53 protein-coding genes (1 of these 53 cut by a window edge) are annotated in these 55,822 nt (G+C 71.5%); 31 read left to right on the plus strand and 22 right to left on the minus strand.

All coding sequences use genetic code 11. The features are described 5' to 3' along the window. Window positions 1–208: 208 nt before the first annotated feature. The 8 genes from ACFZDA_RS41020 (at window position 209) to ACFZDA_RS41055 (ending at window position 7,115) form a co-directional block, all read left to right on the plus strand. Window positions 209–868 (plus strand): HAD-IA family hydrolase, encoded by a 660-nt coding sequence (locus ACFZDA_RS41020; protein ID WP_391091574.1) that lies wholly within the window; start codon window positions 209–211, stop codon window positions 866–868. 60 nt (window positions 869–928) lie between these two features. Further along, on the plus strand, window positions 929–2,149 hold the full coding sequence (locus ACFZDA_RS41025; RefSeq protein ID WP_391091576.1) for an MFS transporter: 1,221 nt from the start codon (window positions 929–931) through the stop codon (window positions 2,147–2,149). Then, window positions 2,100–3,272 carry an acetoin utilization protein AcuC gene (locus ACFZDA_RS41030; protein WP_391091577.1) on the plus strand — a complete coding sequence of 391 codons (1,173 nt, stop codon included), beginning with the start codon at window positions 2,100–2,102 and terminating at the stop codon, window positions 3,270–3,272. The genes ACFZDA_RS41025 and ACFZDA_RS41030 overlap by 50 nt, the downstream gene beginning before the upstream one ends. Window positions 3,273–3,368: 96 nt before the next feature. Beyond that, entirely contained in the window at window positions 3,369–4,184 is an 816-nt protein-coding gene (locus tag ACFZDA_RS41035; protein WP_391091579.1) for a phosphatase, read from the plus strand. 129 nt (window positions 4,185–4,313) lie between these two features. Continuing rightward, window positions 4,314–4,526: a helix-turn-helix domain-containing protein gene (locus tag ACFZDA_RS41040; protein WP_004984898.1), complete on the plus strand. Its 213-nt coding sequence runs from the start codon at window positions 4,314–4,316 to the stop codon at window positions 4,524–4,526. Between the two features lie 156 nt (window positions 4,527–4,682). Then, complete coding sequence (locus ACFZDA_RS41045) at window positions 4,683–4,781, plus strand: 30S ribosomal protein bS22 (protein WP_003948845.1); 99 nt, start codon at window positions 4,683–4,685, stop codon at window positions 4,779–4,781. Window positions 4,782–4,983: 202 nt separating this feature from the next. Then, window positions 4,984–6,045 carry an NAD-dependent epimerase/dehydratase family protein gene (locus ACFZDA_RS41050; protein ID WP_391091580.1) on the plus strand — a complete coding sequence of 354 codons (1,062 nt, stop codon included), beginning with the start codon at window positions 4,984–4,986 and terminating at the stop codon, window positions 6,043–6,045. A 14-nt stretch (window positions 6,046–6,059) separates the two neighbouring features. Beyond that, the gene (locus tag ACFZDA_RS41055) at window positions 6,060–7,115 is read left to right on the plus strand and encodes a 1-acyl-sn-glycerol-3-phosphate acyltransferase (RefSeq protein ID WP_391091582.1); all 1,056 of its coding nucleotides are present in this window, start codon (window positions 6,060–6,062) and stop codon (window positions 7,113–7,115) included. A 63-nt stretch (window positions 7,116–7,178) separates the two neighbouring features. On the opposite strand, the gene ACFZDA_RS41060 is transcribed toward ACFZDA_RS41055, so the two are convergent. From ACFZDA_RS41060 to ACFZDA_RS41070, 3 genes are all read right to left on the minus strand, one after another. After that, window positions 7,179–8,423: a DUF5667 domain-containing protein gene (locus tag ACFZDA_RS41060; RefSeq protein WP_391091584.1), complete on the minus strand. Its 1,245-nt coding sequence runs from the start codon at window positions 8,421–8,423 to the stop codon at window positions 7,179–7,181. 236 nt (window positions 8,424–8,659) lie between these two features. Further along, complete coding sequence (locus tag ACFZDA_RS41065) at window positions 8,660–9,430, minus strand: ECF subfamily RNA polymerase sigma factor, BldN family (protein WP_391091586.1); 771 nt, start codon at window positions 9,428–9,430, stop codon at window positions 8,660–8,662. A gap of 364 nt (window positions 9,431–9,794) precedes the next feature. Then, window positions 9,795–10,712 carry an HAD family phosphatase gene (locus ACFZDA_RS41070; protein ID WP_082320012.1) on the minus strand — a complete coding sequence of 306 codons (918 nt, stop codon included), beginning with the start codon at window positions 10,710–10,712 and terminating at the stop codon, window positions 9,795–9,797. 127 nt (window positions 10,713–10,839) lie between these two features. Here ACFZDA_RS41070 and ACFZDA_RS41075 point away from each other — a divergent pair, with 127 nt between their 5' ends. The 5 genes from ACFZDA_RS41075 (at window position 10,840) to ACFZDA_RS41095 (ending at window position 16,604) form a co-directional block, all read left to right on the plus strand. After that, on the plus strand, window positions 10,840–11,118 hold the full coding sequence (locus tag ACFZDA_RS41075) for a glutaredoxin family protein (protein WP_391091589.1): 279 nt from the start codon (window positions 10,840–10,842) through the stop codon (window positions 11,116–11,118). Between the two features lie 323 nt (window positions 11,119–11,441). After that, window positions 11,442–12,206 (plus strand): redox-sensing transcriptional repressor Rex, encoded by a 765-nt coding sequence (locus ACFZDA_RS41080; protein WP_391091590.1) that lies wholly within the window; start codon window positions 11,442–11,444, stop codon window positions 12,204–12,206. Then, window positions 12,203–13,945: a glutamyl-tRNA reductase gene (locus ACFZDA_RS41085; protein WP_391091592.1), complete on the plus strand. Its 1,743-nt coding sequence runs from the start codon at window positions 12,203–12,205 to the stop codon at window positions 13,943–13,945. The genes ACFZDA_RS41080 and ACFZDA_RS41085 overlap by 4 nt, the downstream gene beginning before the upstream one ends. Next, window positions 13,942–14,901 (plus strand): hydroxymethylbilane synthase, encoded by a 960-nt coding sequence (hemC, locus tag ACFZDA_RS41090; RefSeq protein WP_391091595.1) that lies wholly within the window; start codon window positions 13,942–13,944, stop codon window positions 14,899–14,901. Before ACFZDA_RS41085 ends, hemC begins: the two co-directional genes overlap by 4 nt. Continuing rightward, window positions 14,898–16,604: a uroporphyrinogen-III synthase gene (locus ACFZDA_RS41095; RefSeq protein ID WP_391091597.1), complete on the plus strand. Its 1,707-nt coding sequence runs from the start codon at window positions 14,898–14,900 to the stop codon at window positions 16,602–16,604. The genes hemC and ACFZDA_RS41095 overlap by 4 nt, the downstream gene beginning before the upstream one ends. A gap of 24 nt (window positions 16,605–16,628) precedes the next feature. Here ACFZDA_RS41095 and ACFZDA_RS41100 read toward each other — a convergent pair whose 3' ends face one another. Further along, entirely contained in the window at window positions 16,629–18,017 is a 1,389-nt protein-coding gene (locus ACFZDA_RS41100; protein WP_391091599.1) for an FAD-binding protein, read from the minus strand. A 185-nt stretch (window positions 18,018–18,202) separates the two neighbouring features. On the opposite strand from ACFZDA_RS41100, the gene hemB reads away from it, so the two are divergent. Beyond that, window positions 18,203–19,201, plus strand: coding sequence for a porphobilinogen synthase (gene hemB / locus ACFZDA_RS41105; protein ID WP_391091600.1), 999 nt, complete (start codon window positions 18,203–18,205; stop codon window positions 19,199–19,201). A gap of 7 nt (window positions 19,202–19,208) precedes the next feature. Here the strand turns inward: hemB and ACFZDA_RS41110 are convergent, their stop codons facing one another. After that, window positions 19,209–19,898 (minus strand): DUF4232 domain-containing protein, encoded by a 690-nt coding sequence (locus tag ACFZDA_RS41110; RefSeq protein WP_391091602.1) that lies wholly within the window; start codon window positions 19,896–19,898, stop codon window positions 19,209–19,211. Window positions 19,899–20,125: 227 nt separating this feature from the next. Between ACFZDA_RS41110 and ACFZDA_RS41115 the strand changes: the two genes are divergently transcribed. The 4 genes from ACFZDA_RS41115 (at window position 20,126) to ACFZDA_RS41130 (ending at window position 24,805) form a co-directional block, all read left to right on the plus strand. Beyond that, window positions 20,126–21,493: a helix-turn-helix domain-containing protein gene (locus ACFZDA_RS41115; RefSeq protein WP_391091671.1), complete on the plus strand. Its 1,368-nt coding sequence runs from the start codon at window positions 20,126–20,128 to the stop codon at window positions 21,491–21,493. Window positions 21,494–21,610: 117 nt separating this feature from the next. Then, window positions 21,611–22,513: an SAM-dependent methyltransferase gene (locus ACFZDA_RS41120; RefSeq protein WP_391091604.1), complete on the plus strand. Its 903-nt coding sequence runs from the start codon at window positions 21,611–21,613 to the stop codon at window positions 22,511–22,513. A gap of 96 nt (window positions 22,514–22,609) precedes the next feature. Then, window positions 22,610–23,833: an aminotransferase class I/II-fold pyridoxal phosphate-dependent enzyme gene (locus ACFZDA_RS41125; RefSeq protein WP_391091606.1), complete on the plus strand. Its 1,224-nt coding sequence runs from the start codon at window positions 22,610–22,612 to the stop codon at window positions 23,831–23,833. A 72-nt stretch (window positions 23,834–23,905) separates the two neighbouring features. Continuing rightward, window positions 23,906–24,805, plus strand: coding sequence for an arylamine N-acetyltransferase (locus tag ACFZDA_RS41130; RefSeq protein WP_391091607.1), 900 nt, complete (start codon window positions 23,906–23,908; stop codon window positions 24,803–24,805). A 12-nt stretch (window positions 24,806–24,817) separates the two neighbouring features. Here ACFZDA_RS41130 and ACFZDA_RS41135 read toward each other — a convergent pair whose 3' ends face one another. The 4 genes from ACFZDA_RS41135 to argS form a co-directional block, all read right to left on the minus strand. Then, complete coding sequence (locus ACFZDA_RS41135; protein WP_391091609.1) at window positions 24,818–25,849, minus strand: hypothetical protein; 1,032 nt, start codon at window positions 25,847–25,849, stop codon at window positions 24,818–24,820. Next, complete coding sequence (locus ACFZDA_RS41140; RefSeq protein ID WP_391091610.1) at window positions 25,846–27,135, minus strand: hypothetical protein; 1,290 nt, start codon at window positions 27,133–27,135, stop codon at window positions 25,846–25,848. The genes ACFZDA_RS41135 and ACFZDA_RS41140 overlap by 4 nt, the downstream gene beginning before the upstream one ends. A 5-nt stretch (window positions 27,136–27,140) precedes the next feature. Beyond that, window positions 27,141–32,618 carry an FxSxx-COOH system tetratricopeptide repeat protein gene (gene fxsT, locus ACFZDA_RS41145; protein ID WP_391091612.1) on the minus strand — a complete coding sequence of 1,826 codons (5,478 nt, stop codon included), beginning with the start codon at window positions 32,616–32,618 and terminating at the stop codon, window positions 27,141–27,143. A gap of 178 nt (window positions 32,619–32,796) precedes the next feature. Continuing rightward, window positions 32,797–34,557, minus strand: a complete 1,761-nt coding sequence (argS, locus tag ACFZDA_RS41150) for an arginine--tRNA ligase (protein ID WP_391091614.1) — start codon at window positions 34,555–34,557, stop codon at window positions 32,797–32,799. 127 nt (window positions 34,558–34,684) lie between these two features. On the opposite strand from argS, the gene lysS reads away from it, so the two are divergent. Then, window positions 34,685–36,430 (plus strand): lysine--tRNA ligase, encoded by a 1,746-nt coding sequence (gene lysS / locus ACFZDA_RS41155; RefSeq protein ID WP_391091616.1) that lies wholly within the window; start codon window positions 34,685–34,687, stop codon window positions 36,428–36,430. 61 nt (window positions 36,431–36,491) lie between these two features. Here the strand turns inward: lysS and ACFZDA_RS41160 are convergent, their stop codons facing one another. Beyond that, complete coding sequence (locus ACFZDA_RS41160) at window positions 36,492–36,881, minus strand: VOC family protein (protein WP_391091617.1); 390 nt, start codon at window positions 36,879–36,881, stop codon at window positions 36,492–36,494. A gap of 114 nt (window positions 36,882–36,995) precedes the next feature. On the opposite strand from ACFZDA_RS41160, the gene ACFZDA_RS41165 reads away from it, so the two are divergent. Beyond that, complete coding sequence (locus ACFZDA_RS41165; RefSeq protein ID WP_391091619.1) at window positions 36,996–37,676, plus strand: TetR family transcriptional regulator; 681 nt, start codon at window positions 36,996–36,998, stop codon at window positions 37,674–37,676. Here the strand turns inward: ACFZDA_RS41165 and ACFZDA_RS41170 are convergent. From ACFZDA_RS41170 to ACFZDA_RS41180, 3 genes are all read right to left on the minus strand, one after another. Then, a complete protein-coding gene (locus tag ACFZDA_RS41170) occupies window positions 37,630–38,880 on the minus strand; it encodes a DUF2637 domain-containing protein (RefSeq protein WP_391091621.1) in 1,251 nt (416 codons plus the stop codon). The genes ACFZDA_RS41165 and ACFZDA_RS41170 overlap by 47 nt on opposite strands. A gap of 115 nt (window positions 38,881–38,995) precedes the next feature. Further along, window positions 38,996–39,886, minus strand: coding sequence for a DUF3558 family protein (locus ACFZDA_RS41175; protein WP_391091622.1), 891 nt, complete (start codon window positions 39,884–39,886; stop codon window positions 38,996–38,998). 133 nt (window positions 39,887–40,019) lie between these two features. Continuing rightward, window positions 40,020–40,826, minus strand: coding sequence for a DUF3558 domain-containing protein (locus ACFZDA_RS41180; RefSeq protein ID WP_391091624.1), 807 nt, complete (start codon window positions 40,824–40,826; stop codon window positions 40,020–40,022). 171 nt (window positions 40,827–40,997) lie between these two features. Here ACFZDA_RS41180 and ACFZDA_RS41185 point away from each other — a divergent pair, with 171 nt between their 5' ends. Further along, window positions 40,998–42,191 carry an RtcB family protein gene (locus tag ACFZDA_RS41185; protein WP_391091626.1) on the plus strand — a complete coding sequence of 398 codons (1,194 nt, stop codon included), beginning with the start codon at window positions 40,998–41,000 and terminating at the stop codon, window positions 42,189–42,191. 6 nt (window positions 42,192–42,197) lie between these two features. On the opposite strand, the gene ACFZDA_RS41190 is transcribed toward ACFZDA_RS41185, so the two are convergent. Next, on the minus strand, window positions 42,198–42,350 hold the full coding sequence (locus ACFZDA_RS41190; RefSeq protein ID WP_391091628.1) for a hypothetical protein: 153 nt from the start codon (window positions 42,348–42,350) through the stop codon (window positions 42,198–42,200). Further along, on the minus strand, window positions 42,350–43,126 hold the full coding sequence (locus ACFZDA_RS41195) for an SDR family NAD(P)-dependent oxidoreductase (protein WP_391091630.1): 777 nt from the start codon (window positions 43,124–43,126) through the stop codon (window positions 42,350–42,352). Before ACFZDA_RS41195 ends, ACFZDA_RS41190 begins: the two co-directional genes overlap by 1 nt. 128 nt (window positions 43,127–43,254) lie before the next feature. Here ACFZDA_RS41195 and ACFZDA_RS41200 point away from each other — a divergent pair, with 128 nt between their 5' ends. Continuing rightward, the gene (locus ACFZDA_RS41200; protein ID WP_391091632.1) at window positions 43,255–43,689 is read left to right on the plus strand and encodes a nuclear transport factor 2 family protein; all 435 of its coding nucleotides are present in this window, start codon (window positions 43,255–43,257) and stop codon (window positions 43,687–43,689) included. 21 nt (window positions 43,690–43,710) lie between these two features. Here ACFZDA_RS41200 and ACFZDA_RS41205 read toward each other — a convergent pair whose 3' ends face one another. Beyond that, window positions 43,711–44,046 (minus strand): YnfA family protein, encoded by a 336-nt coding sequence (locus ACFZDA_RS41205; RefSeq protein ID WP_391091634.1) that lies wholly within the window; start codon window positions 44,044–44,046, stop codon window positions 43,711–43,713. A 69-nt stretch (window positions 44,047–44,115) separates the two neighbouring features. Between ACFZDA_RS41205 and ACFZDA_RS41210 the strand changes: the two genes are divergently transcribed. From ACFZDA_RS41210 to ACFZDA_RS41220, 3 genes are all read left to right on the plus strand, one after another. Beyond that, window positions 44,116–45,189 (plus strand): CE1758 family FMN-dependent luciferase-like monooxygenase, encoded by a 1,074-nt coding sequence (locus ACFZDA_RS41210; protein ID WP_391091637.1) that lies wholly within the window; start codon window positions 44,116–44,118, stop codon window positions 45,187–45,189. Between the two features lie 106 nt (window positions 45,190–45,295). Beyond that, a complete protein-coding gene (locus ACFZDA_RS41215; RefSeq protein WP_391091639.1) occupies window positions 45,296–46,015 on the plus strand; it encodes a response regulator in 720 nt (239 codons plus the stop codon). Continuing rightward, window positions 46,016–47,434, plus strand: a complete 1,419-nt coding sequence (locus ACFZDA_RS41220; protein ID WP_391091641.1) for an ATP-binding protein — start codon at window positions 46,016–46,018, stop codon at window positions 47,432–47,434. Window positions 47,435–47,510: 76 nt separating this feature from the next. On the opposite strand, the gene ACFZDA_RS41225 is transcribed toward ACFZDA_RS41220, so the two are convergent. Both ACFZDA_RS41225 and ACFZDA_RS41230 read right to left on the minus strand, forming a co-directional pair. Continuing rightward, window positions 47,511–48,314, minus strand: a complete 804-nt coding sequence (locus ACFZDA_RS41225; RefSeq protein WP_391091643.1) for a GNAT family N-acetyltransferase — start codon at window positions 48,312–48,314, stop codon at window positions 47,511–47,513. 76 nt (window positions 48,315–48,390) lie between these two features. Then, window positions 48,391–48,864 carry a MarR family transcriptional regulator gene (locus tag ACFZDA_RS41230; protein WP_391091645.1) on the minus strand — a complete coding sequence of 158 codons (474 nt, stop codon included), beginning with the start codon at window positions 48,862–48,864 and terminating at the stop codon, window positions 48,391–48,393. Between the two features lie 73 nt (window positions 48,865–48,937). On the opposite strand from ACFZDA_RS41230, the gene ACFZDA_RS41235 reads away from it, so the two are divergent. Continuing rightward, the gene (locus tag ACFZDA_RS41235) at window positions 48,938–49,777 is read left to right on the plus strand and encodes an alpha/beta fold hydrolase (protein ID WP_391091647.1); all 840 of its coding nucleotides are present in this window, start codon (window positions 48,938–48,940) and stop codon (window positions 49,775–49,777) included. A gap of 35 nt (window positions 49,778–49,812) precedes the next feature. Here ACFZDA_RS41235 and ACFZDA_RS41240 read toward each other — a convergent pair whose 3' ends face one another. Further along, window positions 49,813–50,823, minus strand: coding sequence for an alcohol dehydrogenase catalytic domain-containing protein (locus tag ACFZDA_RS41240; protein ID WP_391091649.1), 1,011 nt, complete (start codon window positions 50,821–50,823; stop codon window positions 49,813–49,815). Then, window positions 50,816–51,247, minus strand: a complete 432-nt coding sequence (locus ACFZDA_RS41245) for a tautomerase family protein (protein WP_391091651.1) — start codon at window positions 51,245–51,247, stop codon at window positions 50,816–50,818. Before ACFZDA_RS41245 ends, ACFZDA_RS41240 begins: the two co-directional genes overlap by 8 nt. A gap of 90 nt (window positions 51,248–51,337) precedes the next feature. Between ACFZDA_RS41245 and ACFZDA_RS41250 the strand changes: the two genes are divergently transcribed. Further along, entirely contained in the window at window positions 51,338–51,922 is a 585-nt protein-coding gene (locus tag ACFZDA_RS41250; protein WP_391091653.1) for a TetR family transcriptional regulator C-terminal domain-containing protein, read from the plus strand. A 25-nt stretch (window positions 51,923–51,947) separates the two neighbouring features. Here the strand turns inward: ACFZDA_RS41250 and ACFZDA_RS41255 are convergent, their stop codons facing one another. Further along, a complete protein-coding gene (locus tag ACFZDA_RS41255) occupies window positions 51,948–52,424 on the minus strand; it encodes a tautomerase family protein (RefSeq protein WP_391091655.1) in 477 nt (158 codons plus the stop codon). 227 nt (window positions 52,425–52,651) lie between these two features. On the opposite strand from ACFZDA_RS41255, the gene ACFZDA_RS41260 reads away from it, so the two are divergent. Next, the gene (locus ACFZDA_RS41260) at window positions 52,652–52,894 is read left to right on the plus strand and encodes an SPW repeat protein (RefSeq protein ID WP_391091657.1); all 243 of its coding nucleotides are present in this window, start codon (window positions 52,652–52,654) and stop codon (window positions 52,892–52,894) included. A gap of 105 nt (window positions 52,895–52,999) precedes the next feature. On the opposite strand, the gene ACFZDA_RS41265 is transcribed toward ACFZDA_RS41260, so the two are convergent. Further along, the gene (locus ACFZDA_RS41265) at window positions 53,000–53,680 is read right to left on the minus strand and encodes a haloacid dehalogenase type II (RefSeq protein WP_391091659.1); all 681 of its coding nucleotides are present in this window, start codon (window positions 53,678–53,680) and stop codon (window positions 53,000–53,002) included. A gap of 158 nt (window positions 53,681–53,838) precedes the next feature. Here ACFZDA_RS41265 and ACFZDA_RS41270 point away from each other — a divergent pair, with 158 nt between their 5' ends. From ACFZDA_RS41270 to ACFZDA_RS41280, 3 genes are all read left to right on the plus strand, one after another. Further along, entirely contained in the window at window positions 53,839–54,312 is a 474-nt protein-coding gene (locus ACFZDA_RS41270; protein WP_391091661.1) for an Atu1372/SO_1960 family protein, read from the plus strand. 102 nt (window positions 54,313–54,414) lie between these two features. Next, a complete protein-coding gene (locus ACFZDA_RS41275; RefSeq protein ID WP_391091663.1) occupies window positions 54,415–55,521 on the plus strand; it encodes an alanine racemase in 1,107 nt (368 codons plus the stop codon). A 58-nt stretch (window positions 55,522–55,579) separates the two neighbouring features. Beyond that, on the plus strand, window positions 55,580–55,822 hold the beginning of the coding sequence (locus tag ACFZDA_RS41280) for an SDR family oxidoreductase (RefSeq protein WP_391091665.1). The gene runs 492 nt beyond the window's last position; only the first 243 of its 735 coding nucleotides appear in the window; it begins with the start codon at window positions 55,580–55,582; the stop codon falls past the right edge of the window.

Genomic DNA, 55,822 nt, shown 5'->3' on the forward strand with positions numbered 1-55,822 from the left:
ATGGTACTGCAGGGGGGACCCTGTGGGAGAGTAGGACGCCGCCGAACAATTCTTGGGAAAGCCCCCGCATCTTCGGATGCGGGGGCTTTCTGCGTGTGTCAGGCGTCCGCCGGGTACCGCCAGAATTCCCTGATCGTGGCCGGGATGATGTGCGCCGCTGTGCCCGTGCCGCCGCCCCAATCGCGTTACGAGCTCTTAGGGTCGAGTCATGCGCTATGACCTCGTGATCTTCGACAATGACGGTGTCCTCGTGGACAGTGAGCCCATCTCCAACCGGCTTCTGGCCGCCTATCTCACCGAGCTGGGGCACCCGACGTCGTACGAGGACTCCATCCGGCACTACATGGGCTCCGCCATGCACCGCGTACACGACCTGGTGGTGGAGCAGACCGGGCAGCGGCTGCCCGTGGACTTCGACGATGTGTTCCACGCTCGGGTCTTCGCGGCCTTCGAGCGGGAGTTGAAGCCGGTGGCCGGCGTCGAGGAGGTCCTGCGGAAGCTGGCCGCCGACTCCGTGCCGTACTGCGTGGCGTCGTCCGGGAGTCATGAGCGGATCCGGGTGGGACACCGGACCACCGGGCTCGACCGGTGGTTCGACGAGGAGCGGATCTTCAGCTCGGAGGATGTGGGGAGGGGGAAGCCGGCTCCCGATCTCTTCCTGTACGCGGCCGAGCGGATGGGGGTCGCGCCGGAGCGGTGTGTCGTCGTCGAGGACAGTCCGCTGGGGGTGCGGGCGGCGATCGCGGCGGGGATGGACGTGTACGGGTTCACCGCCATGACGCCGGCGGAGAGGCTGGCCGGGGCCGGGCGGCTCTTCTCCGACATGAAGGAGCTGACCGAGCTGCTGACGTCAGGACGTAGAAGCTGAGGTGAATTCATCTTTGGCTGGATCTACCCATGAGTAAGTCTGGGCCCTACGCTCGCGGCCATGACTGATGTGCTGCGGCGCGGCAGGGCCTCGTTGGCGTTCGGCTTCTTGGTGCAGGGGGTCGCCTTCGCGCTGCTCGTGACGCGGATTCCGGCCATCCAGAACCGGTACGGGGTGTCCGACGCGCTGCTGCCCGCTTTCCTGGCCGCTGTGCCGGTCCTCGCCGGGGTCGGGAGCGTGAGCACCGAGCGGCTGGTGAAGCGGGTGCGGCCGAGCCGGCTGCTGCGGTGGTCCCAGCCCGTGGTGCTGTTGGCGCTGCTCGGGATCGGGGCCGGGGAGCGGCTGGTGGAACTGGGCGTCGCGCTCGCGGCGTTCGGACTCGCCGTCGGAGTGCTGGACGCGTCGATGAACATGCTCGGGGTGAGCCTTCAGCGGGCCTACGGGCGCAGCATCATGCTCAGTTTCCACGCGGCCTTCAGCCTGGGCGGGATCGTGGGGGCCTCGCTGGCGTGGGCCGGGGCGCACTGGGATCTGGCGTTGTGGGTGTCGTACCTGCCGGTCGTGGCGGTGCTGCTGCCGGCTGTGCTGGTGGGGAGCCGGTGGTACGTCGACGACGGGGATGCGGCGCCGGCGGCGGGCGAGAAGGCGGCGGGCGAGGGGCCGGTCGTCGTCTTCAAGTTGCTGCTGCCGTTGTGTCTGGTGATGACCGTTGCGTACATCGGGGACTCCACGGTCTCCAACTGGAGTGCGAAGTACCTCCAGGACGTGCTGGGGAGCTCCGAGCAGATGGCGACGGTGCCGTACAACGTGTACATGGTGACCACGCTGCTGGGGCGGGCGATCGGGGATCTCGGGGTGCGGCGGTTCGGGGCCGTCGCCGTCGTGCGGGTCGGGGCGCTGGTGGCGGCGGGTGGGTTCGCCGTGGTGGCGGGGGCGCCGGGGGCCTGGGTGGGGATGCTGGGGTTCACGCTGCTGGGGCTGGGGTTGTGTGTGCTGGTGCCGCAGACGTTCGCGGCGGCAGGCCGGTTGTTCCCGGGGGCTTCGGATGCTGCCGTCGCGCGGTTGAATGTCTTCAACTATGTGGGGTTTTTGATCGGTTCGCCGTTGGTCGGTGCGCTCGGGGACGTGTGGAGCTACCGCGGGGCCATGCTTGTGCCGATGGTGTTGGTGCTGGTGACGCTCGTGTACGCCCGGTCGTTCGCTGCTCAACCGGACCGATACGGTGGCGGGCATGAGCGGCCGCGCACAGCTGATGTGGGACGAGGCAGTAACGGGCTATGACTTCGGTCCGGGGCATCCGATGGACCCGGTCCGGCTCGCCCTGACCCGGAGGCTGGTCGACGCCTTCGGGCTGGACCGGGAGGTGGACGTGGTCGCCGCCAAGGCGGCCGGGGAGTCGACGTTGCGGCTCGTCCACCGGGAGGACTACATCGAGGCCGTGAAGGCCGCGTCGGCGGATCCGGGGGCGGCGGACCAGTCGTACGGGCTGGGGACGATGGACGATCCGGCGTTCGCCGGGATGCACGAGGTGTCGGCGCTGATCGCGGGACAGTCGGTGGCGGCCGCGGAGGCGGTGTGGCGCGGTGAGGCGCCGCACGCGGTGAACTTCGCGGGCGGGCTGCACCACGCGATGCCCGGCGGTGCGTCCGGGTTCTGCATCTACAACGACGCCTCGCTCGCCATCGCCCGGCTGCTGGAGCTGGGGGCGGAGCGGGTGGCGTACGTCGACGTGGACGTGCATCACGGGGACGGGGTGCAGGCGGCGTTCTGGGAGGACCCGCGGGTGCTGACGATCTCGCTGCACGAGCATCCCCGGACGCTGTTCCCGCAGACCGGGTGGCCGGAGGAGACCGGCGCCGACAGTGCGGAGGGGTCGGCGGTGAATGTGGCGCTGCCCGCCGGGACGGGGGACGCCGGCTGGTTGCGGGCGTTCCACGCGGTCGTGCCGGAGCTGATCGCGGACTTCCGGCCGCAGGTGCTGGTGACGCAGCACGGGGCCGACACGCACTTCGAGGACCCGCTGGCGCACCTGGCGGTGTCGCTGGACGCGCAGCGGGCGGTGCAGGTGGCCTGTCACGACCTGGCGCACGAGTACGCCGACGGGCGGTGGGTGGCGTTGGGCGGGGGCGGCTATGCCGTGGTGGACGTCGTGCCGCGGTCGTGGACGCATCTGGTGGGGATCGCGGCCGGCCGGGCGGTGGCGCCCGAAGCGGTGATTCCCGAGGGCTGGCGGCAGGAAGTGTTCGCGCGGACGCGGCAGTTGGCCCCGGCGCGGATGACGGACGGGCGCTGGCCCGTGGCCTTCGCCGGCTGGGAGGAGGGCTACGACCCCGCGGACCGGCTGGACCAGGCGGTGCTGGCGGCCCGGCGTGCGGTGTTCCCGCTGCGGGGGCTGCTGGCCTGACCGGGGGCCTGGTGGGCAGCGGGTGCCGATAGGCTGACTGTGCGGCGTTCGCCGGTTCCCGGGACAGGTGGGGCCCTGGTCGCGCACGATCTCCATGTGCTGACCCCTCAAGCCCTTCGTGCGCACCTGGTGGGCGCCCGTCTCGCCGGGACCGTGGCCACACCTCGTGAGGAGAGCCTGCGGAGCTACCGGCTGTTCGCCGCCCGGGACCCCCGCGTGCTGATCGGGCTCGATCCCGAAGGGGCCTGGAGTCAGCGGGACGTGATCGAGCTGATGGCGGACCGGTGTGGGGTTTCGGCCGATTCCCGGCGGACTTCCGGCCAGGATGTGATCGATCCGGGGCGTACCCTGGCCGCGCTGGACACGTTCGCGGAGCGCCTCGCCGAGGCCGCCCGGCGGAGGGCACCGGTGCTCCTCGGCACCGGGCACCCCCACCGGCTGCTCGGTTTCTACGCCGCTCTGGCAGACGCGCTGTCGGCGGCGGGGTGTGCCGTCCTCACCCCGGCGCAGGGTCACTGTGTCGACATAACGACCCGGTTCGGCCTACGTACGTACAACCTCGACTACGTACGAGGAGTCGCGCTGGTGCGGGGATCCGGCGTGGAACGCCCCGGTTGTGAGCCCGGCGCACATACGCACTCACCTCTCCCGGTTCGTACCGTGTTGGCCGCTGCCGCGCAGGCCGGCGGGCCCCTCCCGGAGCTGGTCATCGGGGACCACGGGTGGGTCTGCGGGGCAGGTCAGCTGGGGTTCGAGGCCATCGGGGCGGCCGATACGGACGACCCCGCCCCGTTCGTGGGTGAGGCGGAGGGGTGCGTCTCCGTCGTCGTTCCACTTGATGACGGCGTGCGGTCTGATTACTACCTGCCGCTTACCCGCTACGTACTCAATCGGGCGTGTCTGTCACAGTAGGCCGCCGATGGGTGCACCTCTTCCCCACTCGCATCACCCGCCCCTACATTGGGGAGTGAGCACGCAGCGACGAAGAGTCACCGGAAGGGGAAGCCGGTGGCCGTCGAGTGCGGAAGGTTCAGGTGTGTCATGGCTGCAGCTGGCGAGAGGCCTCTGAACGAGGTTCAGTTCCTTACCGTGGCGGAAGTCGCCTCGGTGATGCGAGTGTCGAAGATGACCGTGTACCGGTTGGTGCACAGCGGTCATCTGCCCGCTATCCGTGTGGGGCGGTCCTTCCGCGTCCCGGAGCAAGCGGTTCACGAGTACCTCCGCGAGAGCTACGTGGGGGTGGAAACCGCCTGACGACTGGGGCGGGGTGATCCCTCACAGGGCACTCGGGATCACCCTGGCCTCCTCGATTACGACCTCAGCGCTCGGGCGGGTAGGCTAGCCCCTCGTAGGTCGTGTGGGCCCATGGCGCCCAAACAACCGAGTGATGAGAAGTGAGCGAGGGTAGTCGTGGGCTCTGTTATCAAGAAGCGGCGCAAGCGGATGGCCAAGAAGAAGCACCGCAAGCTGCTCAAGCGCACGCGCGTCCAGCGTCGCAACAAGAAGTAAGTTCGCGACGCGGACGCCGCGAGAGCGTTGCTGTGGCCCCCCACCCACTGGTGGGGGGCCACATGTGTTCCGGCTCCTGCGTCCGGCTGCTTGTGGTCACTTCGCGCATCGGGCGGTCATCACAGCGCAACACCGACCCGCTAAGTTGGCCCCAGGGGGGAACGCGGCGGGGCAAGAGGTTTCTGGAAGGAAGGCGCTGATCTTGGGCAAGGTCGTGCTCGTGACCGGTGTGGCCCGCCAGCTGGGTGGCCGGTTCGTCCGGCGGATCCAGCGTGACCCCGAGGTGGACCGGGTCGTCGCCGTGGACGCGGTGCCGCCCGAGCACCATCTGGGCGGCGCGGACTTCGTCCAGGCCGACATCCGGCAGCCCGGAATCGCGCGGGTGCTCGCGGAGACGGGCGCCGACACGGTCGTCCACCTGGACGTGACGGGCACGCCGCTGGGCAGCGGCAACCGGGCCTCCCTGAAGGAGACCAACGTCATCGGCACCATGCAGCTGCTCGGTGCCTGCCAGAAGTCCCCGAACGTGCGGCGGCTGGTGGTGAAGTCCAGCACGAACGTCTACGGCTCCGCGCCCCGCGACCCGGGCGTCTTCACCGAGACGACCCCACCCAAGTCCCTGCCCAGCGGCGGCTTCGCCAAGGACACGGTGGAGGTCGAGGGCTATGTCCGCGGCTTCGCGCGCCGCCGGCCCGACGTGGCCGTGTGCGTGCTGCGGTTCGCCAACATCCTCGGCCCCACCGCCGACACGCCGCTCGCCTCGTACTTCGCGCTGCCGGTCCTGCCGACCGTGTTCGGCTACGACCCGCGGCTTCAGTTCGTGCACGAGGACGACGTGATCGAGGTGCTGCGCATCGCCTCGCACGAGCCGCGGCGGGGCACGCTCAACAGCGGCACCTTCAACATCGCCGGTGACGGTGTGCTGCTGCTCTCGCAGTGCTCCCGGCGCCTCGGGCGCCCCACCGTGCCCCTGCTGCTCCCCGCCGTCACCTGGGCGGGCTCCCTGGTGCGTACGCTGGGCATGACGGACTTCTCGCCCGAGCAGATCAGGCTGCTCACCCACGGCCGGGTCGTGGCCACGGGCCAGATGCGCGAGACGCTGGGATTCCAGCCCAAGTACACGACCGCGGAGACGTTCGCGGACTTCGCACGCAGCCAAGGTCCCGGACTTCTTCCGCCGGAGGCCCTTGCGGGGGCCGTCGACCGGATCGCCGCACTGCCCCTCGCGGGCGGCGGCCACCCCCCGACGCAGAGCGCCAACTGAGGAGCGCATCAACGATGGCGGATGCCAAGGTCATTCCGTTCGACGACGACCGGTCCCGCGGGGGCGCCGTGCAGCGTCCGCAGCGGCGCCGGAGTGCGGGGAACCGTCGCCCGGGCACGGAATCCGTGCCGGTCCGTGAGGTGCAGCCCCTGCCCACCAGGGCCGCTGCGCAGGATGATGTTCCTGTGACATCTGAGGAACAACCGCCGCAGGAGTCCCAGGGCGGTGAGAGCGGCCTGGAGCGGCGTATCGCGGGCGGCCTGGCCTTCCTGCGCCGCCGCCTCACCGGGGACTACGAGGTCGACGACTTCGGCTACGACGAGGAACTGACCGACCAGGTCCTGATGTCCCTGCTGCGCCCGCTGTACGAGAAGTACTTCCGGGTCGAGGTGAAGGGCATCGAGAACATCCCGTCCGAGGGCGGCGCCCTGATCGTCGCCAACCACTCCGGGACGCTGCCGATGGACGGCCTGATGATGCAGGTCGCCGTGCACGACAACCACCCGGCGGGCCGGCATCTGCGGCTGCTCGCCGCCGACCTGGTGTTCATGCTGCCGGTGGTCAACGAGCTGGCCCGCAAGCTCGGTCACACCCTGGCCTGCGCCGAGGACGCGTCCCGGCTGCTGGAGCAGGGCGAGCTGGTCGGGGTGATGCCGGAGGGCTTCAAAGGTCTCGGCAAGCCCTTCGCGGACCGCTACAAGCTCCAGCGCTTCGGCCGCGGCGGCTTCGTCTCGACCGCCCTGCGCGCCGGGACGCCGATCATTCCCTGCTCGATCGTCGGGGCCGAGGAGATCTACCCGATGATCGGCAACGCCAAGACGGTCGCGCGGCTGCTGGGCTTTCCGTACTTCCCGATCACGCCGACGTTCCCGTGGCTCGGGCCGCTCGGGGCGGTGCCGCTGCCGACCAAGTGGACGATCCAGTTCGGCGAGCCGATCCCCACGGACGGCTATCCGCCGGAGGCCGCCGAGGACCCGATGCTGATGTTCAACCTGACCGACCAGGTCAGGGAGCAGATCCAGCACACGCTGTACAAACTGCTGGTGCAGCGCCGGTCGGTCTTCTTCTGACAACAGCGCATACGACGATGGGGGCGCCCCTTCCGAGGGGCGCCCCCACTGTCGAACCGCCGGCTAGTCGGCGTCCTCGCTGTCGATGCCCAGCCCGGGCAGGACATCGGGCAGGAGCGGCGGGAGCGTCACGTCCGGCTCGGGGACGGGCGTGCTGCCTTCCGCCGACGGCGAGGTGCTCGTGTCGCTGTCCTGGTGGGGCGGGTCGAGCAGGCCGCCGGTGTTGCCGCCGAGCAGGCCGTCGCTGTCGCTGCCGGCCGAGTGGCTGGGGCTGCCGCTGCCGGTGCTGCCCTTGTCGGAGTGGCCGCGGCCGCTGTCACTGGGCCGGGCCGACCGGTCGGTGGCCGAGGAGCCGCTGGAGGCCGACTCGGAGGCGCCCCGCCGGCTGTCCTCGCCGCCGCCCTGGGAGGGGGGCTCGGGGAGCAGGGAACGCAGCGGGGCGACGTCCTCGTCTATGGCGTCGAACACCGACGACACCTGGTCGCTGACGTCCCCGAGCTGGACGGGGAGCTTGTCGCGCAGTTCGCCCCAGGCCTCGCGGTGGGAGCGGGAGAACGCGGACAGGGCCTGGATGGGGCCCAGGGAGTCCGGGTCGTGCTCGTACGCCTCGCTCAGCAGCCGGTGGCCTTCCGACGCGTCGTGCCGCACGCCGGACAGGGCGTGGCGGATCTCGCCCAGGGATTCGTGGTCCAGCGGGCCGCTGCGGCCCCGCTCCATCAGGCGGCGGGCTTCGCTGAGCCGGGTGGAGGCGTGGTCGAGATAGACCCGGCCGCGCTCGTCGACACTGTCGGCGAGGCCGAGTTTGACGTCCTCGATGCCGCGCTTGAGGCCGTAGAGCGAGTCGCCGGGCAGGGCGTCGGAGCTGGCGGCGGCGACTCCGCCCAGGGCGCTCGCGGCCACGCCCACGCTGAGCCCGCCCGCGGTGAGGCCCTTGGCGAGGCGGGAACGGGGCCGGAACTTCTTCAGTGGGCCCGCCCGGTGGGCGCCACGGGCCCGTGGGGAGCGCTGCTCGGGGACCGCGCCGTCCGTCGCCCCGCCTCCTGCGGTGCCCTCCTGGAGCATGGCCTCGAACGCGGCCACCAGCTGGGCCCGCTGGACGACCTTGACCTCCGGGTCGAGCTCCGGCTTGGGCAGCGCGCCGAGACCGGAGGCGAGCGCCAGCAGGCGTGCCCCCTCGGTCGGCTCCGCAGCGGCCGGGGCCGGTGCCGATCCTTCGGACTGCTCGGCCGCCGTGCCCTGCTCGGACTGCTCCTGAAGGGCCTGGGCGAAGGCGTTCGCCCGCCGGTGCGCCGATACGTTCGCGATCACTGGCGGCACCTCCTCTCGTCATGACGGTCGACTCCCCAGGGGGTCCTGAGGGTTGCACACCCTGAGCGCGACCACACGATCGGGTGATCGGAGCCGGTCAGGGGGTGACCACAGGGAGCCTGCATCCCGCACAACGAGTGGCGCGGCACTTGGGTTACGGACGCCGGATGATCGGATGCCGAAGCCAACGGACTTTCACGGAACGTGAGTTGGCCGTCGTCGAGCGTGCGGACCGGTCAGCGGGCGTCTTCCGGGAGGAGCCGGGCGAGGGTGCGGACGGCCCGGTACTGGAGGGTCTTGATGGCGCCCTCGTTCTTGCCCATGACACGGGCGGTCTCCGCGACGGAGAGGCCCTGGAGGAAGCGGAGTGTCACGCACTCCTGCTGCTGGGGGTTGAGCCGCCGCACGGCGTCGAGCAGGGCGGCGTTGGAGAGGGACTCCAGGACGGAGTCCTCGGGGGAGCGCTCGACCTCGTTGGCGTCGAGCATCTCGCCGGTGGTGACCTCGAGGCGGAAGCGGCTGGACTTGAAGTGGTCCGCGACGAGGTTGCGGGCGATCGTGACCAGCCAGGCGCCGAAGTCGCGGCCCTGCCAGGTGAACGTGCCGATGCGGCGCAGGGCGCGCAGAAAGGTCTCGCTGGTGAGGTCCTCGGCAGTCGCCTTTCCTCCGACCCGGTAGTAGATGTACCGGTAGACGGTGTCGCTGTATTGGTCGTAGAGGCGGCCGAAGGCGTCGGCCTCGCCGGCCTGGGCGCGCTCCACGAGGTCCATCATGCGGGCGCTGTCGCTGTCCGCCGCCGGCCGTCGGGCGGTGGCCGCGCCGGACGGGCGCCCTCGTCTGCCGACCGCGGCGCTGCCCTCGGCCAGTGCATAGCACGGGCCGAGGGGCGCGGCGGTGGCGAATGCGGGGCCGGCGTACGCGGTGGGGACGAAGCCGCGCAACAGGTCGAGGACCGTTGCGCGCAGCGTAGCCAGGCCCGAGGCGTCAACCCCGACGTGTGGGTACACGGGACTCCCAGAGGCAGAGCTTCCATCACGTGCAGTGCGGGACCTTTCACCCGTCGTAGCGACGGAGGGGTACCGGTTTGCGTCTGAGGAGAATAACGCTTCGTGCAGGCTCTGCTACACCGAGTTGCTCAAATCATCGATTACGTCGCTTCGGTAACCGATTGACGCCGCATCAAGTGCGAGAGGGTGAACGGTTGTTGATCGGAAAGGTTCGGATTGAGGCTGCGTCCAGGGCGTGTTGTGGCCGTGTCCAGCCAAGAGGGCTGGACACGAGGTTGTGGGGGTACGCCAGTTGGATTTACGGGCTTTGTCATCCCGTAAACGAAGGTGTCCCGGATTGATCGTCCGGTGGCCTGACCGGTCGTCAGCGGCGGCGGCGGTGCAGGGCGATCGCGGCCGCCGTGCCGCCGGCCACCGCGCCCACGCCGGCCGCGGCCGGGATGCCGACCTTGGCCGCCTTGCGGCCGGTGCGGTAGTCGCGCAGGCGCCAGTCCAGGTCGCGGGCGTGCTTGCGCAGCTTGGAGTCCGGGTTGATGGCGTAGGGGTGGCCGACCAGGGACAGCATCGGGATGTCGTTGTGCGAGTCGCTGTAGGCGGCGCAGCGGCTCAGGTCCAGGCCCTCGGCCGCGGCCAGGGCCCGGACCGCCTCGGCCTTCGCGGGGCCGTGCAGCGGTTCGCCGACCAGCTTGCCCGTGTAGACGCCGTCGACCGACTCGGCGACCGTGCCCAGCGCGCCGGTCAGGCCCAGGCGGCGGGCGATGACCTGGGCGATCTCGACGGGGGCCGCCGTGACGAGCCAGACCTTCTGGCCCGCGTCCAGATGGGCCTGGGCCAGGGCGCGGGTGCCGGGCCAGATGCGCTCGGCCATGTACTCGTCGTAGATCTCCTCGCCGATCGACTGGAGCTCGGCGACGCGGTGGCCCTTGACGATGGACAGGGCCGAGTCGCGGGCCTCCTGCATGTGCTCGGGGTCCTCGACCCCGGCCAGCCGGAACCAGGCCTGCTGCCAGGCGAAACGGGCGAGTTCGCGTGTCTCGAAGAACTTGCGTTTGTACAGGCCCCGCCCGAAGTGGAAGAGGGCGGCGCCCTGCATGACGGTGTTGTCCAGGTCGAAGAAGGCGGCGGCCCGGTCGTCGCCGTGGACCGGGAACTGCGGTTCCTCGGTCGTGCCGGCGGCCTCCTGTGAGGACTTGCGGGCAGCCTCCGCCGAGGCCTCGCCTGCCAAAACGCTCCGCGCCGTGGCGGAGCGCCTACGGGGAGTGAGCCATCCGAGAGCGGCCATGGCGTGAGCATAGCCAGTTTGTTCGGGGGTTCCGGAGCCGAGAGGTTCGGAGCGTGTGAACTCTCGGCGAGCGTGTCGTTGAAGAACGCGTCCGGCGCCGGTTCCCCCCGGGCCGGGGCGCGCGACAATGGCCGGCATGAGTCCCCTCTTTCGTCGCAGGCCCCCTCGGGACCGGCTCGTCACCCTGATCCGCAAGCCCGGCTGTCATCTGTGTGATGACGCACAGGTCGTTGTGGAGAAGGTGTGCGGTGATCTGGGAGTCCCCTGGGAGCAGAAGGACATCACCGAGGATCGGGAACTGCACGACCAGTACTGGGAACAGATTCCGGTCGTGCTGGTCGACGGCAGGCAGCACACGTTCTGGCGCGTGAACGAGGGCCGTCTGCGCAAGGCGCTGACCGAGTGATCCCGCTCCTTCCCGCCCGGTGCCGCAACTGACCGAGCAGTCCAAAGGGCCCGCCAGGTCGCTTAGGATCGACGGTGGCTGGTCTCGGGGGCGGGATACACAGAGGAGAGTGTGCGGTTTTGCCCCCAGAAGCGAAGGAACGGTGGCGGGTATGCGCCGGTTCCCCACGAGTGCGCCGGGGGCGCGTGACCCCGGTCACGTTGGCCGGGCAAATCGGACACCATCTTTGTGCACGCGTTCACAAAGACATAGCCTGCTTTCGACGGGGCGGTCATGTAGGGACGTATGACCGCCTACAGCCCCGCTCTACCCGCAGGAGCACCGTGGCAACTGGCCGAACTCACCGACCGGCGACCCGCAGCCGAGGGATTCCCGAGGCCACCGTCGCCCGGCTTCCGCTGTACCTCCGCGCTCTGACCGCGCTGTCGGAGCGTTCGGTGCCCACGGTCTCCTCCGAGGAGCTCGCGGCCGCGGCGGGAGTCAACTCCGCGAAGCTGCGCAAGGACTTCTCCTACCTCGGCTCCTACGGGACCCGGGGAGTCGGCTACGACGTCGAGTATCTCGTCTACCAGATCTCCCGCGAACTGGGCCTGACCCAGGACTGGCCGGTCGTGATCGTCGGTATCGGCAACCTCGGCGCCGCCCTCGCCAACTACGGCGGGTTCGCCTCCCGCGGCTTCCGGGTCGCCGCGCTGATCGACGCCGACCCGGCCATGGCGGGCAAGCCCGTCGCCGGGATCGCCGTGCAGCACTCCGACGACCTGGAGAAGATCATCCAGGACAACGGCGTGTCCATCGGCGTCATCGCCACCCCCGCCGGTGCCGCCCAGCAGGTCTGCGACCGGCTCGTGGCCGCCGGTGTCACCTCCATCCTGAACTTCGCGCCGACCGTGCTGTCCGTCCCCGACGGCGTCGACGTGCGCAAGGTCGACCTCTCCATCGAGCTGCAGATCCTCGCCTTCCACGAGCAGCGCAAGGCCGGCGAGGAGGCCGCCGCCTCCGACGGCGGTGTCCCGGCCGCCGCCGCGCGCAGCGACTCCCCCGACCAGGGACCCGACGGGGACATGCCCGCCGTGATGCCGGCATGAGCCTCCTCGTCGTCGGACTCAGCCACCGCAGCGCCCCGGTCAGCGTGCTGGAGCGGGCCTCGCTCAGCGCGGACGCGCAGGTCAAACTGCTCCAGGACACGGTCGCCGCCGAACCGGCCGGCGAGGCCGCGGTGCTCGCCACCTGCAACCGCATCGAGCTCTACGCCGACGTGGACAAGTTCCACGCCGGTGTCGCCGAGCTGTCCACGCTGCTCGCCCAGCACAGCGGGGTGGGCCTCGAGGAGCTCACTCCCTATCTCTACGTGCACTACGAGGACCGGGCCGTCCACCATCTGTTCTCGGTGGCCTGCGGACTGGACTCGATGGTCGTCGGCGAGGGGCAGATCCTCGGCCAGATCAAGGACTCCCTGGCCCGCGCCCAGGAGCTGAACTCCGCGGGCCGGCTGCTGAACGACCTGTTCCAGCAGGCTCTGAGGGTCGGCAAGCGCGCCCACTCCGAGACCGGCATCGACCGCGCCGGCCAGTCCCTGGTCACCTTCGGCCTGGAGCAGCTGGCCGCGGGCGGCGAGGTGCAGACCTGGGCCCGGGGCAAGAGGGCCCTGGTCATCGGCGCCGGGTCGATGTCCTCGCTGGCCGCGGCGACGCTCGCGCGCGCCGGGGTCGCCGAGGTCGTCGTCGCCAACCGCACCTTCGACCGCGCCGAGCGCCTCGCGCGGATCCTCGCCGAGGGCGACGACACGGACGTGCTGGCCCGCGCGGTCCCGATGGAGTCGGTGCCGTTCGAGCTGACACGTGCCGATGTCGCCGTCTCCTGCACCGGCGCGACCGGCCTGGTCCTGACGGCCGAGTCGGTCGCCGCCGCGGTCGAGGGCCGTACGGCCGCGCCGGCGGACGTGGCCGACGGGCCACCCGCCCCGGGCGGGACCGCGGCCATGGGCGCCGAGCGTGGCAACCCGCCGGCCACCGGACTCGGCGGCGAGGACGGCTGCCCGCTGGACCTGCCCGCGGTGCAGGGCACCGCCGGGTTCTCGGTGCTGGGCGAGGCGGCCGTGGCCGGTATGGCGGCCGCCGACCTGGAACAGCACGCGGCGTGGGTGGACAACGGCACGGCGGGCGGCGCCCAGCGCGCGGCCCGGCCGGGGACGGCCGGCCCGCTCGACCCCGCCCCGGACGCCGAGACCATCGCCGCGCTCGCCGCGACCGTGGCCGCCGTCGGCCGCATCCCCGAGCGGCGCAGGCCCGAGCCGGCCGACGAGCCGCCGCGGCCCGAGCCCGTGCTCTTCCTGCTCGACCTGGCGATGCCGCGGGACATAGACGCGGCCGCACACCGGCTGACCGGGGTGCGGCTGGTGGACATCGAGTCGCTGGCGGAAGCATCCGCGGGCGCTCCGATGGCTGCCGATGTGGACCAGGTCCGGCGTATCGTCTCCGACGAGGTCGCGGCCTTCGGGGCAGCACTGCGGGCCGCGCACATCACGCCGACCGTGGTCGCCCTGCGCACCATGGCCGCCGATGTCGTGGCCAGCGAGATCGCCCGCCTGGACGGACGGCTGCCCGGCCTCGACGACAAGCACCGCGCGGAGATCACCCAGACCGTTCGGCGCGTGGTGGACAAGCTGCTGCACGCGCCGACCGTACGGGTCAAGCAACTCGCGGCCGAGCCCGGCGGCGCCGGGTACGCCGACGCGCTGCGGACCCTGTTCGACCTCGACCCTGAGGCGGTTGCCGCCGTCTCCCGGGCCGAGGACAGCACAGAGAAAGACCGAGGGCCGGCATGAACGAAAAGGCACTACGGCTCGGCACCCGGCGCAGCAGGCTCGCCATGGCCCAGTCCGGGCAGGTGGCCGAGGCCGTGAGCCGGGTGACCGGGCGGCCCGTCGAACTCGTCGAGATCACCACGTACGGCGATGTCTCGCGCGAGCAGCTCGCCCAGATCGGCGGCACGGGTGTGTTCGTGACCGCCCTGCGCGACGCGCTGCTCAAGGGCGAGGTCGACTTCGCGGTGCACTCGCTGAAGGACCTGCCGACCACGCAGCCCGACGAGCTGGTCGTGGCCGCCGTGCCCGTGCGGGAGGACCCGCGGGACGTGATCGTCGCCCGGGACGCGCTGAAGTTCACCGACCTGCCGAGCGGGGCCCGCATCGGCACCGGCTCGCCGCGCCGCACGGCCCAGCTCAACGCGTACGCGCGCAGCCACGGCCTGGACATAGCGACCGTCCCGATCCGCGGCAACGTCGACACCCGGATCGGATACGTACGCTCCGGTGAGCTCGACGCGGTCGTACTGGCCGCCGCCGGACTCAACCGGATCGGCCGGGGCGACGAAGTGACCGACTTCCTGTCGGTCGACACGGTTTTGCCCGCCCCCGGCCAGGGGGCCCTGGCGATCGAGTGCACCGCGGGCAACGCGGACCTCGCCGCCGCGCTCGCCGAACTCGACGACCCGTTCACACGGATCGCCGTGACGGCCGAGCGGTCACTGCTCGCCGCCCTGGAGGCCGGTTGCAGCGCCCCTGTGGGCGCGCTGGCCGACCTTCTGGCCGACGGGCAGATTGTCAAGGAAATGCGCCTGCGCGGCGTCGTCGGCACGACCGACGGCACGCGCATGGTGCAGCTGTCCACCACCGGTCCCGTGCCCCAGACGCACGACCGGGCAACGGCGCTCGGTCGCGAACTCGCGGCCGAGATGCTCGCCCAGGGCGCGGCCGGTCTGATGGGGGAGCGAGCACATTGAGCCCCACCACCCTTTCCGCCGGTCCTGAACACGGGCACGTCACCTTCCTGGGTGCCGGACCCGGAGATCCGGGACTACTGACTCTGCGCGCCGTCGAGGCGCTGGCGAACGCGGACGTCCTCGTCGCCGAGCACGACGTGCTCGACGTCGTACGTCAGCACGCCAGGCAGGGCGTCTCCGAAGTGCACACCGACTCGGATCCTTCCCAGGATCCGGCTCCGGGCACAGGAGCGCCCCAGCTGACGGTTGTTGACGGTACGTCAACCACCGCAGCCACCCCCGCGGTGCGGGATGCCGCACATCTTGTCATGGAGGCCGCGCGGGGCGGCAGGCGGGTCGTGCGTGCGGTGTCCGGGGACCCCGGACTCGACACGTACGCCGCCGAGGAGATGCTGGCGTGCGCCGCCGCCGGGGTGCCCTTCGAGGTCGTCCCCGGTATCGCGAGCGCCGTCGGTGTGCCCGCGTACGCCGGTGTGCCGCTGCGGGACGCGCAGGGCGCGGACGTGCGGTTCGTCGACGCGCGCACGGCGTCGGACCGGTGCTGGACGGAGGTCGGGGCGTCGGACGGCACGGTCGTGGTGTCCACCACGCTGGACTCCGTCGCGGCGGCGGCCGGCGAGCTCGTCTCCGCGGGCCGCAAGCCGGACACCCCGATGACGGTCACCGTCGCCGGTACGACCACCCGGCAGCGCACCTGGACCGCCACGCTCGGCACGATCGCGCAGACGCTGAAGCAGGCCAAGGTGCTGCCCTCGCCCGACGGCGGCCGGCCGGTGATAGCCGTGGTCGGTGAGCGTTCCGCCGCCGCCCAGCGCGACCAGCTCGCGTGGTTCGAGTCCAAGCCGCTGTTCGGCTGGAAGGTGCTCGTGCCGCGCACCAAGGAGCAGGCGGCGTCGCTCTCCGACCAGCTGCGGTCGTACGGGGCCGTGCCGCACGAGGTGCCGACCATCGCCGTCGAGCCGCCGCGCACGCCCCAGCAGATGGAGCGCGCGGTCAAGGGGCTCGTGACGGGCCGCTACGAGTGGATCGCCTTCACCTCGGTGAACGCGGTCAAGGCCGTGCGGGAGAAGTTCGAGGAGTACGGGCTCGACGCGCGTGCCTTCGCGGGCATCAAGGTCGCGGCCGTGGGCGAGCAGACCGCCAAGGCGCTGATCGCCTTCGGTGTGAAGCCGGACCTGGTGCCGAGCGGCGAGCAGTCGGCCGCCGGGCTGCTGGAGGACTGGCCGCCCTACGACCCGGTCTTCGACCCGATCGACCGGGTGTTCCTGCCGCGGGCCGACATCGCCACGGAGACGCTGGTCGCCGGGTTGATCGAGCTGGGCTGGGAGGTCGACGACGTCACGGCCTACCGGACCGTGCGGGCCTCGCCGCCGCCGGCGGAGACGCGCGAGGCGATCAAGGGCGGCGGGTTCGACGCCGTGCTGTTCACGTCGTCGTCGACCGTGCGGAACCTGGTCGGTATCGCCGGCAAGCCGCACAACGTGACCGTGATCGCGTGTATCGGCCCCGCCACCGCCAAGACGGCCGAGGAGCACGGGCTCCGGGTGGACGTCATGGCTCCGGAACCGTCCGTGCACAAGCTGGCCGAAGCGCTGGCCGACTTCGGCGCGAAGCGCAGAGCCGCCGCTGTGGAGGCCGGGGACCCGGTGACGCGGCCGAGTGAGCGGCGGCCGGGGGCCCGGCGGCGGCGGTCTACGACGTAAGCCTGCCGAGTGTGTGCGCTGCGGCTACGCGGGGGTCACCGCGTGGCCGTAGCGGAGCAGGTTGGACGGGTCGTAGGCGGCCTTGTCCTGGCGTAGGCGTGCGTAGACCTCCGGGGTCCAGGCGCGGGCGCGGTCCTGTTCGCCGCCCGGGGTGCCGTGGATGTTGACCATGGTGCGGCCCGTGCCGTAGGGGGCCATGGCCGTGTAGAGCTGTTGCGTCGCCTGCTCGATGGCCTCGGCGGCGGGTGGCGCGGCCATGACGCCGAACGAGTCGATGAAGTACAGGGCGTCGCGGGAGCACACGGCGTCCTCGACGGCGGACGGGCGGGACAGCGCGCCGCCCATGTGGCGTATCTCGACCATCAGCAGGGGGTGGTCGGCGCCGGCCGCGGGACCGGCCTGCTCCAGGAACGTGCCGAGGGCGGCGGGGGGCAGGTCGCGCAGGAGCAGGCACGACTCCCTCGCGGGGAGCGGGTCCTGCGGTTCCAGGTGGATGCGGTCCAGGGCCGCGTGGTCCATCACCTCGACCGTGTCGACGGCTACCGGGGCGGCCTCGCGCAGCGGTGCGACCAGTGCCTCGCCCTCGGCCGGGAGGCCGGGCCAGGCGATCGCCACGCGGGCCCAGAAGCCGCCGCGCAGGGGCTCCGGGATCTGGGGGATGGGCGGCAGGCGCAGGATCGTGAACGCGCTGCACATCTGGTCGGGGACGGTGCGGGTCCAGTCCGCCCAGGCCTGGAGCAGGGGCTCGGTGTGCTCGCCCCGGCAGTAGATGCCGCCGCCGTAGATCCGGGGGAGGGGGAGCAGTTCGGTGACCAGCGAGGTGACGACGCCCACGGTGCCCTTGCCGCCGCGCAGGGCCCAGAACAGTTCCGGTTCGTGCTGGGCGTCCGTTTCGCGCAGGTGGCCGTCCGGGGTGACGACCTGGAAGGAGCGGACCAGGTCGGCGGCGTAGCCGTAGGCACGGCCGAGGACGGGGAGTCCGCCGCCGAGGGTGTAGCCGATGACGCCCGCGTCCGTGGAGGTGCCGCTGAGGCCGGCCAGGCCGTGCGGGGCGGCCGCGGCCATGACGTGGCTCCACTTCGCTCCCGCGGCGACGGTGGCCGTGCGGGCGGCGGGGTCGATCCGTACGTCGGTCATGCGGGCCGTGTTGATCAACAGGCCCTTCTCGATGGGGAAGTTGGCGCCGTGGCCGGTGGCCTGGACGGCGACGGGGGTGTGGGTGGCGTTCGCCCAGCGCATGGCGGTGACGATGTCGTCCGGGGAGGTCGCTGCGACGACCACGTCGGGGGTGTGGAGGGCGGCCAGGTTGAAGCCGGTGACCTCGTCGGCGTAGGCGGGGTCGCCGGGGCGCAGGACCGGGCCGTGGATTTCCGAGAGGGCGAAGAGGTCGGGCGTGTCGTGGCGGGTGGGCATCGCGTCCTCCGTGGGGGGGGCGTACGGAGGGACGGCGGCGGCGGGGTGGCGGCCGGCCGTCGGGGTCCTTGTTGTTGCCGTTGTTTTCAGGATGGACCTGGGGGGTGCCGCTTGCATGCGGGGGCCGGGGGGCTCCGACATCGCGTCGGCATCGGGGGGTTCGGGGCGGGCGTAGCGTAGGTGGCATGACGACGTACGGATCTTTTCCCGGTACGCGGCCGCGGCGTTTGCGGAGCACTCCCGTCATGCGTCGGATGGTCGCCGAGACCCGGTTGCACCCCGCCGATCTCATCCTTCCGGCCTTTGTGCGGGAGGGCGTCAGCGAGCCGGTGCCGATCGCGGCCATGCCGGGGGTCGTGCAGCACACCAGGGACAGTCTGAAGAAGGCCGCCGCCGAGGCCGTCGCGGCGGGGATCTCCGGGATCATGCTGTTCGGCGTGCCGGAGGAGTCGAAGAAGGACGCCCTCGGGACGGCGGGGACCGACCCGGACGGGATTCTCCAGGTCGCCCTCCGGGACGTGCGGGCCGAGGTCGGTGACGACCTGCTCGTCATGTCCGATCTGTGTCTCGACGAGACCACCGATCACGGGCACTGCGGGGTGCTGGACGCCCAGGGGCGGGTCGACAACGACGCGACCCTGGAGCGGTACGCCGAGATGGCCCAGGTGCAGGCCGATGCCGGCGCCCATGTGGTCGGGCCCAGCGGGATGATGGACGGGCAGGTCGGCGTCATCCGTGACGCCCTCGACCAGATCGGGCGGGAGGACGTCGCCATCCTCGCCTACACCGTGAAGTACGCCTCCGCGTTCTACGGGCCGTTCCGGGAGGCCGTCGGCTCGTCCCTGCGGGGGGACCGCAAGACCTACCAGCAGGATCCGGCGAACGTGCGCGACGCCCTGCGGGAACTCGCCCTCGACGTGGAGGAGGGCGCCGACATGGTCATGGTCAAGCCCGCCGGGCCCTACCTGGACATCCTCGCCCGGGTCGCGGACGCCGTGGACGTGCCGGTCGCCGCCTACCAGATCTCCGGCGAGTACTCGATGATCGAGGCCGCCGCCGAGAAGGGCTGGATCGACCGGGACCGCGCGATCATGGAGAGCCTGACCGGTATCCGGCGGGCGGGCGCCCGGAACATCCTCACCTACTGGGCCACCGAAGTGGCCCAGCGGCTCAAGGAGCAGTAGGACAGGGTCAGTAGGACAGGGCCTCGTCCATGTCCCGCAGCCAGTACGTGACGGTGAGCGAGCTGTCGTAGTACACGCCCTGGGCGGGCAGCCGCGGGATCGCCGAGGGGCCGCCGCTGCTGTTCGGCGTGCGGCCCTGGAAGGCGACCGTGAGCTTGTGGCCCGTGGTGCCGCCCTCGCCGCTGCCGTCGGCCGCCGACAGCAGCACGCCCGCGTAGCCGGACTCGCCGGGAGCCAGGGTCGTCACCGCCTGCGGCTTGGACTCCTCCATCGGCTGCGGGGCCCACTGCATCTCGTCGAAGCGCAGCACGGGGTAGTAGGTGAGGTCGCACGTCTTCGAGCCAGTGTTCTTGACCGTGATCAGCATGTGGTTGAGGGGGCGGGGGACCGGCTTGGCCGTGACGGTGGTGTTGGTGCCGTTGCAGGAGACGCGGGCGGCGGGGGCGGCGGCGGCCGTGCCGGGCTTCGTGCCCTTCGCGTGCGTGTCCTCGGTCTTCGCGTTCGCGGCCTTGCCGGCGGCCGTGTGGCTTCCCGTGGTGCTCGCCTTGTCGGTGGCCGCCTTCGTGGGCGCGGTGGTCGCGGTCGCCGTCAGTTGCGGTGTGGCCGCGCCCTCGTCCTGTGTGCCCGTGCCGTCCTGGCACGCCGTGAGGGCGAGGGCGGCGATGAGGGCGGCGGGCAGGGCGTGGTACGTGCGCATGAGTGGGTTCCCTTTCGGACAAAGGTCGTTGGCAAGAAGGCCCGAGCGAGCCGCTCTACCGGTCTGCCGGGAGCGGCGTGCTTGGATGACCAGAGCTTGTGCGGCGATCCGTCCCGGCCGCCACAGCCGGCGGACGATCAGGGACGCTGGAACGCCCGCACCGGCTTGACCAGGGGAAACGACCTTCCCCTGGAACGGGGGAACGGGACATGGGGGATGGAGGAACGGTGTCGGAGGGCACGGCGGCGGACTTCGCCGCGTTGCTGGGGGAGTTGAAGGAGCGGTCCGGGCTGAGCTACGGGGTGCTCGCCAAGCGGCTCCACATGAGTACGTCGACGCTGCACCGGTACTGCAACGGGGATGCCGTACCCACCGACTACGCGCCGGTGGAGCGGCTCGCCCGGCTGTGCAAGGCGTCGCCGCAGGAGCTTGTCGAGCTGCACCGGCGGTGGGTGCTGGCGGATGCGGGACGAGGGCGTAAAGGGGCCGGCGCCGCTTCCGCCGAGAGCGTGGACCGTCCTGCCGAGCGCGTTGTCGAGGAACAGAGCATCGCGGAGGAGCCGGGCGAGAGCGTTGCCGGGGAGCCGGGCGGGGGTGCTTCGCAGGAGTCGGGCGACGTGGTGTCGGCAGGGCCGGTGGACCGCGGTCCGCGCCGACTGCGCCGTCCCCGTCCCGCCCTGCTCGCCGCTGCCGTCGTCGCCGTCGTCCTGGGTGGGGTCGGGCTCGCCGTGGCCCTGCCCTCCGCTGGGGACGACGGACGTCGTGGCTCGACGGCGGTCTTGGACGGGCATCGGCAGCAGTCGGACGGCGGCCCGGCCGTGTCCGTGTCGCCCTCGGTCAGTTCCTCCTCGGGCGGCGGCGGGAAGAAGGACGACGGGAAGGACGCCGCCGCCGCGAAATCCACCCCATCCGCCTCCGCCTCCGCCACCGGCGGCGGTACCGGCGCCGACCGACCGGGGCGTGACGCCCCCGCCCCCGCCGGCCCCGCGCCCCTCACCGTGCGCACCGAGCCGCACGCCTGGGAGAGCCCCTGTTCCCAGCGCTACCTGGTGAAACGGCCGCCGGGGCGGGTGGGGCCGCCGCCGCTGGAGCAGGACGCGCCCGCCTGGGTGGGGGCGATGGGTGCCGTGCCGTCGGGGCAGCAGTTTCTGAAGCTCACCGTGCAGGGCACCGGGAAGGAGACGGTGGTCGTCGACGGGCTGACGGTCCGGATGGCCGGCAAGCGTGCGCCGCTCGCGTGGAACGACTACGCGATGGGCTATCCGGGCGTCGGCTGCGGCGGCAACGTGCCGACCCGTTCCTTCACGGTCGCTCTCGACGCCGTGCGCCCCGCCGTCGTCCCGGAGGCGGGGCACGACGACTTCCCGTTCTCGGTGAGCGAGTCCGACCCGGAGGTCTACTACATCCGGGCCGACGCCTCCGCGTACGACGTCAGCTGGTACCTGGAGCTGAGCTGGTCCAGCGGCGGCCGGAGCGGCACGCTCACCGTGGACGACCGGGGCAGGCCCTTCCGCACTAGCGGGAACAACGGGCGCCCGGCGTACGAGTTCCCGCTGGGCGGCGACACGTGGGTCCCGGCCGGGACCACCGACTGACTCGGCGGAACCGGATGGGCGGTCGCCATGGGCACCATCAAATCGGCTGAACCGTTAGGTTGTTGACCATCGGAGTGGTTGTTGATTGAACCACCTACTCTTCCCAGGGAGACGTCCATGACCGGTGACGCCCTCAGTCAGGATCCCGCCGAGCTGCAGGGGAGGATCGACAGCAGCAAGGCGCACCCGGCCCGGGTCTACGACGTCTTCCTCGGCGGCAAGGACCACTACGCGGCCGACCGGGAGGCGGCCGCCGCCGCGCTCGCCGCCAACCCGCGCGGGTACCTCGACGTACGGCACAACCGCGACTTCCTGCGCCGCGCGGTCACCGCACTGGTGGAGCAGGACGGCATCCGGCAGTTCCTCGACATCGGCACGGGACTGCCGACCGCCGAGAACGTGCACCAGATCGCGCAGCGCGTCGCGCCCGACGCGCGGGTCGTGTACGTCGACAACGACCCGGTCGTGCTCGCGCACGCGCGGGCCCTGCTGACGAGCGGGCCCGAAGGACTCACGGACTACATCGACGCCGACCTGCGGGATCCGGCCCACATCCTGGAACAGGCCGCCAAGACCCTGGACTTCGACCGGCCGGTCGCGCTGTGCCTGGTCGCCATCCTGCACTTCGTCGCGGACGAGGAGGCGTATCCGCTGGTGCGCGAGCTGCTCGACGCGCTGCCCGTCGGCAGCCGGCTGGTGCTCAGTCACCTCACCGAGGACCTCAACCCCGAGAACATCCGCGCGGTCCAGCGGACCTACACCGAGCGGGGGTTCACCTTCGTGCTGCGGTCCCGGGCGGACGTGGAGCGGTTCTTCACGGAGAACGCCCTGGAGATCGCCGACCCGGGGGTCGTCCCGGCGCACCGCTGGCGGCCCGACCACGCGGCGCCCGTGCCGGAGCGGCCGGAGGAGTCGTACCTCGCCGGTCTCGACGACATCGAGAAGGTCCGCTACCACGACATCGACGACGTCACGGACGCGGACATCAACGTCTACGCGGGGCTGGGCGCCAAGGGCTGAGCAGGGCGTCCGCATCGCGGAAATGTGCTTGTAGGCGGCATGCACTTCCCTAGGCTGCGGCCCGCCAGCCGTCACCGCAGCCGAAGGAACCCTGTCATGACCGTCACCGAGCCCGTGCCCGCCCCCTCTCCCGTGCCGCCGCTCGCCGCGCGGGCGCGGTCGGTGGGCGGTTCTCCCGTGCGGGACATCCTCGCCGTCACCGCCCGCCCCGAGGTGATCAACTTCGCGGGCGGGCTGCCGGCGCCGGAGCTGTTCGACGCGGCGGGCATCGCCGCCGCGTACCGGGACGTGCTCGCCGAGGAACCCGCGCGGGCCTTGCAGTACTCCACGACCGAGGGCGAGCCGACGCTGCGGGCCGCGCTCGCGCAGCGCACCACGGCACGCGGACTGCCGACCGGTCCCGGCGACCTGCTCGTCACCACCGGCTCCCAGCAGGCCCTCTCGCTCCTGGCCACCGCGCTGCTCGAACCCGGGGACACCGTCCTCGTCGAGAACCCCTGCTATCTGGCGGCCCTTCAGGCGTTCGGCTTCGCCGGAGCGCGGGTCGTGCCCGTGCCCGGCGACGAGCAGGGTGTCGATCCCGAGGCGCTGGAGGAGCTCGTGGTGCGCGAGCGGCCCAAGCTGCTCTACACCGTGCCCACCTTCCAGAACCCCACCGGCCGCACACTGCCCGCCGGGCGGCGCGCCGCCGTGGCCGCCGTCGCCGCGCGGCACGGACTGTGGATCGTCGAGGACGACCCCTACGGGGAGTTGCGCTACGACGGTGAGCGCGTGCCGTGGATCGCCTCCCACCCGGGCGCCGAGGACCGCACGGTCCTGCTCGGCAGCTTCTCCAAGGTGATGGCGCCCGGCCTGCGGCTGGGCTGGCTGCGCGCGCCCGGTGAGCTGCGGCGCGCCTGTGCCGTCGCCAAGCAGGCCGCCGACCTGCACACACCGACCGTCAACCAGCTCGCCGCGGCCCGGTACCTCGCCGACCACGACCTGGACGCCCACGTCACGCGCGTCGCCGGCGTGTACCGCGAACGCCGGGACGCCATGCTCGCGGCCCTGCCCGGGGCGCTGCCCGAGGGGTCGGCCTGGACCCGGCCCGAGGGCGGCATGTTCCTCTGGGCACGCCTGCCGGAGCCCTACGACACGACGGCCCTGCTGCCCCGGGTCGTACGGCACGACGTGGCGTACGTCCCCGGCGCTCCCTTCTACGCCGGCCCGCCCGACCGCACGACCCTGCGGCTGTGCTTCGTGACGCAGACACCGCAGGAGATCCAGGAAGGGCTGCGCAGGCTGGGGGCGGGGCTGCGGGCGGGGGCGCCGGAGGCCTAGGCCCAAGGTCGGATCCGGACCTCCGACTGTGGCCCGCGGACGAGGCGCATCGGGTGTGGTTACGGTGACGCCATGCTGGACTCCATACCGTTCGACCTCGACGTGTATCTCCGGCGCATCGGGTGGGAGGGGGAGCGGCGGGCCGACCCGGCCACCCTGCGCGGGGTGCATCTGGCGCACATGCGGGCCCTGCCGTTCGAGAACCTCGACGCGCTGCGCGGCGGGGCTCCCTCCCTCGATCCGGCCGACCTGATGGCCAAGCTGGTCCACAGCCGGCGCGGCGGCTACTGCTACGAGCACAACACGCTGTTCGCCCGCGCGCTGGAGGCGCTGGGCTTCCGGGTGACCCTGCTGGCCGCGCGGGTGGCCCTCGGCGCCGACACCCTCGCGAGCCGGCCGCGCACCCACATGGCGCTGCTGGCCGAGGTCCCCGGCGAAGGGCGGCCCTACCTCGCGGACGTCGGCTTCGGGGCGATCGGCGCGCTGCTGGAGCCGGTGCCGCTGGTCGCGGACGTCGAGTTCGCCGGGGCCGGGCGGCGCCACCGCCTGGTGCACGTGCCGCACGACGGGCCGCTGGAGATGTGGCTGCTCCAGGCCCACGACGCGGCGAAGGACGGCTGGACCGGCCAGTACGCCTTCACCCTGGAGCCCTTCGAGGAGCCCGACTTCGACGTCATCAACTGGCACGTCGCGACCAACCCGCGCTCGCCGTTCGCCCGGCGCCTCTACGTCCAGCACATCAGCGCCACCCGGCACCTCCTGCTCGACGGCCGGCTCCTGACGGAGACCCGCTCCGACGGGACGGTCACCAAGCGGGAGGTGACCGGTGAGGCGGAGGCGCGGCGGCTCCTGGAGGAGGAGTTCGGCATCCTCGCGCCGGACGGGATGACGCTGCTTGGAGAGGAGAGGAGCCGGCCCTGCTTCAAGAGGACAGAACCTGGCCTGGCTCCACGGCCCGGCGCTGACTTATGAGGGGAGGACGGCTCAGCGTGAGCGTTCCGCCAGGGTCAGCAGCAGGTGCGCGGACTCCGGCCGCAGGAAGTCGGAGTGGGCGCCCGAGGGATGCAGCCGGGTACGGCGGCTGCCGCGGTAGAGCCAGTCGGCGTCCACGTTGACCAGCCGGTGGTCCAGGTCGGTCTGCTCGTAGACCTCGGACGTCGGCAGCAGCTTGGTCGTGAACTGCGCAACCGGTGCCGCACCGGCGCCCGAGTGGCCGATCCCGGGTGCCTTCTCGGCGCGCAGATGCCAGAAGCCCGTGGCCCGGTCCCAGCGCGAGTGCGTCAGGACGAGCGGGCCGCGCAGGGGGGCGCCGGGCTGCCCGTCGCGCGGGAACAGCGTGCCGAAGTGCCGGACGAAGGCGTCGCGCGGGGCGGCCATCTGGAAGATCAGGGCGCTGTCCACGGTGAACGGGCGGCGCGGATCGTGCGGTGTGCTCCAGCCGAGCACGGGCGGCTTCTCGGCGGCCCGCTGCACCGCCTCGCACAGGAACCGGCCGCCGAAGGAGTGCCCGATGAGGTGCAGGAACTGTCCGTGCCGGTTGGCCAGGACCGCGGGCCCCGTCGGATCGGTGCGTTCGGTGTCGAGGTAGCCGAGCAGATGGCCGAGGACGTACGGGGCGTGTCCGGTGCCGTCGGCGCTCATCGCGTGGGCCCGGTCGCGGATGCGGCGGTAGCCCTTGAGCGTGGGCAGGCTGGAGGACGGCCAGCGCACCACCACGCACCAGGGGCGGTAGCCCTCCTTCAGCCCCGGATAGCGGTCCGGCGCCGTCTCGTACAGGTCCAGGGAGTGCCGCAGCAGGAGCCGGGCGGTCCGGGTGGCGCTGCTCGGCGCGGTCTGCCAGCCGTGCACGTACACATGGATGTCGGTCGCCCAGCGCGGGACGGCCAGGCTCCGCGCCAGATGCTCGGCGACGCGGCCGGCGGGCACGGGCACCTCGCTGCCCGGCGGCGTCAGCCGGCCCTTGTCGTCCAGGTCGATCTCGACGGGCGCGGGCAGCCGGGTGAGCGGGCCGGTCACGAGACGAGCCTCAGCCGGCTGTCGATGCCGCAGTGCAGCGAGTAGGCCAGGGCGAGCGGATTGCGGAACTCCGAGGCGAAGCGCCGCACCAGCAGCCGGCTTATCTCACCGGCGGTGTAACGGCCGGTCAGATACAGGTCGAGGAAGGCGTACGCGTACTCCGTCGCGAACTCCTGGGGCATGTCGATCTGCGGGGCGAGGACGCCGTCCGCGCCCATGTCGATCAGTTCCTGCCCGAGGTGCTTCAGCCTGCCGGGGGCCGCCGCCCGTGCCGTGCCGCAGGCGTTGAGCAGGACGAACGGCTTGAACCTGGCCCGGGAGTCATGACGGAACCGGCGCCGTTTCCGGGACACCACCGGCCCGTCGATGTGCTCGTCGTCGGAGAGCCGGATGGACAGACCCGGGGTCGACGGGCCGCTTAGCACCATGCGGCCGTGGCACCAGAAGTACATGACGTCCTCGTTGAGCACCGGCCCCGCCAGCGCGTGCAACAGGTCGCTGCCACGGGAGCGCACGATCAACCGCGAGCGCTGCTCCAGGAGCTTGTGCACCTCACGCGCGCGGCCCACGCGGTCCAGGGAGTCGTCCTTGTTGAGGCTGGTGGTGGCCAGGTCGCGCCGGCCGAGCGGGGCGTGGTCCCAGGGATAGCCGGTGGTGGTCTGCTCGACCTGGTGCCGGTGGCCCAGGAACGCCTCCCAGGGCGTGGCACACGCCGCCGGATCCACGGCGAGCATGGGCCAGGGCAGATACAGCCGGGAGTCGAAGCTGATCCGCAGCGTCTCCTTGCCGGCGAGCGCGGTCAGCAGGAACTCGCGGAACCGGCCCAGGTCGTAGCCGCTGCCGTGGAGCAGCACGTCGAGCAGGTCGTACCCCTCCTCGGCCAGCCTCGCCGTCACCGACTCGGCCCGGTCGGCGAGTTCGCTGAGGTCGGCGGTCTCCGCGAAGGGCCGGCTGCCGACCCGCGCCCCGGACTCGTCGCCCTCGCTGCGGTAGTACACCACCAGGTCGTGCCACCGGTTGCGCAGACGGTCCGCCCGCTCCAGCAGGTCGTCGGGGGAGACCTCCAGCGGCGCCTCGTGCCAGCGCGGGAAGGCCGGGTCCGAGGACGCGTCCGGGGCGCAGGCGAAGATCGTCAGCACCTTCTCGCTGGTGCGGTACAGCTTCACCCGCAGCTCCGCCGGCGGTTCCCCCTCCGGCGGACGCGGTGTGCTCCCGGGCTGCGGCGGCACCCCCGTGAAGCCGTGGGAGGGGTCCCTCAGTACCTCCACGGCCAGATCCTGCGGCATCCGGGTCAGTCCTCCCTGGCACCCTGCACGTGGACAACGGTCTTCAGCTCCTGCAGCACCAGCCCCGAGGCGTGGTCGTACAGCGTGAACCGGACGTCGTGGGCGCCCGGCCCGGGGGCGGCCAGAGTGAAACGCGTGGGGGCGCCGCCGGGGTCGTACGCGGCCGTGGCCGGATCGACCATGGTCGCCGTGGGACAGCTGACGGCCACCAGCAGCCGGGGCGGCACGGCCGACGGCGTACCGTCCTCCCGCTCCAGCCCGACCTCGATCGTGACGGGCCGGCCGGCGGTCACGTCGTCCGTGAGCAGGGTCAGCCGGGCCCGCCAGGCCGGCCGTGCGGTGCGCAGCCGCCAGCGGAGCTCCTCCGTGTCGGGGTGCTCCGGGCCGAAGGTCCGCTCCCAGCGCGCCAGCAGCTCCTCGTGCGACGGTGCCGCGTCCGGGTCGGCGGCCTCCAGACAGGCGAAGGCCAGCTCGGACAGGCTCTCCAGGGTGTCCGGATGGTCCGGGCCGAACATCCGGGCGCGTCCGGCGTGCACGGCCTTCAGCAGGGCCACCGCGGCAGCGGGATCGCCCGCGTCGGCCAGGGCGTGGGCGAGTTGCGTGGCGAGGGTGGGCAGGAAGCCGCCGAAGCGGACGGCGAACAACTCCACGAGCGCGCCCAGGCGGTGGAATTCGCCGTCGAGCTCCTCCTCTTCCTCCGCCGGACCGCCGGTCGAGGCCGGCTCGCCATCCCACGCGGCTGCCTGGTGATGGACACGGACGACGTCGTCGACCGTCTCCGGATAATCCAGCCGAGCCCGCAACAGCGCGGCCCGGCGCAGCAGGTCCCGCAGCACCTCCAGCGCCTGCTCCGGCTCGTCCGCCTGGGCCAGGGCGTGCGCCAGCACGGGCAGCACTTCCAGGGTGCGCCGGTGGCCCGGGCCGAACAGCTCGGTGGCGTCGTCGACGAGGTTGCGCGCCCACCGCACCGCGTCGTCCGCCGGACCGGTGTCAGCCGTCAGCCAGGCCAGGTTGCCGCGCACCCAGAACGTCGTCTCGTGTTCCTCGGGGAGGACGTCCTCGCACTGCTTCAGCAGCTCCTCGAAGACCGCGGCAGCGCGATGCGGGTCGCCCGCCTCCCAGCAGGCGTGCCCCAGGAGATTGCGGCATCCGAGGGTGTCGGGGTGCTGCGGGCCCCGTGTGCGGTCGCTGTCGTCGACCAGCGCCATGGCGTCCCGTACGCTCAGCACGCGCTGACCGGCCTGGAGCCGCGCCCAGATCAGGCTCCGGCGCGCGGCATGGACCGAGCTGTGGTCGGGGCCGTGTACCCGGGCGCGGTCGTCCACGAGCGATGCCCGCAGCCGCAGCTCGTGCGCGACCTGACCCGCCATGCTGTACGCGGCGGCGAGGGTGGTGCGCGCGGTGAGCGTCCTGGGGTGGTCAGCGCCCAGGACCCGGGTGGCATCGTCGACCACGCTCGCGGCGGTCGCGACGGCCCGGCCGGCGGTGGACGACCCCAGCCAGACCCAGGCGATGGTGCGCCGGAGGGCGAAGGTGTCGGGATGATCGGGACCGAGCAACCGCTCGTGGTCCCGCAGCAGCACGTCCAGGTCCCGGAGCGCTCCCGCACGGTCCCTGGTGTGCTCCCGCCAGCGGGCCAGCATGGTGCGGTCGTCGAAGTCCCGCGGGCTGTCGGCCCCGTGGAACCGGGCGAGATCGTTCACCAGGTCCTGGCCGAGCACGACCGCCCGGTCGTAATCGCCCTGCTCGGCGATGGCCATCGCCAGCAGGTACCTGGTCGCCAGCGTCTCGCCGTGATCCGCCCCGTGGAAGCGGGTCCGGTCCTCCACCAGCCCTTCGAACGCGACGATCGCCCGCCGGTACGCGCCGGACCACATCCAGGCGTACGCCTGCCACGAGCGCGCGTTCAGGGTGCTGACGTGGTCCCGGCCCCGCACCCGCGAGCAGTCGTCGCCCAACCGGCCGGCGAGTTGGGCGGCACGGCCGTAGTCGCCCGACGCGCAGTGCGCGCTGACCAGGTCGAAGCGGACGTCGAGCACCTGCGGGTGGTCGGGCCCGAACAGACGCCTGCGCCCGTCGAGCACGGACTCCAGTGTCGTGAGCGACAACTGGTGCCGGCCGGCCGCCTTCTGCACCAGGCCCAGATCCCGCCGGGCGCGCAGCGTGCGCGGGTGATCGGCCCCCCAGATGCGGTTCCACGCCTCGACGGCTTCCTCGTACAGGGCGACGGCCCGGTCGTGCCGCTCGGCGGCCGAGCAGGCGTCCGCCAGGTTCTCCAGCATGAGCAGCGTGTCCGGGGCGTCGTCGCCCAGTAGCCGGCGGCGGTCGGCGAGCAGCTCCGTGAACCCCGCGATCGCGCCCTCGTGGTCGCCGGCGCCCAGCCGGGCCAGCGCCAGGCCGTTGCGGGAGTTCAGCGTCGCCTGCGCATCCGCGCCCAGGACCCGGGTCCGGGCCTCGACCAGTTCCTCGTAGACCGAGATGGCGCGCTGATGCTGCCCCGCCGAGCGGAAGACCAAGGCACACCAGCTGCTGGTCTCCAGCGTGTCCGGATGGTCCGAGCCCTGCACACGGGTCCGGTCGGTGAGGAGCGCGTCGAACACCTCGCCCGCCCGGCCGTACTCACCGGCCGAGCGGTAGGCCGCGCCCAGCCACGACCGCATGCCCAACGTCAAGGGGTGATCGGGGCCGTAGACCCGCTCGTAGACCTCCACGAGCCCGCCGTACAGCTCCAGCCCCCGCGCGTAGCGCTCCTCCTCGACGAACACCTGGGCCAGGGAGTGGCGGATCGACAGGACGCGCGGATGGTCCGGGCCCAGGAGCGGTTCCATGTCCCGGAGCAGGTGCTCCAGTTCCTCGACCGCACGCGGGTGGTCGCCCGCCCGCTGGCGCGTGCGGGCCAGGGACTCGCGTGTGGCGAACACATCGGGGTGCTCGGGGCCGAGTACCCGGGTGCGGTCCCGCAGCAGCTCCTCGAACACCTCGATGGCGGCCGGGAGGTCAGAGGCCTCGCGCAGGGCGTAGGCCAGATGGGCGCGCGCGGTGAGGGCCGCCGGGTGATCGCCGCCCTGTTCGCGGGCGCGGTCCGCGACGAGAGCCCGGCGCTCTCGGACCGAGCGGGCGTGGTCCCCCATGAGCTGCCGGGTGAAGGCCAGCGCTTCCCGCGCGCGCAGCGTGTCCGGGTGGTCCGGGCCCCGCACCCGCGTGTAGTCGGCGATCACCGCTTCGTAGCCCGCGACCGCCCGGACGTAGTCGGCCCGCTCCCGGTGAGCCTCCGCGATGTCGTCGCGGTAGTCGAGGGTCGAGGGATGGTCGGGGCCCTGGATACGGGCGCTGTCCGCCGCCAGCGACTCGAACTCCGGCAGCGCCGCGTCCGGTCCGTGCGCCTCGGCCAGCTCGTAGGCCAGGTCCTTGCGGCTGCGCAGGGTGTCCGGATGGTCCGCGCCCTGCACCCGCTCCCGGGCGGCGACCACCTCCCGGTACAGGGCCACCGCCCGGCGAGGATCGCCCGCGGCGGAGTGCGCGGCGGCCAGCCAGCCACGGCTGGTGAGCGTGTCGGGATGGTCGGGTCCGTGCTCGCGCTGCCGGTCCTCGACCGCCTGCTCGTACAGGGCCAGCGCGGTGCGGTGGTCACCGGCCTCACGGTGGGCGTAGGCGAGGTTGGTACGGCTGGCGAGAGTGTCCCGGTGCCCCGCCCCCAGGAGACGCTCCCGGTCGGCGACGACCGCCGCGAACTCCTCCACGGCGGCCTGGTACCGGCCCGCGGTCTGGAGCGCGTAGGCCAGGTTGTTGCGGCTGCCGAGCGTGTCCGGGTGCTCCTCGCCCTGGGTCCGGCGGCGGTCGGCGACGACGGCCGTCAGCTCCTCGACCGCGCGCATCACATCGCCCGCCTTGCGGTACGCGTACGCCAGCCGCTCCCGGGCGGCCAGGGTCTCCCGGGCGTCCGGGTCGCACCGCTGGCGCCGGTCGAGATAGACGTTCTGGCACAGCCGGACCGCCCGCGCCGGATCACCGGCCTTCGCGTGCCACTCCGCCAGGCGGTCCCGATGGTCGAGCGTGGCGTCGTCGTCGACGCCGAACAGCGCCTCGCTGCCCTCGACGGCCCGCGTCATCAGCGGGATCGCCAGGACGTGCTGCTCGCGCGCCACCAGCTCGTCGGCGCCCCGCCGGTACATCTCGACCGCCTCGGCGGCGGGTTCCGCCGCCGGTCCCGTCTCCGCGAGCGCCTGGACGTGGATCAGCAGCCGCCGGACGCGCTCGGCCGGGGCGCCGGACAGCTCCGCGGCCAGCGCCCGCTCGGCCAGGTCCCGCGCCTCGGGCACCTCGGTCGGCTCGGCGAGCCGCAGCGTCTGCTGGACGAGGCGGTGCAGGGTGAGGCCCTCGGGCCCGGATGTGATCAGGTGGTAGTCCCGGAGGGCGTCGAGCGCCTCCTCGACCTCGCGCTCGGGCCGGCCCAGATGCCGCAGCACCTCGCGCGGCGTCGCCTCCGGGGCGAACCAGGCCAGCGTGTACACCAACCGCACGGCCAGCGGGTGACGGGACCGGATGGACTCCAGGCTGGTGCGCCAGATCTGGGCGATGGTACGGCCCGAGCGGCCCGCCCCGTCGTTGAGCACGGCGTCCGGGACGCGGGCCAGCTTCGCCTGGTACGCCGCGAAACCGATGCCGGTCTCCCGCAGGTAGGCGCCCGCCTGCGTGAGCGCCAGGGGCAGATGCCCGAGGTTCTCGGCGAGCCGCGCGGCCTGCTCCCGTTCGGCGGCGGAGCGCTCTCCCCGGCCGGCCGTCGCGCACAGCAGGGCGACGGCCTCCCCGTGGTCCAGCACGTCCAGGCTGACCAGGCGGGCCCCCTCGGGCCAGCCGGTGCGGCACCGGCTCGTGACCAACTGGTGGCCACGGTCGAGGAGCCGGCCAAGGAACGGGGTGAGGTGCTCGGGCCGCTCCACGTTGTCGTACACCAGCAGCCAGCCGGAGTGCGCCTCCAGCCAGGCCAGCGCCCACTCCGTGCGCTCCTTGGCCGTGGCCCCGCGGGCCCAGTCCGGGTACAGGCGCAGGGCCAGCTCCCCGAACCCGGAGGCGATCTGCTCCTCGCTCTCGGCGGTGATCCACCACACCAGCCGGTAGTCGTCGCATCGGTGGGCGTAGCGCAGCGCCAGGGCGGTCTTGCCGATCCCCCCGAGACCGCTCACCGCGGTCGCGGCCGTCTGCGTGACGACTCCGCCGCCGGACAGCAGGGACGCGCGTAACCGGCCCAGGTCGTCGATACGGCCGACGAACGGCGCCGACGGCAGCACGGGCAGGTTGTCCAGCCGGGCGGGCGGCTCGATCGTCAGGGCGGCGGCCTTGGCCGCTTCCGGCAGCACCGTGGTGTGCTCTTCGGTGTGCGGATTGCCGCCCGGACGGAAACGGCCGGTGCCCTGCCCCGGTACCGCCAGGTCACGCTCCAGAACGGTAGCCCCGGCGGCCCGCGACTCCTCGGAGATGATCATGAATCCCCCGTGCCCCCGATCACCCGCACCGTCTCCGGTACGTCCCCCGCCCGCGACGCTGGAGGAATATACAACTGTACTGGGGTGAAAGGGAGTTGTCACCGGTATGGGGTGGCGACACGGACGTCGGCCACCCCAGGGGTGTCAGAACTGCCCGGGCGTCACAGCTGCCCGGGCATCAGAGCCGCCCGGGCGTCCGGATGCCCAGCAGGGCCATGCCCTGGTGCAGTGTGCGGGCCGTGATGTCGCACAGGAACAGGCGGTTCTCGATCTGCTCGGGCGACTCGGCCTTCAGGACCGGGCACTTGTCGTAGAACGTCGTGAACAGCGAGGCCAGCTGGTACAGGTACGCCGTCAGCTTGTGCGGGGCGTACTCCGCCGCCGCATCCGCCACCGTCGCCGCGAACGCGTCCGCGTGCAGGCCCAGCGCGCGCTCCGCCTCGTGCAGGTCCAGCTCCGGGTGCGCGACCGGGCGGGTCTCGCCGGCCTTGCGCAGGATCGACTGGATTCGGGCGTAGGCGTACTGGAGGTAGACGGATGTGTCGCCGTTCAGCGAGACCATCTGGTCCAGGTCGAACTTGTAGTCGCGGTTCGCCGACGTCGACAGGTCCGCGTACTTCACCGCGCCGATGCCGACCTGCGTGCCCCGCTCGGCGATCTCCTCCTCGGAGAGGTCCTGCGCCTTCTCCCGCACCACCGCCGAGGCACGGTCGATCGCCTCGTCCAGCAGGTCGACCAGGCGGACCGTCTCGCCCTCACGGGTCTTGAACGGCTTGCCGTCCTTGCCGAGGACCGTACCGAAGGCCAGCTGCACCGCCTTGACGTCCTCGTTCAGCCAGCCCGCCCGGCGGGCCGTCTCGAAGACCATCTTGAAGTGCAGCGACTGGCGGGCGTCCACCACGTACAGCAGTGTGTCCGCCTTGAGGGTGAAGACGCGGTCGCGGATCGCGGAGAGGTCGGTCGCCGCGTAGCCGTAGCCGCCGTCCGACTTCTGCACGATCAGCGGGACCGGCTTGCCGTCCGGGCCCAAGACGTCGTCGAAGAAGACACACAGCGCGCCCTCGGAGCGGACCGCGACGCCCGACTCCTCCAGCAGGCGGCAGGTCTCCGCGAGCATGTCGTTGTAACCGGACTCGCCGACGATGTCCGCGTCCCGGATCTCCATGTCCAGCTTCTCGAAGACGGAGAAGAAGTAGATCTTCGACTCGTCCACGAACTTCTGCCACATGGCCAGCGTCTGCGGGTCGCCCGCCTGGAGGTCCACCACCCGGCGCCGGGCCCGCGTCTTGAACTCCTCGTCGGCGTCGAAGACCTTGCGCGCCGCCTTGTAGAGGCGGTCCAGGTTCGACATCGCCTCCTCGCCGGAGACCTCGTCGGCCTTGTGGTCCAGCTCGTGCGGGTGCTCCTCCAGGTACTGGATGAGCATGCCGAACTGGGTGCCCCAGTCGCCGATGTGGTGACGCCGGACCACCGTCTCCCCGGTGAACTCCAGCAGTTGCGTGACCGAGTCGCCGATCACCGCGGAGCGCAGGTGACCGACGTGCATCTCCTTCGCCACGTTCGGCTGGGCGTAGTCGATGACCGTGGTGCCCGGGTGCTCGGCGAGCGGCACGCCGAGGCGGCCGGTGTCGTCCGCGTAGCGCGCGGCGAGGTTCTGTGTGATCGCCCGGTCGGTGATCGTGATGTTCAGGAAGCCGGGGCCGGAGACCTCGATGTCCTTGATCACGTCACCCGACTCGACCCGGGAGACGACCTGTGTCGCCAGCTCCCGCGGGTTGGCCTTCGCCTTCTTGGCGAGCGCGAGGATCCCGTTCGCCTGGAAGTCGGCCCGGTCACTGCGTCGCAGCAGGGGGTCCGCGGAGGTCTCCGGCAGGGCGGCGGAGATCGCGGAGGTGAGCTGCTGTTCGACGGAGTCGCTGAGGGACGTGACCGGAGCCATAGGAAAGGGTGCCGTTCTCCTCGTGGGAATGGATAGACCCCGCCAGTATCCCACGGGGGGTAAAGCCGTTTTCCGGCCGCACGAGGGTTCTGTGACAATGGAGCCTCACCCGTTCAGAAAGAAGGACGTGCCGATCGTGGCTCAGAGCACCGAGACCACCGACTGGGTCTCCCGTTTCGCGGATGAGGTCATCGAGGAGTCGGAGCGTCGGGCCCCGGGCAAACCCGTCGTCGTCGCGTCCGGCCTCTCGCCGTCGGGCCCCATCCACCTCGGGAACCTCCGCGAGGTCATGACCCCGCATCTCGTCGCCGACGAGATCCGCCGCCGGGGATACCGGGTGCGGCACCTGATCTCCTGGGACGACTACGACCGGTACCGCAAGGTGCCGGCGGGGATCGCGGGCGTCGACGAGTCGTGGGCCGAGCACATCGGCAAGCCGCTGACCTCCGTCCCCGCACCGAAGGGCTCCTCCCACCCCAACTGGGCCGAGCACTTCAAGGCCGCGATGATCGACTCGCTGGCCGAGCTGGGCGTGGAGTTCGACGGGATCAGCCAGACCGCCCAGTACACCTCCGGCGTGTACCGCGAGCAGATCCTGCACGCCATGAGGCACCGCGGCGACATCGACGCGATCCTCGACCAGTACCGCACGAAGAAGGCCCCGGCCAAGAAGCAGCAGGGCCAGAAGCCGGCGGACGAGGCCGAGCTGGAGGCCGCCGAGGGCTCCGGCGCCGCCGCCGAGGACGACGGCAGCTCCGGCTCCGCCGGCTACTTCCCGTACAAGCCGTACTGCGGCAACTGCGAGAAGGACCTCACGACCGTCACGTCCTACGACGACGACTCCACCGAGCTGACGTACGCCTGCACCGCGTGCGGCTTCTCCGAGACGGTCCGACTCAGCGAGTTCAACCGCGGCAAGCTGGTCTGGAAGGTCGACTGGCCGATGCGGTGGGCGTACGAGGGCGTCGTGTTCGAGCCCTCCGGCGTCGACCACTCCTCCCCGGGATCCTCCTTCCAGGTCGGCGGGCAGATCGTCGGGATCTTCGGCGGCAAGCAGCCCATCGGGCCGATGTACGCGTTCGTCGGCATCAGCGGCATGGCCAAGATGTCCTCCTCGCGGGGCGGCGTGCCCACCCCCGCGGACGCCCTGAAGATCATGGAGCCGCAGCTCCTGCGCTGGCTGTACGCCCGCCGCAGGCCCAACCAGTCCTTCAAGGTCGCCTTCGATCAGGAGATCCAGCGGCTCTACGACGAATGGGACCGGCTCGACGCCAAGGTCGCCGACGGCGGCGCACTGCCGGCCGACGTCGCCGCGCACTCGCGTGCGGTGCGTACGGCAGCCGGTGAGCTGCCGCGCACGCCCCGGCCGCTGCCGTACCGGACGCTGGCGTCCGTCGCCGACATCACCGCCGGGCACGCGGACCAGGCCCTGCGGATCCTGAGCGAGCTCGACCCGGAGCAGCCGCTGACCTCTCTCGACGAGGCGCGCCCGCGGTACGACAAGGCCGAGGCCTGGATCAACACGCACGTGCCGGCCGAACAGCGCACGATCGTGCGCGACGAGCCGGACGCCGAGCTGCTGAAGTCGCTCGACGAGGCGTCCCAGCAGAGCGTGCGGCTGCTGCTCGACGGACTGGAGTCGCACTGGTCGCTCGACGGCCTGACGCACCTCGTGTACGGCGTGCCGAAGGTCCAGGCCGGATTCCCGGCCGACGCGACGCCGAAGGAACTGCCGCCGGAGATCAAGACCGCGCAGCGGTCCTTCTTCGCGCTGCTGTACCACCTGCTGGTGGGCCGGGACACCGGTCCCCGGCTGCCTACGCTGCTGCTGGCCGTGGGGCAGGAGCGGGTGCGCAAGCTGCTCGGCGAGTAACGCCGCGTATGTGAGGGACGGGGGCGCCCGGTGCGAACACCGGGCGCCGGACGGGATCGGATCAGGCGTCGGCCGGGCGGGCCCACTCGACGAACTGGACCACGACGCCGTTGGGGTCGGTCACCTGGAAGAGCCGCTCCCCCCACGGCTCCTCGCGCAGCGGCATGGTGATGGCGACGCCCCGCTCCCGCAGTCGCCGCTCCTCGGCCTCCAGCCCGGTGACGGTGAAGGCCAGGATGAGACCCGAGGCGCGCTGGTCACGCTGGTCGGCGGGCAGGACGTCGGTGCCGCGACGCAGCAGCACGACGTCGACCGCCGATCCGCCGCGCGTCAGTGAGGCGAACCCGTCGGCGGACGCCTGCTCCCGGTAACCGAGGTGGGTGGTGAAGAACTCCCGGGACGCGGTCACGTCCTCGACGGTGAGCGACACGGTGGAGGCGGTTATCTGCACAGGGCTCCTCGATGCGGTGCGGTGCGGTGTGGAAGAAAACTACGACGCGCGTAAAATTACGTCCGGGCACTGAAGTGCGTCAATCTATTTTTACCACCGGTGTAATATTTCCTCATGGCCGGCGAAACGACAGGGCTCCGTGAGTCCAAGAAGCAGGAGACGCGGCAGCTGATCTCCGACGAGGCGACACGGCTCTTCCTGGAGCAGGGCTTCGAGCAGACGACGATCGCGGACATCGCAGCCGCGGCACGGGTCGCCAAGAAGACGGTCACGAACTACTTCGCGCGCAAGGAGGACCTGGCGCTCGACCATCACGAGGAGTTCGTCGCCGGCCTCGCCGGAGCCGTCGCGGCGCGCGAGCCGGGGGAGTCCGCGCTGGGGGCGCTGCGGCGCGCCTTCCTCGCCGCCCTCGGGGAGCGCGACCCCGTGGCGGGCTTCAGCGGCGCCGCGTTCTCCCGGATGATCGCCGAGAGTCCCACCCTCACCGCTCGGCTGCGTGACCTCCACGACCAGCGGGAGCGGGCACTCGCCGAGACGCTCGCGGCGGTCACCGGTGCCGACGCCGGCACCATCACCCCGCGCGCCGTCGCCGCCCAACTGGGGGCCGCCCACCGGGTGCTGTTCCAGCGCATCCAGGAACTGACCCTCGCCGGGCACGACAACGCCCATATCGCCGACCTGGTCGGGCCTGAGGCCGCGGAGGTGTTCGACCTACTGGAACCCGCGCTGGGCGACTACGCGGTCGCCCCTACGCGATGTGATCCTCCTCCAGCTCCGCGTTGTAGCGGTTCGTGAAGCGGTTCACCATGCGCTTGGCCTCGTCGGGCGGCAGCGCGAGGCTGAACTCCGCCTCGACGTTCTCGCTGAACTCACGCGGGGTCGGGTAGCCGGTGCCGCCTATCGACTTCTTGAAGACCTGGTAGTACGACTCCTCGTCCGGCTCGGGAGCCGGTGGGGTGCCGCCGCCGTCGCCCAGTTCCCGGGTGCGGTTGGGACCCACCGGGATGGGGAAGCTGCCGGTGTCCTCCGGGGTGGGCTCCCGCTCGTACTGGGTCTGGTACTGCTCGGCCTCTTGCTGTTCCGCGATCCACTGGGCGTACTGCTCCGCGGGATCGTAGTTCGGGTCGTAGCCGCCCTGGTATTCGACCTCGCGGGGCGTGTTGAACCAGGGGCTCTGGTCCGGCTCCGGGGTGTTGTCCGGTTGCCCGGCGTCCTGGTTGCTCTCGAGTTGCGGGCGATGCTCGCCGGGAGGCGCCGCTCTCCGTGGGACGGGTGCCCCGGCGGCACGACTGTCCGCGGCCGGGTCCGTTTGCGGCGGCGGGGGGATCAAGGCGGGCTCTATGCCGGCCGCCGCCAGCCCCGCCGGGGCCGTTTCCGCCAGAGGGACGCCGTAGCGGGCCAGCCGCAGCGGCATCAGCGACTCCACCGGGGCCTTTCTGCGCCATGCCCGGCCGAAGCGGGAACGCAGCCGGGCCTGGTAGACGAGACGTTCCTGCTCCAGCTTGATGACCTGGTCGTAGGAGCGGAGCTCCCACAGCTTCATACGGCGCCACAGAAGGAACGTCGGGACGGGGGAGAGCAGCCAGCGGGTGAGGCGGACGCCCTCCATGTGCTTGTCGGCGGTGATGTCCGCGATCCGGCCGATCGCGTGACGGGCCGCCTCCACCGCGACCACGAACAGGATCGGGATCACCGCGTGCATGCCGACACCGAGCGGATCCGGCCAGGCGGCCGCGCCGTTGAAGGCGATCGTCGCCGCTGTCAGGAGCCATGCCGTCTGGCGCAGCAGCGGGAAGGGGATCCTGATCCACGTGAGGAGCAGGTCCAGGGCCAGCAGGACGCAGATGCCCGCGTCGATACCGATCGGGAAGACGTAGGAGAAGTTCCCGAAGCCCTTTTTCAGGGCCAACTCGCGGACCGCCGCGTACGAACCGGCGAAGCCGATGCCGGCGATGATCACGGCGCCGGCCACGACCACACCGATGAGAACGCGGTGCATCCGGGTCAGCTGTAGTGGCGCGGCCACCCGTACTCCCCTCCCCTTGCGTGTTGTTGCGCGCAACAGGGTGGCACATGTGTGCGGAGGACGGGTGGCCGGTTCCGGTCGGGGCTGTTCAGCTCTTCGACGCTGGCTTCTTCGACGGCGACGCCGAGGCGTCCTTCGCGGGCTCCTCGGAGGCGTCCGGGGAGGCCGGCTTCGACGGCGACTTGGACGCCGACCTCGACGGGGCCTTGGAGGGGGCGCCGCTCGCCTTGCCGCCGCCCGCGCCGTTCGCCTCGGACACCGCCGCCACCGCCTCCTTGGCGGCCTTCTTCGCGTCCTTCATCAGGTCGTCGGCGCTCGGGCTCTTGTCGCCGGCCAGACCCGCGCCGTTGTAGTCGAGGGTGACGACGACGTTCTCGACGCGTGCCACGACCGTCTGCTGCTTGAAGGTGCCTTCCTTCTTCTTCAGCTCGTAACGCACCGCCGTCGCCGCGTCGCCGGTCCCGGGCACCGGCTCCGACTTGGTGCTCTTGGCACCCGCCACGGCCTGGGCGTCCTGGACCTGCTTCTCGAAGTACTCCTGGGCCAGCTTGTCGGCCGGGCCACGGGTGACGTCCGACTCGAAGCGCAGCATCGACACGTTCAGCCAGCGGAACTGCGAGCCCTTGACGCCGTTGTTGTCGAGGCTGTTCCAGGAGCAGTTGCCGCGGGTCGAGATGTCGTCCGACTTGCCCTCCTTGCCGGACTTGCCCTTCGGGACGAGGTCTTCCAGCGTCTTCTTCGACAGCGTCTTGCACGGCTCCGGGAGCTTGCCGTACGCCGCCGCCTCCACGGTCGGCGACGGGCTCGCGGACGCCGAGGCGGCGGCCTTCGCGGCCTTGTCCGTGCTGTCGCCGGAGCCGGAGTCCGAGGAGCAGCCGGCGGCGACCAGCATCACGGGGACGGCGGCCGCGCAGACAAGGACGCGGTTGACTCGCTTCGCTCGCTGATCTCGCTGCTCTCGCTGTGCTCGTCGCTGCATGGTTCCTTCACTCATGACGCTCGTGGTTCCTGCGGTCGGAACGGGTCCGAGTGGTCACGGTACGCGGTGAGGCAGCGGTGTGTTCTTCCTTCGGGTGCTTTACGGGCGGGCGTGAAGGGGGCGTGAAGAGGCCTCAGTCGCTCAGCGAATCGGCCAGCTGCGAGGCCAGTTTCAGGGCCCTGTCCTGCATTTCCTTGCTGTCCGGGACGACGCCGACGGTGGCCGGCTGCTCGGCGTACTCGATGGTCACGATGACGTTCGACGTGCGGAATGCCACAGTCACCGTCCGCTGCTTGGCCGTCGAACCGGAGCTGCTCAGCTCGTCGTCGAGGAAGGCCTCGTCGCCGACCTCCTCCAGGACGCGCGGCTGCAGGTCGGTCGGGGTGGCGGAGGCGGTGGCGGACGCCGAGGGCGAGGGTGAGGAGGTGCCGGACGGGGACGGGGAGCCGCTCGGCGTGCTGCCCGGGGGTGCCGACTCGGTGGCGGTCGGCTCGGGCAGGTGGGCCGCCGCCTCCTTCTCCGCGAAGAGCTGCTCGGCCTGGCTGTCGTCACTGACGGCGTTGTCGTAGGAGACGACCCGTTCGAAGTCGACGAGCAGATGGTCGGTGGCCTGCTGTGCGTCGACCTTCCACTGGCAGCCGACCTTGCGGTCGGTGTCGTACGTGACCGTCGCCTCGCCCTCGTACGCCTTCTCGCGCTGTTCCGCGTCGGTGATCTGCCGGATGCCGGGCAGGAGTTCGTCGAGGGAGCCTTGGCTCACGGCGCCGCAGGGTTCGGGCAGCGTGCGGTACTTGCCCGGCTCGGCGGCGGCCGAGGCCGTGCCCGTGTCGCCCGGGTTGGAGTCGTCCGCCGGGCCGCCGTCGGCGGAGCCGCCGGTGCAGCCGGCCAGCAGGGCCGCGAGGAGCGCGGCGATACCGGGTGCGTACGCCTTCCGTTGCACGTGGTGGCTCCTCTCGACGCGGATATCGGCTTGCCGCCCCGGGGCAGCCGATGAACACAATGTGTATCGCACGCACTGCCGTGGACGCCGGTCCGGATTCCCTTTCGTGGACCTTGGCTCCGGTATTTGCTGTTGAGGACTTCTGTTCGTCTACGGGGGATTGAGGACGCTATGTCGTATGTAGAGATACCTGGTGCGAAAGTACCGATCCGGATGTGGACCGACCCGGCCACGGTCGAGGGCTCCGCACTCCAGCAGCTTCAGAACGTCGCCACGCTGCCCTGGATCAAGGGCCTCGCCGTCATGCCCGACGTGCACTACGGCAAGGGTGCGACGGTCGGCTCGGTCATCGCCATGAAGGGCGCGGTGTGCCCGGCGGCGGTGGGCGTCGACATCGGCTGCGGAATGTCGGCGGTGAAGACGTCCCTGACGGCGAACGACCTGCCGGGGGATCTGTCCCGGCTGCGGTCGCGGATCGAGCAGGTGATCCCGGTGGGGCGGGGGATGCACGACGATCCCGTCGATCCGGGGCGGTTGCACGGGCTGGCCACCGCCGGGTGGGAGGACTTCTGGGGGCGGTTCGAGGGGGTGGCGGAGGCGGTCAAGTTCCGTCAGGAACGTGCCTCGAAGCAGATGGGAACGCTCGGTGGAGGTAACCACTTCGTCGAAATTTGCACGGATACGAACGATTCTGTCTGGCTCATGCTGCACTCGGGTTCCCGCAACATCGGCAAGGAACTGGCCGAGCACCACATCGGCGTGGCCCGGAAGCTCCCGCACAACCAGGGCCTGGTCGACAGCGACCTCGCCGTCTTCGTCGCGGACACCCCGCAGATGGCGGCATACCGCAACGACCTGTTCTGGGCGCAGGAGTACGCGAAGTACAACCGCTCGATCATGATGGCGCTCCTGAAGGACGTGATCCGCAAGGAGTTCAAGAAGGCCAAGCCGGTCTTCGAGCCGGAGATCAGCGCGCACCACAACTACGTGGCCGAGGAGCGCTACGACGGGATGGACCTGCTCGTGACCCGCAAGGGCGCGATCCGGGCCGGCTCCGGCGACTACGGGATCATCCCGGGCTCCATGGGCACGGGTTCGTACATCGTGAAGGGCCTCGGCAACGCCAAGTCCTTCAACTCGGCCTCGCACGGCGCGGGCCGGCGCATGAGCCGCAACGCGGCCAAGCGCCGGTTCTCGACGAAGGATCTTCAGGAGCAGACGCGGGGCGTGGAGTGCCGCAAGGACTCCGGCGTCGTGGACGAGATCCCGGGCGCCTACAAGCCGATCGAGCAGGTCATCGACCAGCAGCGGGACCTGGTGGAGGTCGTGGCCAAGCTGAAGCAGGTCGTCTGCGTGAAGGGCTGACCGGTCCTATTTCGGCGCGTGCATCACCGCGTAGATCATGACGAACGCCACGATGTGGATGCCGAAGAGGAAGTAGGCGAGCCACCACCACATGTGGCGTTCGTTCTTCGTCTCCTGGGCGAGGCGCTGTTGTTCCCGCTCCCGGTCGGCGTCGGGCATCACAGGTCCCGGTGGACCTTCGTGTTGGAGGCCTGGGCGCGGGGGCGCAGGACGAGGAGGTCGACGTTGACGTGGCTGGGGCGGGTGACCGCCCAGGTGATGGTGTCGGCGACGTCGTCGGCCGTGAGGGGCTCGGCGACGCCCTCGTAGACCTTGGCCGCCTTGTCCTCGTCGCCGTTGAAGCGGGTGAGGGCGAACTCGTCCGTCTTGACCATGCCGGGGGCTATCTCGATCACGCGGACCGGCCGGCCGACGATCTCCAGGCGCAGCGTCTCGGCGAGGACGTGCGCGCCGTGCTTGGCGGCGACGTAGCCCGCGCCGCCCTCGTAGGTGCCGTGGCCGGCGGTGGAGGAGACGACCACGACCGTGCCGTCGCCGCTCGCGATGAGCTTGGGCAGCAGGGCCTGGGTGAGGTTGAGCGTGCCGATGACGTTCGTCTCGTACATCTGGCGCCAGTCGGCCGGGTCGCCGGTCGCGACCGGGTCGGCGCCGAGAGCGCCGCCCGCGTTGTTGACCAGTACGCCGATCGTCTTGAAGGCCGTGGCGAACTCGTCGACCGCCGCGCGGTCGGTGACGTCGAGGGCGTACGCCGTGGCCTGGTGGCCCGCCGCGGTGATCTCCTCGGCCAGCGCCTCGATGCGGTCCTTGCGGCGGGCGGTGAGCACGACGCGGTAGCCCGCGGCGGCGAGCCGCCGGGCCGTGGCGGCGCCGATTCCGCTGCTCGCACCGGTGACGACGGCGATGCGGGAGGCTGCGGGCGGGGCGTCGGTGGCCATGGGAGCTCCTCGGACGTGGTGTGCGGTGTCGGGCCGGCGTCGGCCTGTGCGCTTGCGGCCAGGATATGCGGGCCCCGCGGTGGGAGAATGAGGGCGGGTGATCCCCCGCACATCTCCGGAGGTGGATCATGGGCGAGGCACGTGAGGTGATGGACCGGCTCACCGACGCGGTCACCACGCACGCCGACCTGAAGGTCGTCGGCGAGCTGTACGCCGAGGACGCGGTCGCCTTCACCCCCGACGAGGGTGAGCTGCGCGGGCGCGACAGCATCGTGGAGTACTGGCGGGCGATGACGGAGGCGGTCCCCGAGGCGACGTTCCAGTCGCTGCACTCCTACGAGGTCGGTGACACGGCCATCGACGAGGGGATCTTCAGCGGGCGCAACACCGGGCCGCTGGAGCTGCCCAACGGTGAGACGCTGCCCCCGACGCAGAAGGAGATCCGGATCCGCGGGGTGGACATCGCCACCGTGCGGGACGGCCGGATCGTGGACTACCGCCTGTATTTCGACGAGATGGACTTCCTGGGGCAGCTGGGGCTGCTGTCCGACGAGCCGTTGTGAGCCCCCGGCCCGGGGTGCCGGTCAGTTTCCCCGCGGGGCGTACATGATCACTGCCATGCCCGCGAGGCAGACGAGTGCGCCCGTGATGTCCCAGCGGTCGGGGCGGTAGCCGTCCGCGACCACGCCCCACAGGATCGAACCGGCGACGAAGATCCCGCCGTACGCGGCGAGGACGCGGCCGAAGTGGGCGTCGGGCTGGAACGTCGCGACGAAGCCGTACGCGCCGAGCGCGAGGACGCCGCCGGCCGCCCACAGCCAGCCTCTGCTCTCGCGCACGCCCTGCCAGACCAGCCACGCGCCGCCGATCTCCAGCAGGGCGGCGACGACGAAGAGGGCGACGGAACGCACGATCTGCATGGGGGCAGCTTCGCACGCCGGGACCCGCAGGTATGGTTGAAGGGTAAACAACCTGGAGGGTGAGCGACCATGCAGTTCGGGATCTTCAGCGTCGGCGACGTCACGCCCGACCCGACCACCGGCCGGACGCCGACCGAACGCGAGCGCATCAAGGCCATGGTCGCCATCGCGCTGAAGGCCGAGGAAGCCGGGCTCGACGTCTTCGCCACCGGCGAGCACCACAACCCGCCGTTCGTGCCGTCGTCCCCGACCACCATGCTCGGCCACATCGCCGCCCGCACCGAGCGGCTGATCCTCTCCACCGCCACCACCCTCATCACCACCAACGACCCGGTGAAGATCGCCGAGGACTTCGCGATGCTCCAGCACCTGGCCGACGGCCGGGTGGACCTGATGCTGGGCCGCGGCAACACCGCCCCCGTCTACCCCTGGTTCGGCCAGGACATCCGGCAGGGCATCCCGCTGGCGATCGAGCACTACGCCCTCCTGCACCGGCTGTGGCGCGAGGAGGCCGTCGACTGGGAGGGGACGTTCCGTACACCGCTGCAGGGCTTCACCGCCACGCCCCGCCCGCTGGACGGTGTACCGCCGTTCGTCTGGCACGGGTCGATCCGCTCGCCGGAGATCGCCGAGCAGGCCGCGTACTACGGCGACGGCTTCTTCCACAACAACATCTTCTGGCCGGCCGAGCACACCAAGCGCATGGTCGAGCTGTACCGGACGCGGTACGCGCACCACGGGCACGGCACGCCCGAGCAGGCGATCGTCGGGCTCGGCGGGCATGTGTTCATGCGGCGGAACTCGCAGGACGCCGTGCGTGAGTTCCGGCCGTACTTCGATGTCGCGCCGGTGTACGGGCACGGGCCGTCGCTGGAGGACTTCATGGCGCAGACGCCGCTGACCGTGGGCTCCCCGCAGCAGGTGATCGACAAGACACTGGCCTTCCGCGAGTACGCCGGCGACTACCAGCGGCAGCTGTTCCTGGTCGACCACGCCGGGCTGCCGCTGAAGACCGTGCTGGAGCAGATCGACCTGCTGGGCGAGGAGGTCGTACCGGTGCTGCGCAAGGAGTTCGCCGTGGGCCGCCCGGCCCACGTGCCGGACGCGCCGACCCACGCGGCCCGGCTCGCCGCCGGGGCCTGAGAAGGCCGCCCGTGGTTGCGCGACCCCCGGTGAGAGGGCAGTAAGAAGGACGCCCCGGCGCAGCTCATCTCCTCCCGGAGTCCCGGCGGCGGGGCACACTGGACGCGTGTCCCAAACAGTGCTGCTCGCCGAAGACGACCGCGCCATCCGCAACGCCCTGGAACGCGCCCTGACCCTGGAGGGTTACCAGGTCATGGCGGTCGCCGACGGTGTCGAGGCGCTGGCGCAGGCCCACCGCAACCGTCCGGACGTCCTCGTCCTGGACGTGATGATGCCGGGCATCGACGGGCTCCAGGTGTGCCGCGTGCTGCGCGCCGAGGGCGACCGGACGCCGATCCTGATGCTGACCGCCCTCGTGGAGACCGCCGACCGGATCGCCGGCCTGGACGCGGGTGCCGACGACTACGTGGTGAAGCCCTTCGACGTGGAGGAGGTCTTCGCCCGGCTGCGCGCCCTGCTGCGCCGCACCAGCCCGGTGGGCGCCGCGAGCGTCCCGGCGGCCGAGGCGCCCCGGTCGCTCCCGGAGCGGTTCATCGAGGCGGCCGGCATCCGCATGGATCCGCAGGCGCGCCGGGTCTGGCGGGGCGAGCGCGAGCTGGAGCTGACCCGCACCGAGTTCGAACTGCTGGAGCTGCTGGTCCGCAACGCGGGCATCGTCCTCGACCACTCGACGATCTACGACCGCATCTGGGGCTACGACTTCGGCCCCGGCTCGAAGAACCTCGCCGTCTACGTCGGCTATCTGCGGCGCAAGCTCGACGAGCCGGCCGCGCCGCAGCTGATCCACACGGTGCGCGGCGTGGGTTACGTGCTGCGGGAGGACTGAGTGGGCCGCCCCCGCGGGCGCTTCAGCGGGAGGCGGCTGAAGCTGGTCTCGCTGCGCACCACGTTCGCGGTGTCGTTCGCGGCGGTGACGGCGGCCGTGACGATCCTGGTCGGCATCCTGTCGTACAGCGCGGCGGCCCGGCTGGTGCGGGTGGACCAGCAGACCGTGTTCGACGAGGTCGTGCAGGACCTGCGTGACGAGGTGCGGCAGAACCACATGACGCCCGGCGACTTCTCGTCCGCCGCGCCGGGCCACGACCTCGTCCGGCCCGCCCGTACGGATGTGCAGGTACTCGGCCCGGACGGCCATGTCGCCGACCCGGGCCGTCCCGGACTGCCGGTCACCGGCGCCGACGTGCGGATCGCGGGGGCCGCGACGTCCGGGCGGGTGGCCGAGCACAAGGACGTCGACGTGGGCAACGACGTCTACCGCGTCGCGACCGTCTCCCTCGGCGGCGGCCGGGGCGCGGTGCAGGTCGCGCAGGAGTTCAGCGACGTCGAGGACCTGCTGCGGGCGCTGCAGCGGCGGACGCTGCTGCTGATGGCCGCCGTGGTGATCGCCGCCGGCCTGTTCGGCTGGTGGCTGGCCCGGCGGATCACGCGCCGCCTGGTCGTCCTGACCGATGCCGCCGAGGACGTCGCCCGCACGCGCCGGCTCGGCATCGAGGTGCCGGTCGCCGGGCACGACGAGGTGGGCCGGCTGGGCCGGGCCTTCGACCGCATGCTGGGGCGGCTCGCGCAGTCCGAGGAGGACCAGCGCCGTCTGGTCCAGGACGCGGGCCATGAGCTCCGTACGCCCCTGACCTCCCTGCGGACGAACATCTCCCTGCTCCGCCGGATCGACGAACTCCCGCCCGGGACCCGTGAGGAACTGGTCGCCGATCTGGGCCAGGAGGCCCGCGAGCTGACCGACCTGGTCAACGAGCTCGTCGACCTCGCGGCCGGGCAGTCGGACACCGAGCCGCCGCAGCGGGTGGACGTCGCCGACATCGCGGAGGAGGTGGTGGGCCTCGCCCGGCGCCGCAGCGGCCGGCGGATCCTGCTCCGCGCGAGCGGCGACACCACCACCGACGGGCGGCCCGGGATGCTGACCCGGGCGCTGTCCAACCTCGTCGAGAACGCGGTGAAGTTCGACCAGGGCGGCACGGCCCCCATCGAGATCGTCGTCGCCGGGCCCGCCCGGCCGGGCCCGATCCGCGTCGAGGTCCTCGACCGCGGCCCCGGCATCGCCGACCAGGACCTCGACCGCGTCTTCGACCGCTTCTACCGCGCAGCCGACGCCCGCTCCCTGCCGGGCTCGGGCCTCGGCCTGTCCATCGTCCGCGAGGTGGCGCTCGCACACGGGGGAGCACCGTTCGCGTTCAGGCGGGAGGGGGGCGGGACGGTGATCGGGTTCACGGTGGGCGGGGGGCTGGACTGACACGGGCGGCTCCGGTCGCCCATGGGGCGGCGAGCAGGTGCGCGCGTGACATCCGCATCCTTGGAGAACCGGCTGATCAGTCCTTGAGGGCGAAGAACCGCATCGGGGAGTTCGCCGCGAAGCCGATGCGCGGATACACGGGCGCTCCGGCGGCGGTGGCGTGCAAGGTCGCCCGGGTCAGTCCGGTGGCCCGGCCACCCTCGTACAGGGCCTTGCGCGTCACCGCTTCTCCGTATCCCCGGCGCTCCCACGCCGGGTCGGTCGCGACGAGCAGCACGAAGAGGCGGCCGTCGGCCTCGACGGTTGCGGCGCAGGTCACCGGGGTGCCGTCGGCGCGCACACCCAGGTAGGCGTACACCTGGCTCTTCCACAGCGAGGAGCGGCCGAGACCGTCACGGCCGTCCTCCAACGGGAAGCCGTAGGCGCGTGAGTTGATGTCGGCGAAGGCGCGCAGCCGATCGTCCGTCGTCACGCGTACGAACGTCAGCTCGGGGTGGCCGGGTTCGGGCAGGGGCAGCAGATCCCCCGCCATGCCCGTCCCGGCGAAGGCGTGCACGAGCCCGGCCCGCTCGGCGGCGCGCCCGAGCCCCGCGCGTGCCTCCTCGTCCAGCAGATCCTCGAAGACCCACAGGAAACCGGGGTGCTTCTTCGCGCGCATGACCTGCGCGACCTCGTCCAGCCGCTGCTTCAGCAGACCGGCGGTGGTGCCGGGTTCGGTGAGCGTGACGCAGTTCCAGAAGGCGAACCGGCAGTCGGCCCAGCGAATGGCGATCCCCGGCAGATCGCGGACGTCGGCCCGCGGATCCCGGTCGAGCACCATGACCCGCCATACCGTGGCGAGCTGTTCCACCGATTCGATCGACTCCGCGAGATCGCGCATGACATTCCCCCCAGGTCGGCAGCGGGACACGGGAGTTGCCCGGCCCCGTACACGTACTGCCCTTACCGGGGCGGCCTCATCCCGGGCTGTCCTGCCGGGCCCGGCGTGTCGCGGCGGCGACATCGCGCATGGTCACCAGAAAGCGTCGCACCGTGGCCAGCTCCTGCTCGTCGAAGGACCGCATCCGGGCGACCATCTCGTGGATCAGCGGCCCGAAGAACGACCAGCCCAGGGCGACGGCCTCGTCCCGGACGACCAGCAGCACCCGCCGGCGGTCGCGGGTGTCCCGTTCCCGGCGCACGAGCCCCAGCCGCTCCAGCCGGTCGACCACGGCCGTGGTCGATGCCGAGTTCACCCCCAACTGCGCTCCGAGCCACCCCGGGGTGGCCCGCACGCCCTCCCGGCCGGCGTCCAGCAGGTGGATCAGTGCGCGCACATCCGTGGGGTGAAGCCCCTCGCGGCCGGCGAAGTCGGCAGCGAGAAGGTCCAGTTCCACCGTGACGGCTCGCAGGAGATGGACCAGTTGAAGGCCGGGATCCTGGTCGTCCACGCGTTCACTCCCGTAATATCTCGATGGTCGAGATTATCGATGCCCGAGTAATCATAAGGCGGGGGTAGCGGCCATGGCTGACGAGTCGGTCTTCTTCGCGGCGTACGACGCCGTCCTGCGCCAGTGGCCCGTCGAGGTCCGCGGCGTTGACGTGCGGTCGCCCTACGGCAGCACCCGGGTCCAGATCTGCGGCCCGGAGGACGGCGTTCCGGTCGTGCTCCTGCCCGGCGGCGGATCGACCTCGGTGGTCTGGTTCGCCACCATCCAAGCTCTGGCCCGCGACCACCGGGTGTACGCGGTCGACCTGATGGGAGACATCGGCCGCAGCGTGCACGACGGGGCGCCCCTGCGTGGCGCCGGCGACCTGGTGGCATGGCTCGACACGCTCTTCGACAGGCTGGGCCTGGACGGGGCGCACCTGTGCGGCCACTCCTACGGCGCCTGGATCGCCCTGAACTACGCGCTGCACGCGCCCCACCGGCTCGGCAGACTCGCCCTGCTCGACCCGGTCAACTGCTTCGCCGGCATGAGTCCACGCTACCTCGTGCACGGGCTGCCGATGCTGCTGAAGCCCACCGTGGAGCGGGTGCGGGCCTTCCACCGCTGGGAGACCGGCCGCACTCCCGAGGACCCGGTGTGGCGGGCGTTCCTGGACAGCACCGCCACCGCCCGGCGGACGAAGGTCGTCGCCATGCGACGCCCCGGCGCCCGGCGGTTGAGGGCCTGCAGCGTCCCGGCCCTGGTGCTCCTGGCCGAACACAGCCGGGCTCATGACGTGCCACGCGCAGCGGCCGCCGCACGCCGGCTCCTGCCCGGAGCGAGCGTCGTCACCCTGCCCGGCGCCTCCCACCACTCCATCCCCACCGAGCGGCCCGCCGAACTCAACCGCCTGCTCGCCGAGTTCCTTGCCTGAGTGCCGCGGACGCCCGCGCGGTTCGCCGGGGGCGGTCAGGCATCTGCCCGGACGAACACCGGCTTGAGGTGTTTCTCCGGCAGTGCGGCAGGCAGGTCCTCCCAGTCGATGACGTGGGAGACGACCCGTTCGGGGGCGACCTTGCCGGAGGCGGCGAGTGCGAGGGCGTCGGGGATGTGGGCGCGTACGTTGTCGCGGGCGACGCGCAGGGTGACGCCGGTGAGGTACATGTCGAGCAGGGGCAGCTCGCCGGGCCGGAAGTGGTTGCCCGCGCTCTCGCAGATCCCCTCCGGGGTGAGGCACTTGACGGCCCCGCCGAGCTGGTCGACACGGCCGGTGGCCTCCACGGCGATGTCGAAGCCCTGCGGGACCGCATCCAGCGTCTCGGCGGTGGCGGCCCCGAACGCGCGGGCCAGCTCGCGGTGTTCTGGGGCGGGGTCGACGTAGAGCACCTCGCAGGCGCCGAGCGCGCGGGCGATGTCGCACACGTAGAGGCCGATGCTGCCGCGGGCGACGACCAGCACGCGTGCTCCGGGGCGGGCCTTGAGGTGGGGCGCGACCAGGCGCCAGGCCAGGGACCAGTTGTCGCTCGCCGAGGCCATCGCGACCGGGGCGAGGCCGCTGGGCAGGGGGACGAGCATGGCATCGGCGTAGGGCACGCGGACCAGGTCGGAGAAGAGCCCGCCCCAGGTGCCGCCGATCGGCGCGCCGTACATCGCCATGTAGGGCACGGCGGTGCAGTGCGCGGTCAGCCCGGCCCGGCAGCGGTCGCAGTCGCCGCAGTTGACGGACCACGGGACGACCACCAGATCGCCGGGCGCGACGGCGGTGACGGCGTCGCCGGTCTCCACGACCCGGGCGACGCACTCGTGGCCGAGGGCGAAGGGCGGCTCGATGAAGCCGTGCCCGGCGAGGATGGCGGAGTCGACGTCACACGGCGTGGCGGCCACCGGCGCGACGATCGCCTCGCCGGCCGACTGGATCCTGGGGTCGGGTGCCTCTCGCCATTCGACGGTGCGCTTGGCGACGTAGGTGAGTTCACGCATCGGTGCGCTGCCCCTTCGCCAGCGCCACCAGATCGGCGTACCGGACGACGGAGCCGCCCGCGCCCCAGGTGCCGTCGGGCTGCTCGTGCACCAGCACCCACACCCGCAGCGTGTCGTCCGGGCCGAGGCCGGCGGCGTCCAGGACGGTCTTCGTCGCCTCCTCGACCAGCCCCGCCTTGCGGCGCTCGGACAGGGCGCCCTGCGGGACGACGACCTCCACCAGGAAGCGCGGTGCGTCGTCCCCGGCGGTGGTCTGGGCGCCCTCGGGCAGTTCGACGAGGTAGCTCCACGCCTGGGCGCGGAAGAAGGCGGTGTCCGGCGCGCCCTCCCAGCGCAGCAGCACGGCGGCCAGGTCGCGCTGGACGGTCGTGCGCCCCTGGTCGGTGAGGGCACCGGTCGGCACGGTCAGCCTGATCATCGGCATGGCAGCTCCTCGGTCGGTTTATGACAGTCGTTATAACGCGAGGTCACGGTAGACTATGACGGCCGTTATAGCCAGAGGGGATGTGCACAGGTGGCCGAGCGCAGAACGCCGTCGCGCGAGCGGATCGTGGCCGGGGCCGCCGACATGATCAGCCGGCGTGGTCTGAGCGCCACGAGCATCCGGGAGATGGCCAGGCACGCCAGGGCGCCGCTCGGCTCGACCTATCACTACTTCCCCGACGGCAAGCAGCAACTGGCCACCGAAGCCGTCCGGTACACGGGCGAGTGGGTCGCCCGCAGCCTGCGCAAGGAGCTGGAGTCGGGGCCGGTCGAGGGGCTGCGGGCGTTCCTCGCCCTGTGGCGCGGGATCGTCGTCGAGAGCGACTTCCGTGCCGGTTGCCCCGTGCTGGCCGTGGCCATCGAGGAGCCCCCGGCGGATGAGACCCCGCCCGCCGTGGCGGCCGCGGCAGAGGTGTTCGCTCAGTGGGAGGCCCTGCTGGCCGCCTCGCTGCGGGAGCACGGAGCCGAGGCGGAGCAGGCCGCCCAGCTCGCGACGCTCGTCGTGGCGGCCGTCGAGGGCACGGTCGCCATGTGCCGCGCCAAACGCAGCGCGCGGCCGCTCGACGACACCGCCGAGCAGTTGCAGGCGCTCATCGCCGGCGCGATCAAGCGCTGACCCCGCCAAGGCGTACGGGCCCTGGTCATACGCCCAGTGCGGCGCGGACGGCCTGGGCCTTCTCCTCCGTGAACACGCCGGTGTCGAGGAGGGGGAGGACGGACAGCACGCCGCCACGCGTTCCCCAGCTGCCCTCGTCGATCACCCGGAAGGTGACCCACCAGGCCGGCGACGGCTCGGGGAGGCCGCAGGCGTCGGCCATCGCGGCCAGGACGCGTTCGATGACCTCGGCCCGGACAGCCTCCCGCCAGTCCCCGTCCATCACCGTCACGTCGATCACCATGACGTCGGCGTCCGGGCCGGTGTCCGCGAGGAGCCGTCCGCCGATGGCCATCATGTCGGCCGCACGCTCGACGAAGTGCACCTGGAACCCGGCCCGCGCGGCCGGCGCGAACTGCCCGACCTCCGGCACGAGCACCGCGTCCGTCAGCGTCTCGGCCAGCTTTCGGCGCTGCTCCTGGCTCAGGCGGCCCTCCGGGGCGTTCACGGTGATGATCGTCATGACGTCTCCTATGACAGTCGTTATAGACGGCAGTCAGGGTAACACCCGTCTATAACGATCGTCATAAACGGTCGGCCGTCGGAGTCGAGCTCAGTCAGGCACCGGATCTTCGGAGGCGGACAGCGGTGCGTGTCTCCCGCCTGGCTGATCGAGCCCGCCCGCGCCAGATGGCACGGCGCCGCGCCCGGAGGTTCCGCGGCGCGCTGTCGGGGGTGCGGGAGCGAGTGATGGGCAGTGCCTCCCGGATCACGCGCCACGCGCCGGCCGAGCGCGCCGCGACGACCTCACGGGCGCAAGCCGTCGAGGCACTGGCCCTGCTCACGGGCCTCTGCCTCGCGGCCTCCCCGTGGATCGCGGGGTTCCCCGGCGGAACCTTCTCCCGGCTCGCCATCAACAACCTGATCGTGGGAATCGGCTATGCGCTGCTGATCAGACACCGGTTCCGCAACCGGGGGCATGTAGTGCCGTGACCCACACCCGAACGGAGGCAGGTCGGGTGTGGGTCACGGGCCGTGATCTCTGAGTCGCGGATGGCGTGATGCCGCTCGACGGTTGGGCGGTGATGCTCCTTCCCGTCAAGGGCGGGGCAGGCCGAAGAGGACGGGGAGGTCGGCGATGTCCGTGATGCGCTCGTAGCCGAGCCAGTGCTCGTCGTGCTCGAAGCCGCGGTCGACGTACACCTTGTTCTCGATGCCCAGGACGGCCGCGGACCGATGGTCGTACATCGGGCTCGCGGAGACGTGCACGAGCTCGTCGGGGGTCACGCCGAGCTTGTCGAACGCGTACTCGAACGCGCCGAGCCGCGGCTTGTAGACGCCCATCTCCTCGGCGCTGATGACGTGTTCGAACGGGGCCTTGAGGTTCTCCGCGAGGCGCACGGCATGCTCGGTGTCGCTGTTCGTGATGATGACCAGCGGGAATTCCTCGGCCAGGCGGTTCAGCGCCTCGGTGACGCCGGGGTACGGGCCCCAGGTGGGGACGCGCTCGTACACCGCCCGCGCTTCGTCCTCGCGGTACTCGAGACCGACCCTGCGCGAGGCGCGCTCCATGGAGCGCGCGACGACCTGGTGGAAGGGCTGGTAGGCGCCCGTGCACTCGTCGATCCGGTACGCCTTGCAGATCCGCAGGTACTCATCGGCGACCTCGGCGGGCAGCCGGTCGCCCAGGACCTCACGCATCGCGTCGTTGATGCTGAACTTGATCAGTGTCCCGTTCATGTCGAACGTTACGAACTTCGGCTTGTTCTCGAATGTCATGGTTCCTCCACTCGGAAATCGCGGGGCAGCCGCCCGGTTGTCGAGGGACCATACTCTTGGCCATGCAAACAGACAACTGTTGACAGTTTGCAATCGACATCCTACCGTCACCTCATCAAACCGCCTCATACAGGCGCCCTGGACGCACGGAGGAGCCAGTGACAACCAGCACGTCATCCGCAACCGCCACCGAGCGCCTGGAAGCTCTCGGCTTCACGCTTCCCCCCGTCGGGGACGGGGCGAAGTACGTGGAGCACCGATCGCTGGGCTCCAGCGTGTACGTGTCCGGGCAACTGCCGTTCAAGGACGGTGTGCTGCAGGGGCAGGGCACCGTCGGCCGGGACGTCGAGTTGGAGGCGGCGCGGGATCTGGCGCGTCATGCGGTGGTGAACTGCCTCGCCGTCGCCGCGGAGGCGGTGGGCGGCCTGGACCGGGTCCGGATCGTGCAGATGCTGGTCTTCGTCGCCAGTACGCCGGATTTCGGGAAGCAGTCGCGGGTCGCCGACGCGGCGAGTGATCTGCTCATCGAGGTGCTCGGCGAGAACGGGCGGCATGCCCGCACCGCGATCGGTGTCGCAGGACTTCCGCTCAACAGTCCTGTCGAGATCCAGATGGTCTGCACGGCGGTGTAGAGACGCGCCCCATCGAACGGCGGGGGCGACTCGTTCGGTACCGGAGGAGTCGGGACGCGCGCCACCCATTCATCTTCAGACCGTCAATCCGAGGAGTGCAGCGTGCACCGGCTTCAACGAGCACTCGACGCGCTGGTCGAGCGGGTGGACACACCCGCGCCCATCGTGTTGATCGACGTCATGCGGCAGAACATCGACCGCATGCAGGACTTCGCCGTCCAGCACAACCTTCAGCTCAGGCCGCACGTCAAGACGCACAAGTGCGTGGAGGTCGGCAGGCTCCAGATCGAGGCCGGGGCCGTCGGGATCACCGCCGGCAACGTCGGTGAAGCTGAGGTCTTCGCCGAGGCGGGCTTCGACGACATCTTCCTCGCCTATCCCATCTGGCCTGCGGGAACCAAGGGTGAGCGGATCCGCTCGCTCGCCCGGACCACCCGGCTGCGGGTGGGGGCCGACAACGTCGCCGCCATCGAGGCCCTCGCCGACGCCATGGGCGACGAGCCGGAACGGCTCGAGGTCGTGGTGGAGGTCGACTGTGGAGCCGGCCGTTCGGGTGCGCCGCCCGAGACCGCGGGCGATCTCGCCCTGGCAGCCCGCAAGCGTGGGCTGGTGCCCGTGGGCGTCTACACCTACCCGGGGCACGGCAGCTCCGGCCCCGACGTGCGCGAACTCGCCGCGCGGGACCAGGAGACGGCGCTGGCCACAGCGGTGCGCAGCTTCACCGGCGTCGGCGTGAACGCCGAGGTGGTCAGTGCCGGCTCCACGCCCACGGTGGCGTTCTCCACCAACAGCCTGATCACCGAGATCCGACCCGGTGAATACGTCTTCTGCGACATGAACAACACCCGCCTCGGCGCCTGTGACGAGGATCAGATCGCGCTGTTCGTCGCGGCCACGGTGGTCAGCGACCGGGTTCCCGGCCAGGTCATCCTCGACATCGGCACCAAGGCCCTCGGCCGGGAAGGCAACGCGCAGAAGGGCTACGGCCAGATCGCCGGCATGAAGGCCGTGTTGTCCAAGCTCAACGAGTACCACGGCTTCCTCGCCGTGGGTCCCGAGGAGCCGCGGCCCGGCGTCGGAACGGTTCTCCCGATGGTGCCCAACCACGTCTGCCCGATCGTGAACAACTTCGAGGAACTGATCGTGACCGACTCGCAGGGCGCGACGCTGCGACGGTGGCCGGTCGCGGCCCGGGGGCTCCTCAGCTGAGCGGCCTCGCCACACTGCCTCCCACTCCCTTGCCCGACCCAGGAAAGAGTGACTGAACATGAGACTCGACAAGCTCACGGCGCTGGTGACCGGCGCCAGTAGCGGAATCGGGGAGGCGGTGAGTGCCCGTTTCCGCCGGGAGGGCGCACAACTGCTCCTCACCGGCCGCAGGCAGGAGCTGGACACCGCCCGGCCCGACGACGTGTACCTCCCCGGTGACCTCAACGACGAGGCGTTCGTGGCACGTCTGGCCGAGCGGGCCGCCGAGTCGGTGGGGACCGTCGACATCGTCGTCCTCAAC

The organism is Streptomyces sp. NPDC007991, from assembly GCF_042958445.1.
In the GTDB taxonomy this organism is placed as follows: domain Bacteria; phylum Actinomycetota; class Actinomycetes; order Streptomycetales; family Streptomycetaceae; genus Streptomyces.

Bases quoted from the DNA above. Each gene is read 5' to 3' on its own strand.
- ACFZDA_RS41020 (WP_391091574.1), top strand. From the start codon at position 209: ATGCGCTATGACCTCGTGATCTTCGACAATGACGGTGTCCTCGTGGAC.
- ACFZDA_RS41025 (WP_391091576.1), top strand. From the start codon at position 929: ATGACTGATGTGCTGCGGCGCGGCAGGGCCTCGTTGGCGTTCGGCTTC.
- ACFZDA_RS41030 (WP_391091577.1), top strand. From the start codon at position 2,100: ATGAGCGGCCGCGCACAGCTGATGTGGGACGAGGCAGTAACGGGCTAT.
- ACFZDA_RS41040 (WP_004984898.1), top strand. From the start codon at position 4,314: ATGGCTGCAGCTGGCGAGAGGCCTCTGAACGAGGTTCAGTTCCTTACC.
- ACFZDA_RS41055 (WP_391091582.1), top strand. From the start codon at position 6,060: ATGGCGGATGCCAAGGTCATTCCGTTCGACGACGACCGGTCCCGCGGG.
- ACFZDA_RS41070 (WP_082320012.1), bottom strand. From the start codon at position 10,712: ATGGCCGCTCTCGGATGGCTCACTCCCCGTAGGCGCTCCGCCACGGCG.
- ACFZDA_RS41075 (WP_391091589.1), top strand. From the start codon at position 10,840: ATGGCCGGCATGAGTCCCCTCTTTCGTCGCAGGCCCCCTCGGGACCGG.
- ACFZDA_RS41085 (WP_391091592.1), top strand. From the start codon at position 12,203: ATGAGCCTCCTCGTCGTCGGACTCAGCCACCGCAGCGCCCCGGTCAGC.
- hemC (WP_391091595.1), top strand. From the start codon at position 13,942: ATGAACGAAAAGGCACTACGGCTCGGCACCCGGCGCAGCAGGCTCGCC.
- ACFZDA_RS41100 (WP_391091599.1), bottom strand. From the start codon at position 18,017: ATGCCCACCCGCCACGACACGCCCGACCTCTTCGCCCTCTCGGAAATC.
- hemB (WP_391091600.1), top strand. From the start codon at position 18,203: ATGACGACGTACGGATCTTTTCCCGGTACGCGGCCGCGGCGTTTGCGG.
- ACFZDA_RS41110 (WP_391091602.1), bottom strand. From the start codon at position 19,898: ATGCGCACGTACCACGCCCTGCCCGCCGCCCTCATCGCCGCCCTCGCC.
- ACFZDA_RS41120 (WP_391091604.1), top strand. From the start codon at position 21,611: ATGACCGGTGACGCCCTCAGTCAGGATCCCGCCGAGCTGCAGGGGAGG.
- ACFZDA_RS41125 (WP_391091606.1), top strand. From the start codon at position 22,610: ATGACCGTCACCGAGCCCGTGCCCGCCCCCTCTCCCGTGCCGCCGCTC.
- ACFZDA_RS41130 (WP_391091607.1), top strand. From the start codon at position 23,906: ATGCTGGACTCCATACCGTTCGACCTCGACGTGTATCTCCGGCGCATC.
- ACFZDA_RS41140 (WP_391091610.1), bottom strand. From the start codon at position 27,135: ATGCCGCAGGATCTGGCCGTGGAGGTACTGAGGGACCCCTCCCACGGC.
- fxsT (WP_391091612.1), bottom strand. From the start codon at position 32,618: ATGATCATCTCCGAGGAGTCGCGGGCCGCCGGGGCTACCGTTCTGGAG.
- argS (WP_391091614.1), bottom strand. From the start codon at position 34,557: ATGGCTCCGGTCACGTCCCTCAGCGACTCCGTCGAACAGCAGCTCACC.
- ACFZDA_RS41165 (WP_391091619.1), top strand. From the start codon at position 36,996: ATGGCCGGCGAAACGACAGGGCTCCGTGAGTCCAAGAAGCAGGAGACG.
- ACFZDA_RS41170 (WP_391091621.1), bottom strand. From the start codon at position 38,880: ATGCACCGCGTTCTCATCGGTGTGGTCGTGGCCGGCGCCGTGATCATC.
- ACFZDA_RS41175 (WP_391091622.1), bottom strand. From the start codon at position 39,886: ATGCAGCGACGAGCACAGCGAGAGCAGCGAGATCAGCGAGCGAAGCGA.
- ACFZDA_RS41185 (WP_391091626.1), top strand. From the start codon at position 40,998: ATGTCGTATGTAGAGATACCTGGTGCGAAAGTACCGATCCGGATGTGG.
- ACFZDA_RS41190 (WP_391091628.1), bottom strand. From the start codon at position 42,350: ATGCCCGACGCCGACCGGGAGCGGGAACAACAGCGCCTCGCCCAGGAG.
- ACFZDA_RS41195 (WP_391091630.1), bottom strand. From the start codon at position 43,126: ATGGCCACCGACGCCCCGCCCGCAGCCTCCCGCATCGCCGTCGTCACC.
- ACFZDA_RS41200 (WP_391091632.1), top strand. From the start codon at position 43,255: ATGGGCGAGGCACGTGAGGTGATGGACCGGCTCACCGACGCGGTCACC.
- ACFZDA_RS41205 (WP_391091634.1), bottom strand. From the start codon at position 44,046: ATGCAGATCGTGCGTTCCGTCGCCCTCTTCGTCGTCGCCGCCCTGCTG.
- ACFZDA_RS41210 (WP_391091637.1), top strand. From the start codon at position 44,116: ATGCAGTTCGGGATCTTCAGCGTCGGCGACGTCACGCCCGACCCGACC.
- ACFZDA_RS41225 (WP_391091643.1), bottom strand. From the start codon at position 48,314: ATGCGCGATCTCGCGGAGTCGATCGAATCGGTGGAACAGCTCGCCACG.
- ACFZDA_RS41235 (WP_391091647.1), top strand. From the start codon at position 48,938: ATGGCTGACGAGTCGGTCTTCTTCGCGGCGTACGACGCCGTCCTGCGC.
- ACFZDA_RS41240 (WP_391091649.1), bottom strand. From the start codon at position 50,823: ATGCGTGAACTCACCTACGTCGCCAAGCGCACCGTCGAATGGCGAGAG.
- ACFZDA_RS41245 (WP_391091651.1), bottom strand. From the start codon at position 51,247: ATGCCGATGATCAGGCTGACCGTGCCGACCGGTGCCCTCACCGACCAG.
- ACFZDA_RS41255 (WP_391091655.1), bottom strand. From the start codon at position 52,424: ATGACGATCATCACCGTGAACGCCCCGGAGGGCCGCCTGAGCCAGGAG.
- ACFZDA_RS41260 (WP_391091657.1), top strand. From the start codon at position 52,652: ATGGGCAGTGCCTCCCGGATCACGCGCCACGCGCCGGCCGAGCGCGCC.
- ACFZDA_RS41265 (WP_391091659.1), bottom strand. From the start codon at position 53,680: ATGACATTCGAGAACAAGCCGAAGTTCGTAACGTTCGACATGAACGGG.